General features: G+C 73.1%; 49 protein-coding genes and 3 pseudogenes (2 of these 52 cut by a window edge). 22 read left to right on the top strand and 30 right to left on the bottom strand.

Annotated elements, in window-relative coordinates:
* From B1H29_RS39835 to B1H29_RS05860, 4 genes and pseudogenes are all read left to right on the top strand, one after another.
* A pseudogene (locus B1H29_RS39835) lies at positions 1 to 38 on the top strand (NAD(P)/FAD-dependent oxidoreductase) (its annotated part extends 1324 nt beyond the left edge of the window); the annotation flags it as partial.
* 524 nt (positions 39 to 562) lie between these two features.
* Complete coding sequence (locus B1H29_RS05870; RefSeq protein WP_055419209.1) at positions 563 to 1453, top strand: dihydrodipicolinate synthase family protein; 891 nt, start codon at positions 563 to 565, stop codon at positions 1451 to 1453.
* A 12-nt stretch (positions 1454 to 1465) separates the two neighbouring features.
* On the top strand, positions 1466 to 2467 hold the full coding sequence (locus B1H29_RS05865) for a proline racemase family protein (protein WP_055419208.1): 1002 nt from the start codon (positions 1466 to 1468) through the stop codon (positions 2465 to 2467).
* 2 nt (positions 2468 to 2469) lie between these two features.
* Positions 2470 to 3165, top strand: a complete 696-nt coding sequence (locus tag B1H29_RS05860) for a GntR family transcriptional regulator (protein WP_199832391.1) — start codon at positions 2470 to 2472, stop codon at positions 3163 to 3165.
* Here B1H29_RS05860 and B1H29_RS05855 read toward each other — a convergent pair.
* The 4 genes from B1H29_RS05855 to B1H29_RS05840 are packed head-to-tail and all read right to left on the bottom strand — an operon-like array spanning position 3137 to position 6478.
* Positions 3137 to 3943, bottom strand: a complete 807-nt coding sequence (locus B1H29_RS05855; RefSeq protein ID WP_055419207.1) for an ABC transporter ATP-binding protein — start codon at positions 3941 to 3943, stop codon at positions 3137 to 3139. The two genes, B1H29_RS05860 and B1H29_RS05855, sit on opposite strands and share 29 nt — an antisense overlap.
* A 20-nt stretch (positions 3944 to 3963) precedes the next feature.
* Positions 3964 to 4743: an ABC transporter permease gene (locus B1H29_RS05850; RefSeq protein ID WP_055419206.1), complete on the bottom strand. Its 780-nt coding sequence runs from the start codon at positions 4741 to 4743 to the stop codon at positions 3964 to 3966.
* Positions 4740 to 5513 (bottom strand): ABC transporter permease, encoded by a 774-nt coding sequence (locus tag B1H29_RS05845; protein WP_055419205.1) that lies wholly within the window; start codon positions 5511 to 5513, stop codon positions 4740 to 4742. Before B1H29_RS05845 ends, B1H29_RS05850 begins: the two co-directional genes overlap by 4 nt.
* The gene (locus tag B1H29_RS05840) at positions 5510 to 6478 is read right to left on the bottom strand and encodes an ABC transporter substrate-binding protein (RefSeq protein WP_055419204.1); all 969 of its coding nucleotides are present in this window, start codon (positions 6476 to 6478) and stop codon (positions 5510 to 5512) included. Before B1H29_RS05840 ends, B1H29_RS05845 begins: the two co-directional genes overlap by 4 nt.
* Before the next feature lie 251 nt (positions 6479 to 6729).
* Between B1H29_RS05840 and B1H29_RS05835 the strand changes: the two genes are divergently transcribed.
* Entirely contained in the window at positions 6730 to 7560 is an 831-nt protein-coding gene (locus B1H29_RS05835) for an IclR family transcriptional regulator domain-containing protein (protein ID WP_055419203.1), read from the top strand.
* Here B1H29_RS05835 and B1H29_RS05830 read toward each other — a convergent pair.
* Genes B1H29_RS05830 through B1H29_RS05820 form a run of 3 tightly spaced genes read right to left on the bottom strand, consistent with a single transcriptional unit; the run spans position 7511 to position 9770 of the window.
* Positions 7511 to 8497, bottom strand: coding sequence for a PDR/VanB family oxidoreductase (locus B1H29_RS05830; RefSeq protein WP_055419202.1), 987 nt, complete (start codon positions 8495 to 8497; stop codon positions 7511 to 7513). The two genes, B1H29_RS05835 and B1H29_RS05830, sit on opposite strands and share 50 nt — an antisense overlap.
* Positions 8494 to 8700, bottom strand: a complete 207-nt coding sequence (locus B1H29_RS05825; RefSeq protein ID WP_055419201.1) for a hypothetical protein — start codon at positions 8698 to 8700, stop codon at positions 8494 to 8496. Before B1H29_RS05825 ends, B1H29_RS05830 begins: the two co-directional genes overlap by 4 nt.
* Positions 8697 to 9770, bottom strand: coding sequence for an aromatic ring-hydroxylating dioxygenase subunit alpha (locus B1H29_RS05820; protein WP_079160051.1), 1074 nt, complete (start codon positions 9768 to 9770; stop codon positions 8697 to 8699). Before B1H29_RS05820 ends, B1H29_RS05825 begins: the two co-directional genes overlap by 4 nt.
* A 544-nt stretch (positions 9771 to 10314) precedes the next feature.
* Between B1H29_RS05820 and B1H29_RS05810 the strand changes: the two genes are divergently transcribed.
* Positions 10315 to 12369 carry a phosphocholine-specific phospholipase C gene (locus B1H29_RS05810; RefSeq protein ID WP_055419199.1) on the top strand — a complete coding sequence of 685 codons (2055 nt, stop codon included), beginning with the start codon at positions 10315 to 10317 and terminating at the stop codon, positions 12367 to 12369.
* A gap of 39 nt (positions 12370 to 12408) precedes the next feature.
* Here B1H29_RS05810 and B1H29_RS05805 read toward each other — a convergent pair whose 3' ends face one another.
* Entirely contained in the window at positions 12409 to 13407 is a 999-nt protein-coding gene (locus B1H29_RS05805; protein WP_055419198.1) for a hypothetical protein, read from the bottom strand.
* A complete protein-coding gene (locus B1H29_RS05800; RefSeq protein ID WP_055419197.1) occupies positions 13404 to 14210 on the bottom strand; it encodes a phosphatase PAP2 family protein in 807 nt (268 codons plus the stop codon). The genes B1H29_RS05805 and B1H29_RS05800 overlap by 4 nt, the downstream gene beginning before the upstream one ends.
* Positions 14211 to 14431: 221 nt before the next feature.
* Here B1H29_RS05800 and B1H29_RS05795 point away from each other — a divergent pair, with 221 nt between their 5' ends.
* Entirely contained in the window at positions 14432 to 15046 is a 615-nt protein-coding gene (locus B1H29_RS05795) for a TetR/AcrR family transcriptional regulator (RefSeq protein ID WP_055419196.1), read from the top strand.
* A 145-nt stretch (positions 15047 to 15191) separates the two neighbouring features.
* On the opposite strand, the gene B1H29_RS05790 is transcribed toward B1H29_RS05795, so the two are convergent.
* Positions 15192 to 16181, bottom strand: coding sequence for a DUF2510 domain-containing protein (locus B1H29_RS05790; RefSeq protein WP_055419195.1), 990 nt, complete (start codon positions 16179 to 16181; stop codon positions 15192 to 15194).
* Between the two features lie 264 nt (positions 16182 to 16445).
* On the opposite strand from B1H29_RS05790, the pseudogene B1H29_RS05785 reads away from it, so the two are divergent.
* Positions 16446 to 19112, top strand: a pseudogene (locus tag B1H29_RS05785) (ATP-binding protein); the annotation flags it as partial.
* A 14-nt stretch (positions 19113 to 19126) separates the two neighbouring features.
* Here B1H29_RS05785 and pcaD read toward each other — a convergent pair.
* Genes pcaD through B1H29_RS05750 form a run of 7 tightly spaced genes read right to left on the bottom strand, consistent with a single transcriptional unit; the run spans position 19127 to position 25585 of the window.
* Positions 19127 to 20242 (bottom strand): 3-oxoadipate enol-lactonase, encoded by a 1116-nt coding sequence (gene pcaD, locus B1H29_RS05780; RefSeq protein WP_055419926.1) that lies wholly within the window; start codon positions 20240 to 20242, stop codon positions 19127 to 19129.
* Positions 20243 to 20244: 2 nt separating this feature from the next.
* Positions 20245 to 21582, bottom strand: a complete 1338-nt coding sequence (gene pcaB / locus B1H29_RS05775) for a 3-carboxy-cis,cis-muconate cycloisomerase (RefSeq protein WP_055419194.1) — start codon at positions 21580 to 21582, stop codon at positions 20245 to 20247.
* Entirely contained in the window at positions 21579 to 22184 is a 606-nt protein-coding gene (gene pcaG, locus B1H29_RS05770; protein WP_055419193.1) for a protocatechuate 3,4-dioxygenase subunit alpha, read from the bottom strand. Before pcaG ends, pcaB begins: the two co-directional genes overlap by 4 nt.
* A 5-nt stretch (positions 22185 to 22189) precedes the next feature.
* Complete coding sequence (gene pcaH, locus B1H29_RS05765) at positions 22190 to 22963, bottom strand: protocatechuate 3,4-dioxygenase subunit beta (protein ID WP_055419192.1); 774 nt, start codon at positions 22961 to 22963, stop codon at positions 22190 to 22192.
* Positions 22964 to 22986: 23 nt separating this feature from the next.
* Positions 22987 to 24189, bottom strand: coding sequence for a thiolase family protein (locus tag B1H29_RS05760; RefSeq protein WP_055419191.1), 1203 nt, complete (start codon positions 24187 to 24189; stop codon positions 22987 to 22989).
* Complete coding sequence (locus B1H29_RS05755; RefSeq protein WP_055419190.1) at positions 24186 to 24830, bottom strand: CoA transferase subunit B; 645 nt, start codon at positions 24828 to 24830, stop codon at positions 24186 to 24188. Before B1H29_RS05755 ends, B1H29_RS05760 begins: the two co-directional genes overlap by 4 nt.
* The gene (locus B1H29_RS05750; protein WP_055419189.1) at positions 24830 to 25585 is read right to left on the bottom strand and encodes a CoA transferase subunit A; all 756 of its coding nucleotides are present in this window, start codon (positions 25583 to 25585) and stop codon (positions 24830 to 24832) included. The genes B1H29_RS05755 and B1H29_RS05750 overlap by 1 nt, the downstream gene beginning before the upstream one ends.
* A gap of 228 nt (positions 25586 to 25813) precedes the next feature.
* Between B1H29_RS05750 and B1H29_RS05745 the strand changes: the two genes are divergently transcribed.
* Positions 25814 to 26278, top strand: a complete 465-nt coding sequence (locus tag B1H29_RS05745; protein ID WP_055419188.1) for a MarR family winged helix-turn-helix transcriptional regulator — start codon at positions 25814 to 25816, stop codon at positions 26276 to 26278.
* Here B1H29_RS05745 and B1H29_RS05740 read toward each other — a convergent pair whose 3' ends face one another.
* Entirely contained in the window at positions 26279 to 27253 is a 975-nt protein-coding gene (locus tag B1H29_RS05740) for a DUF3048 domain-containing protein (protein WP_055419925.1), read from the bottom strand.
* A 210-nt stretch (positions 27254 to 27463) separates the two neighbouring features.
* On the opposite strand from B1H29_RS05740, the gene B1H29_RS05735 reads away from it, so the two are divergent.
* Positions 27464 to 28654 carry a zinc-dependent alcohol dehydrogenase gene (locus tag B1H29_RS05735; protein ID WP_055419187.1) on the top strand — a complete coding sequence of 397 codons (1191 nt, stop codon included), beginning with the start codon at positions 27464 to 27466 and terminating at the stop codon, positions 28652 to 28654.
* A 7-nt stretch (positions 28655 to 28661) separates the two neighbouring features.
* On the opposite strand, the gene B1H29_RS05730 is transcribed toward B1H29_RS05735, so the two are convergent.
* The gene (locus B1H29_RS05730; protein ID WP_055419186.1) at positions 28662 to 29729 is read right to left on the bottom strand and encodes an ATP-dependent DNA ligase; all 1068 of its coding nucleotides are present in this window, start codon (positions 29727 to 29729) and stop codon (positions 28662 to 28664) included.
* A 477-nt stretch (positions 29730 to 30206) separates the two neighbouring features.
* Between B1H29_RS05730 and ligD the strand changes: the two genes are divergently transcribed.
* Positions 30207 to 31232, top strand: a complete 1026-nt coding sequence (gene ligD / locus B1H29_RS05720; RefSeq protein ID WP_055419184.1) for a non-homologous end-joining DNA ligase — start codon at positions 30207 to 30209, stop codon at positions 31230 to 31232.
* 1 nt (position 31233) lies between these two features.
* Here ligD and B1H29_RS05715 read toward each other — a convergent pair whose 3' ends face one another.
* Together B1H29_RS05715 and B1H29_RS05710 are read right to left on the bottom strand one after the other, a co-directional pair.
* Complete coding sequence (locus B1H29_RS05715; protein WP_055419183.1) at positions 31234 to 33423, bottom strand: OmpL47-type beta-barrel domain-containing protein; 2190 nt, start codon at positions 33421 to 33423, stop codon at positions 31234 to 31236.
* Between the two features lie 14 nt (positions 33424 to 33437).
* The gene (locus B1H29_RS05710) at positions 33438 to 35915 is read right to left on the bottom strand and encodes a ThuA domain-containing protein (RefSeq protein WP_199832370.1); all 2478 of its coding nucleotides are present in this window, start codon (positions 35913 to 35915) and stop codon (positions 33438 to 33440) included.
* 221 nt (positions 35916 to 36136) lie between these two features.
* On the opposite strand from B1H29_RS05710, the gene B1H29_RS05705 reads away from it, so the two are divergent.
* Positions 36137 to 37147 carry a multicopper oxidase domain-containing protein gene (locus tag B1H29_RS05705; protein WP_055419181.1) on the top strand — a complete coding sequence of 337 codons (1011 nt, stop codon included), beginning with the start codon at positions 36137 to 36139 and terminating at the stop codon, positions 37145 to 37147.
* 164 nt (positions 37148 to 37311) lie between these two features.
* Positions 37312 to 38361 (top strand): LacI family DNA-binding transcriptional regulator, encoded by a 1050-nt coding sequence (locus B1H29_RS05700; protein ID WP_055419180.1) that lies wholly within the window; start codon positions 37312 to 37314, stop codon positions 38359 to 38361.
* A gap of 392 nt (positions 38362 to 38753) precedes the next feature.
* Here B1H29_RS05700 and B1H29_RS05695 read toward each other — a convergent pair whose 3' ends face one another.
* Entirely contained in the window at positions 38754 to 39539 is a 786-nt protein-coding gene (locus tag B1H29_RS05695; protein WP_055419924.1) for a VOC family protein, read from the bottom strand.
* A gap of 190 nt (positions 39540 to 39729) precedes the next feature.
* Between B1H29_RS05695 and B1H29_RS05690 the strand changes: the two genes are divergently transcribed.
* The gene (locus tag B1H29_RS05690) at positions 39730 to 39975 is read left to right on the top strand and encodes a WhiB family transcriptional regulator (protein ID WP_079160709.1); all 246 of its coding nucleotides are present in this window, start codon (positions 39730 to 39732) and stop codon (positions 39973 to 39975) included.
* Positions 39976 to 40055: 80 nt separating this feature from the next.
* Positions 40056 to 43415 carry a hypothetical protein gene (locus B1H29_RS39180; RefSeq protein WP_055419178.1) on the top strand — a complete coding sequence of 1120 codons (3360 nt, stop codon included), beginning with the start codon at positions 40056 to 40058 and terminating at the stop codon, positions 43413 to 43415.
* Positions 43416 to 43513: 98 nt separating this feature from the next.
* On the opposite strand, the gene B1H29_RS05680 is transcribed toward B1H29_RS39180, so the two are convergent.
* The 4 genes and pseudogenes from B1H29_RS05680 to B1H29_RS05665 form a co-directional block, all read right to left on the bottom strand.
* Positions 43514 to 44488 carry an acyl-ACP desaturase gene (locus B1H29_RS05680; protein WP_055419177.1) on the bottom strand — a complete coding sequence of 325 codons (975 nt, stop codon included), beginning with the start codon at positions 44486 to 44488 and terminating at the stop codon, positions 43514 to 43516.
* 207 nt (positions 44489 to 44695) lie between these two features.
* A pseudogene (locus tag B1H29_RS05675) lies at positions 44696 to 44852 on the bottom strand (N(G),N(G)-dimethylarginine dimethylaminohydrolase); the annotation flags it as partial.
* A 19-nt stretch (positions 44853 to 44871) separates the two neighbouring features.
* A complete protein-coding gene (locus tag B1H29_RS05670) occupies positions 44872 to 47130 on the bottom strand; it encodes an ATP-binding cassette domain-containing protein (protein ID WP_055419175.1) in 2259 nt (752 codons plus the stop codon).
* A gap of 10 nt (positions 47131 to 47140) precedes the next feature.
* On the bottom strand, positions 47141 to 48766 hold the full coding sequence (locus B1H29_RS05665) for an ABC-F family ATP-binding cassette domain-containing protein (protein WP_055419174.1): 1626 nt from the start codon (positions 48764 to 48766) through the stop codon (positions 47141 to 47143).
* Positions 48767 to 49089: 323 nt separating this feature from the next.
* On the opposite strand from B1H29_RS05665, the gene B1H29_RS05660 reads away from it, so the two are divergent.
* Entirely contained in the window at positions 49090 to 49776 is a 687-nt protein-coding gene (locus tag B1H29_RS05660; protein ID WP_055419173.1) for a GOLPH3/VPS74 family protein, read from the top strand.
* Positions 49777 to 49836: 60 nt separating this feature from the next.
* Here the strand turns inward: B1H29_RS05660 and B1H29_RS05655 are convergent, their stop codons facing one another.
* Entirely contained in the window at positions 49837 to 50253 is a 417-nt protein-coding gene (locus B1H29_RS05655) for an SsgA family sporulation/cell division regulator (protein WP_055419172.1), read from the bottom strand.
* 264 nt (positions 50254 to 50517) lie between these two features.
* On the opposite strand from B1H29_RS05655, the gene B1H29_RS05650 reads away from it, so the two are divergent.
* Together B1H29_RS05650 and B1H29_RS05645 are read left to right on the top strand one after the other, a co-directional pair.
* Positions 50518 to 51630: a WD40/YVTN/BNR-like repeat-containing protein gene (locus B1H29_RS05650; protein WP_055419171.1), complete on the top strand. Its 1113-nt coding sequence runs from the start codon at positions 50518 to 50520 to the stop codon at positions 51628 to 51630.
* A 72-nt stretch (positions 51631 to 51702) separates the two neighbouring features.
* Positions 51703 to 52032, top strand: a complete 330-nt coding sequence (locus B1H29_RS05645) for a hypothetical protein (protein WP_055419170.1) — start codon at positions 51703 to 51705, stop codon at positions 52030 to 52032.
* Between the two features lie 9 nt (positions 52033 to 52041).
* Here B1H29_RS05645 and B1H29_RS05640 read toward each other — a convergent pair whose 3' ends face one another.
* Positions 52042 to 52341: a YciI family protein gene (locus B1H29_RS05640; protein WP_055419169.1), complete on the bottom strand. Its 300-nt coding sequence runs from the start codon at positions 52339 to 52341 to the stop codon at positions 52042 to 52044.
* A gap of 41 nt (positions 52342 to 52382) precedes the next feature.
* On the opposite strand from B1H29_RS05640, the gene B1H29_RS05635 reads away from it, so the two are divergent.
* Entirely contained in the window at positions 52383 to 53078 is a 696-nt protein-coding gene (locus tag B1H29_RS05635) for an endonuclease V (protein WP_055419168.1), read from the top strand.
* Here B1H29_RS05635 and B1H29_RS05630 read toward each other — a convergent pair.
* Positions 53075 to 53269 (bottom strand): hypothetical protein, encoded by a 195-nt coding sequence (locus tag B1H29_RS05630; RefSeq protein WP_055419167.1) that lies wholly within the window; start codon positions 53267 to 53269, stop codon positions 53075 to 53077. The genes B1H29_RS05635 and B1H29_RS05630 overlap by 4 nt on opposite strands.
* A gap of 191 nt (positions 53270 to 53460) precedes the next feature.
* Between B1H29_RS05630 and mmpA the strand changes: the two genes are divergently transcribed.
* Complete coding sequence (gene mmpA / locus B1H29_RS05625) at positions 53461 to 53610, top strand: morphogenic membrane protein MmpA (RefSeq protein WP_079160049.1); 150 nt, start codon at positions 53461 to 53463, stop codon at positions 53608 to 53610.
* 139 nt (positions 53611 to 53749) lie between these two features.
* On the opposite strand, the gene B1H29_RS05620 is transcribed toward mmpA, so the two are convergent.
* Positions 53750 to 54928 carry a saccharopine dehydrogenase family protein gene (locus B1H29_RS05620; RefSeq protein ID WP_055419165.1) on the bottom strand — a complete coding sequence of 393 codons (1179 nt, stop codon included), beginning with the start codon at positions 54926 to 54928 and terminating at the stop codon, positions 53750 to 53752.
* Between the two features lie 206 nt (positions 54929 to 55134).
* Between B1H29_RS05620 and B1H29_RS05615 the strand changes: the two genes are divergently transcribed.
* Positions 55135 to 56292, top strand: a complete 1158-nt coding sequence (locus B1H29_RS05615; RefSeq protein ID WP_055419164.1) for a CaiB/BaiF CoA transferase family protein — start codon at positions 55135 to 55137, stop codon at positions 56290 to 56292.
* Between the two features lie 37 nt (positions 56293 to 56329).
* A protein-coding gene (locus B1H29_RS05610; protein WP_055419163.1) for an acetyl-CoA C-acetyltransferase crosses the window boundary here: on the top strand, positions 56330 to 56419 show its 5' portion. 1125 nt of this gene lie beyond the right edge of the window; only the first 90 of its 1215 coding nucleotides appear in the window; the start codon lies at positions 56330 to 56332; its stop codon lies off the right edge, out of view.

Here is a 56419-nt window from a genome sequence, read left to right as displayed (position 1 = left end):
TACCCCTCGGCGTGCTGGCCCAGCAATCGCCCGGCGAGGCGGGCGAGCCGGGCCAGTCGGATCAGCCGGGCCAGCCGGGCCAGTCGGATCAGTCGGATCAGCCGGGCCAGTCGGATCAGTCGGATCAGTCGGATCAGCCGGGCCAGCCGGGCCAGCCGGGCCAGCCGGGCCAGCCGGGCCAGCCGGGCCAGCCGGGCCAGCCGGGCCAGCCGGGCCAGCCGGGCCAGCCGGGCCAGCCGGGCCAGCCGGGCCAGCCGGGCCAGCCGGGCCAGCCGGGCCAGCCGGGCCAGCCGGGCCAGCCGGGCCAGCCGGGCCAGCCGGATCAGCCGGACGAGCCGGGCCAGCCGGGCCAGCCGGACGAGCCGGGCCAGCCGGGCCAGCCGGACGAGCCGGGCCAGCCGGGCCAGCCGGACGAGCCGGGCCAGCCGGGTCGGCCTGATCAGCCGGACGAGTCAGGCCGGCGGTACGAGCGGGATCAGCCGCGACAGCCGCCGCGACAGCCGGCCGAGCCGCGACAGTCGCAACAGCCCCTCCAGCCGGAACGACCCGAGAGAGGACCCTCATGACCCACCACCGCCCCTGGCGCGGCGTCCTCGTCGCCACCGCCCTCCCGCTGCACGACGACCTCTCCGTGGACTACGACGCCTACGCCGAGCACTGCGCCTGGCTGGTGGCCGGCGGCTGTGACGGCGTCGTACCCAACGGCTCCCTCGGCGAGTACCAGGTCCTCACCCCCGAGGAGCGCACCCGGGTCGTCGAGACCGCGGTCGCCGCTATCGGCGGGGAGCGGGTCATGCCCGGCGTCGCCGCCTACGGGTCCGCCGAGGCCCGCCGCTGGGCCGAGCAGGCACGCGAGGCCGGCTGCGGCGCCGTGATGCTGCTGCCGCCCAACGCCTACCGCGCCGACGAGCGTTCCGTCCTCGCCCACTACGCCGAGGTGGCGGGGGCGGGCCTGCCCGTCGTCGCGTACAACAACCCCATCGACACCAAGGTCGACCTGGTGCCGGAGCTGCTCGCCCGGCTGCACGGCGAGGGGCACATCCAGGGCGTCAAGGAGTTCTCCGGCGACGTCCGCCGCGCCTACCGCATCGCCGAACTCGCCCCGGAACTGGACCTGCTGGCCGGCGCCGACGACGTCCTGCTGGAGCTGGCCACCGCGGGGGCGAAGGGCTGGATCGCCGGCTACCCCAACGCGCTGCCCGCCGCCTGCACCGAGCTGTACCGCGCCGCCGTCGCCGGTGACCTGGCCACGGCCGGCCGGCTGTACCGGCAGCTCCACCCGCTGCTGCGCTGGGACTCCAAGGTCGAGTTCGTACAGGCCATCAAGTTGTCGATGGACCTCGCCGGACGGCACGGCGGGGCCTGCCGCCCGCCCCGCGTGCCACTCCTGCCCGACCAGGCGGACGCCGTCCGCGCCGCCACCGAGAAGGCCCTCGCGGCCGGACTGGCGTAGGGGAGCACCGCCATGCGCAGCAAGCTCGTCCTGCACGCCGTCGACTCGCACACCGAGGGCATGCCCACCCGAGTGGTCACCGGCGGCATCGGCACCGTCCCCGGCGCGACCATGAACGACCGGCGACTGTACTTCCGCGAACACCGCGACGACGTGAAGCGGTTGCTGATGAACGAACCGCGCGGCCACTCCGCGATGAGCGGCGCGATCCTCCAGCCGCCCACCCGCCCCGACTGCGACTGGGGCGTCCTCTACATCGAGGTATCCGGCTACCTCCCCATGTGCGGCCACGGCACGATCGGCGTGGCCACCGTCCTCGTCGAGACCGGCATGGTCGAGGTCGTCGAACCCGTCACCACCATCCGCCTCGACACCCCCGCCGGAGTCGTCGTCGCCGAGGTGGCGGTGGAGGACGGCGCGGCCAGGGCGGTGACCCTGCGCAACGTGCCCTCCTTCGCCGTCGGCCTCGACCGCGCAGCCACCCTGCCCGACGGCCGGACGGTGACGTACGACCTCGCCTACGGCGGCAACTTCTACGCCGTACTGCCCCTGGAACGGCTGGGGCTGCCCTTCGACCGGTCCCGCAAGGACGACATCCTCGCCGCCGGCCTCTCCCTGATGGCGGCCATCAACGAAGACGAGGAGCCGGTCCACCCCGAGGACCCGTCCATCCGCGGCTGTCACCATGTCCAGGTGACCGCACCCGACGCCACCTCCCGGCACTCCCGGCACGCCATGGTGATCCACCCCGGCTGGTTCGACCGCTCGCCCTGCGGCACCGGCACCAGCGCCCGCATGGCCCAGTTGCACGCCCGGGGCGAACTCCCCCTGCACACCGAGTTCGTGAACGAGTCCTTCATCGGCACCCGGTTCACCGGCCGGCTGCTCGGCACGACCGAGATCGCGGGCCGGCCCGCCGTGCTGCCCAGCTTCACCGGCCGCGCCTGGATCACCGGCACCGCGCAGTACCTGCTCGATCCCCAGGACCCCTTCCCCGCGGGATTCGTGCTGTGAACGTGCACGCCACCGGCCCCGACCTGCCCGTCCTGGGCAGCAAGAAGCCCAGCCACCGAGAGCGGGTCGCCGAGGCGCTGCGCGCCGCCCTCATCGCGGGCGAACTCCGCCCCGGCGAGGTCCACTCGGCGCCGGGCCTGGCCGCCCGCTTCGGCGTCTCCGCCACCCCGGTGCGCGAGGCGATGCTCGACCTCGCCAAGGAGGGGCTGGTCGACACCGTCCCCAACAAGGGGTTCCGGGTCACCGCCGTCTCCGACCGGCAGCTCGACGAGTACACCCACATCCGGTCGCTCATCGAGATCCCGACCACCGCCGGGCTCGCCACCACCGCCGACACCGCCGCACTCAAGGCCCTGCGCCCGGTCGCCGAGGAGATCGTCAGCTCCGCCGCGGCCGGTGACCTCATCGCGTACGTCGAGGCGGACCTGCGCTTCCACCTGGGGCTGCTGGCACTCGCGGGCAACGCCCACCTGGTCGAGGTGGTACGGGACCTGCGCCGGCGCTCCCGCCTGTACGGGCTGACCGCGCTGGTGGAACAGGGCCGGCTGGAGGCGTCGGCCGAGGAGCACCTGGAGCTTCTCGACGCGCTGCTCGCGCGCGACGAGGAGGCCGTGCGCGCGGTGATGACGCGGCACCTGGGACACGTACGCGGGCTGTGGGCGGCCCGGGTCAGTGAGGCGGCGGCGCGTCCTTCCTGACCGGCCGGTCCACCCCGCGCTTCGCCGCCCGGATCTGCTCGTACACTTGGGTGCGCAGCTCGGCGAAGCGCGGGGCCACCCGCGTGTGCAACTGGTCCCGCTCGCCCGGCAGATCGACCGCCAACTGCTCCCGCACGACCGTGGGGGAGGCGGACAGCACGACCACGCGTTCGCCCAGATAGACCGCCTCGTCGATGTCATGGGTGACGAACAGGACGGTGATCCCGCGCTCCCGCCACAGCCGTCGGACCAGGTCCTCCAGGTCCGCGCGGGTCTGCGCGTCCACCGCCGCGAACGGCTCGTCCATCAGCAGCACCTCGGGCTCGTACGCCAGCGCCCGCGCGATGGCCACCCGCTGCTGCATGCCACCGGACAACTGCCACGGATACGCTCCGGCGGCGTCCGCGAGGCCGACCGAGGCGAGGGCGTCCGCGACCAGTTCCCGGCGCCGCGCCCTGCTCAGGTCCTTCTGCTTCAAGGGCAGTTCGACGTTCTCGCCGACCCGCATCCACGGGAAGAGGCTGCGCCCGTACTCCTGGAAGACGAACGCCATGCCGGGCGGCGGACCGGCCACCTTCCGCCCGGCCAGGAACACCTCGCCCGCCGTCGGTTCGAGGAGCCCGCCGACGCACTTCAGCAGCGTCGTCTTGCCGCAGCCGGACGGGCCGACCAGGCAGACCAGTTCCCCGGCCGCCACGGTGAAGGTCAGGTCGCGCACCGCCTCGACGCGCCGACCCGATCCCTCGTACACCTTCCGCAGGCCGCGTACGTCGAGCATGGACCGCCCTTTCACAAGCTTCACCCGGGCCGCCGGGCGGCGGCGCGCAGGCCGTGGTACCAGCCGAGCGCCCGCCGCTCGACCAGTTGGAAGAGGACCGAGAGCACGAAGCCGAGCAGACCGAGCAGCAGGATGCCGGTCCACATGCCGGGGATGGCGAAGGAACGCTGGAACTGCACGATGGTGAAACCGAGCCCGTTGCTCGCGGCGAACATCTCGCTGATGACCATCAGGATGATGCCGATCGACAACGCCTGGCGCAGACCCGCGAAGATCTGCGGGCTCGCCGAGCGCAGCACCACGTACCGCAGCCACGCGACGCCCGTGATGCCGTAGGAGCGGGCCGTCTCGGCCGTGACCGCGTCGACCGCCCGGACGCCCTCGACCGTGTTGAGCAGCACCGGCCACACACAGCCGGCCGCGATCACGACGATCTTCATCGTGTCGCCGATGCCCGCGAACAGCATGATCACCGGCACGAGCACCGGCGGCGGCACCGCCCGCAGGAACTCCAGCACCGGTTCGCACACCGCCCGCACCCGCCGGTGGGAGCCGATGAGCGTGCCGAGCGCGACACCCGCGACGGCCGCGAGGACGTAGCCCGCCGCGAGCCGGAGCACGCTGGGCAGCACGTCGCCGCGCCACCGCTCGCCGGTCCACACGTCCGGGAAGGTCTTCACGATCGTGCGCAGCGGTGGCCAGTACACGTCCTCGCTGCCGGCCGAGGACACCCACCAGAGGGCCACCAGCACGGCGGGCAGCGCGAGCGTGAGCACCAGTCGCAGCAGTACGCGCCTCACACCGTCACCTCCCCGCGCACCGACTGGTGCCAGGCCAGCGCCCGCCGCTCCACCGACCGGGCACCGACGTTGATGAGCAGCCCGAGCAGACCGGCGACGACGATCAGCGCGTACATCTCGGGCACGGCCTGGGACGTCTGCGCCACGGCGATCCGTGCGCCCAGCCCGGGCGCGCCGATGACCAGTTCGGCGGTGATGGCGAGGATCAGCGCGACGGCCGCCGCCAGCCGCACCCCGGTCATGACGTACGGCAGCGCCGTCGGCCACAGCACGTGCCGCACCCGCGCCCAGGTGCCCAGACCGTACGACCGTGCCGTCTCCTCGGCGACCGGGTCGACGTCCTGGACGCCGTACAGGACCTGGATCAGCACCTGCCAGAAGGAGGCGTACACGACCAGGAGCAGTACCGACTTCAGCTCGGTGCCGTAGAGCAGCACCGCCAGCGGGATCAGCGCGACCGACGGGATCGGGCGCAGGAACTCGATCGTGGACGCCGTGGCCGCACGCAGGTACGGCACCACGCACAGGAGCACCCCGACGACGATGCCGGCGCCGACCGCGAGGGCCAGGCCCAGCGCCCAGCCGGTGAGCGTGTCGCCGAGCGCGGTCCAGAAGGCGCCGTCCGCGACCTCCGTGCCGAGCGCGCCGGCGATGCGGCTGGTCGGCGGGAAGTACTCCCGCTCGACCAGGCCGAGCCGCGGCACCGCCTCGCCCAGGGCGAGGAAGGCCGCGAGCCCGGCGGCTCCGAGTGCGGCGTTCGCGCCCCTCACGGCAGCAGCTTGTCCAGGTCCGGCGTCCGCTTGAACAGGCCGTCGGCCTCGCCGAGCCTCGCCAGCTCCTCGATGGCGGCGCGGTTGGGCTCGGCCGGCCACTTCGGCAGCGTCACCTTCGCCAGCACGTCCGCCGGGATCTTGGTGTACGTGGTGACGATCTCGCGGACCTCGTCGGGGTGGGCGTCGGCGTACGCGAGGGACTCGGCGGTGGCCTCCTGGAACTTCTTCACCACCTCCGGGTTCTCCTGCGCGTACCGGGTGGAGGTGAAGTACATGGCGACCGTCAGCCCGGGCGCGATGTCGACCATGGGGGAGGCGATCTCCCGGCCGCCCTGGTTCTTGATCGTGGCCAGCGCCGGTTCCACCACCATCGCCGCGTCGATCCGCCCGGCGTCGAGCGCGGCCGGCATCTGGTCGAAGGCCAGCTCGACCAGCTCCACCTCGTCGGGGTCGCCGCCCGCCTTGCGCACCGAGGCGCGCACCGCCGTCTCGTTGATGTTCTTCAGCGTGTTGATGGCGACCTTCTTGCCCTCCAGGTCCTTCGCCGACTTGACGGGGCTGTCGCCCTTGACGGTGAGCGCCTCGAAGTCCTCGCCCACCTCGCCGGTCGAGGCGATGCCGTTGGCCACCGCCTTCACGGGCACGTCGCTGGACTGGGCGATCATCAGGGACGTCATGTTGCTGAAGCCGAACTCGAACTGCCCGCTGACCACTCCGGGCACGATCGCCGCGCCGCCCTGCGCGCTGGAGAAGGACAGCTTCAGCCCGCGCTCCTCGAAGAAACCCTTCTTCTGGCCCAGGTACAGGGGCGCGACATCGACGATGGGGATGATGCCCACCTCGACCGTGGTGGTGCCGCCGGACGATCCGGCGTCGTCCGACCCCCCGGAGCCGGACGAGCCGCACGCCGTCGCGGCGGTCAGGACGGACACGGCCGTGAGGCCGACGAACAGACGACGCATGAACTCCCCCTGTGGGACCGGACCAGGTGCTCCGACAGGCTGTGCGCGGACAGCACGGATGTGCTCAGCGAGAACGTGTTCAGCGGGAACGTAGGGCCCGCGTGGAGTCCGGGTCAATGCCCTTGCCGGAATGGGCCGTTGAGGACCTGGACAGAAGGCGTTGACAGTGCGGGAGGCGCACTCGTACCGTGCGCCCTGCGTACGGTCGTTCGTGCCGCACGTCCCGCCGTGCGGCTCTTGCCGGAGGCCAGATGCCCGATGCAGCCCGCGCACCGCACTTCGTGAGGTCCTTCGAACGCGGCCTCGCCGTCATCCGGGCCTTCGACGCCGACCACCCGGCGCTGACCCTGAGCGAGGTCGCCCGCGCCTGCGAGCTGACCCGCGCGGCGGCCCGCCGCTTCCTGCTGACCCTGGCCGACCTCGGCTACGTCCACACCGACGGCAGGCTCTTCCGCCTCACTCCGCGCGTGCTGGAGCTCGGCTACTCCTACCTGGCCGGCTTCACGCTGCCGCAGATCGCCGCACCGCATCTTGAGCAACTCGTGGCACAGGTACGGGAGTCGTCCTCGCTCTGCGTCCTGGACGGCGACGACGTCGTGTACGTCGCCCGCGTCCCGACCAGCCGCATCATGACCGCGACGATCACCGTCGGCACCCGCTTCCCGGCCCACCTCACCTCGGTGGGCCGGGTGATCCTCGCCGACCTGCCGGACGCCGAGATCGACACCCGGCTCGCCCGCGCCGACCTGCGCCCGCACACCGCCCGCACCCTCACCTCGGCGGATGCCCTGCACGCGGAACTGCGCCGGGTGCGCCGCCAGGGCTACGCACTCGTCGACCAGGAACTCGAGGACGGTCTCAGGTCCGTCGCCGCACCGGTGCGGGACCGCGACGGCGCGGCGGTGGCCGGCGTGAACATCGCGGTGCACGCCGGCCGCAACTCCGTGGAGTCCGTACGCCGGGACCTGCTGCCGCACCTGCTGGCGACGGTCGCGCGGATCGGCGCGGACCTCGGGATCACCGGACAGGGGGTCACAGGTCCAGCACGAGCCGCCGGCCACGACAGCGCGACACGCAGATGAGCATGGTCTCCCCGGCGGCCCGCTCACCGTCGGTGAGTACCGAGTCCCGGTGGTCCGGCTCACCATCGACGACGTCGGTCTCGCAGGTGCCGCAGGTGCCCTCCGTGCAGGAGTGGAGCACCTCGACGCCGGCGGCGCGGACGGCGTCCAGGACGGAGACGTCCGGCGGGACGGCGACCGTGCGTCCGCTGCGCGCGAGCACGACCTCGAACCCGGTATCCGGGCCGGTCGTCGCCCGCTCCTTGGGACGGAACCGCTCCAGGCGAAGAACTCCGGCCGGGCAGCGCGCCTCCACCGCGTCCAGCAGCGGCGCGGGTCCGCAGCAGTAGACCAGGGTTCCCTGGGGAACGTCGTCGACTACGGCGGCGAGGTCCAGCAGCCCCGACTCGTCCTCGGGAGCGATCGTGACCCGGTCACCGTACCGGCCCAACTCCCCGGTGAACGCCATGGTGGCCCGGGTCCGCCCGCCGTAGAGGAGGGTCCACTCGGCGCCCGCCTCCTCGGCGGCGGCCAGCATCGGCAGGATCGGGGTGATGCCGATGCCGCCGGCGACGAAGCGGTAGCGGGAGGCCGGCTCCAGCGGGAAGCGGTTGCGGGGGCCGCGTACCCGGATCTTGTCGCCGGTCCGCAACGCGCCGTGCACGTAGGCCGACCCGCCCCGCCCCTCGGCCTCGCGGAGTACCGCGATCCGCCATGTCTCCCGGTCGGCCGGGTCGCCGCACAGCGAGTACTGCCGCTCCAGGCCCGGGCCGAGGACGACGTCGAGGTGGGCGCCGGGCTCCCAGACGGGCAGCGTTTCGCCCAGCGGATGGCGCAGGGTGAGGACGAGCACGCCGTCGGCCGCGCTCTCCCGGTGGTGGACGACGAGTTCGGCTTCTGCACCGGCTCCGGCTTCTGCTTCTGTTTCTGCTTCGGTTTCTGCTTCGTACAGGGTCATGAGCCGTTTCCTCGGGGGCGGTGTCCGTTCGGACGTTCGCGCGGGCCTTGGTCCCGGTGTCCTTGCGGGTGGGCGAGCATCCAGTCCCACATCGCGACCGGGTCCTCGGCGGTGTGCTCGGCGCCGCAGTGGCAGGTGCCGTGCAGGAGGTCGGTGCCCGGCAGCCAGTCGATGCGGTAGACCTCGCCGGTGCGCCCGCTCACCGGGCCGCCCGCTCGGCCGGCTTGTCGCCCTCCTCGACCAGCCGGGCGAGGATGCGGCGGGCGGCGAGGCCGCCGGTGTCGATGTTGATGCTCAGCTCCTGGTAGCCGGTGCGTTCGGTGCCGAGCGTGCGCTGGAGCAGGTTGAGCGCCTCGACGTCCTGCATGACGACCGTGCGGTTGTTCTCCCGGAGGAACTCGGTGACCTCGGCGTCGTCCGTCGCCCAGTCCCGCGAGACCGCCCAGAAGTCGTAGACCTTGCCGTCGCCGGACGGGGTGATGGCGTAGGTGATCTCGGTGTGGAAGCCGTCCGGGTCGCTGCCGTCCGCCTGCGGCACCACACCGGTCGGAGCGACCCGGCTGTGCAGCACATACAGACAGGGCGCGTGGTACTCGATGTCCTGCCACCGGTCGATGCGCCCCCTGATGCCGGTGGACTCGGCGTAGAACGGCGGGCACTCGGCGTCGTCCATGTGCCGGCTCACCCGGACGATCCCGGCACCCTCGTCGACCTCCGTGGTGATCGGCGTCTGGGCGACCTCGGGCGTGCCGATGTAGCCGCCGTGCAGATAGGTCTCGTGGGAGAGGTCGAGGAGGTTGTCGACCAGCAGTCCGTAGTCGGCGTCGATCGGCTCCATGCCGCGGACCGTGACCCAGCCGGGGGAGTCCAGGTGCCGGGCGCGCGGAACGGCCCCGGGGTCGGCCAGTGCCGGGTCGCCGATCCAGACCCACACCAGCGAATCCCGTTCGACGACCGGGTAGGAGGCGACGCGGGCGGTGCGCGGGACGCGCTTTTGGCCCGGCACGTACACGCAGGTGCCGGTCGTGTCGTACGTGAACCCGTGGTACCCGCACACGATCCGGTCGCCGTCGAGTCGCGTGGGCGCCTCGGACAGCGGATAGCGGCGGTGTACGCAGCGGTCGTGCAGGACGACCGGCGTCCCCTCCTCCTCGGTGCGGTACAGGACGAGCGTCTCACCGAGGATCGTCCGACCCAGCAACTCGCGGCCGACCTCGTGACCGTAGGCGGCGACGTACCACTGGTTCCTGGCGAAGGCGGTCATGTGCGGCATCGTTGCGGCTCCCGTCCGTCGTGGTTGCTGGCATCGTCGGGGAGGGCGTCGCGGTCCGGCAACGCTCCTTCCGCCTCACGGAAGACGGGCCCACGGGACCGTCGGTGAGTGCCCCTGGTCTTTCGCCGACGTCACGGCGGAGCACGCCGATCGGGACCGCCCAGCGCGTTGTGCCGAGTTCCGCTTGGTGGGAGAGGCGAAGAGCCCATGGGTTGCCCGGCAGCGGGCGATACCTACGAAGTCGCTCTGACGGAGGGCCGGGTGGTGGCCCGGACCGCACCGGGAGCGTCCCCGGCCGGGCAGGAGGCGAAGCGGGAGCGGACCCTGCCGGCGGAGATACGGGACCGTCCCGAAGTCGTCGTACTCCAGCGCTTCGCCGAGTGGCTGGACCGGCACACCTCACGTACCGGTGACTTTCACACCACCGCCACCGGACCCTTCCCTGACGTTTGCTGCTCCTGGAACACTCCTTTCGCGCGCATTCCGTCATCATCCGGCACCGTCCGGCCGGTTGAACCCCCCAAGGCGAGAGGTCCTTCACCCCATGCCCGAAGTCAACCGGCGCAGATTCCTCCAACTCGCGGGCGCCACGACGGCGTTCAGCGCGCTCTCGGCAAGTATCGAGCGCGCCGCCGCGCTCCCGGCGAACCACCGCTCCGGGACCATCGAGGATGTCGAGCACATCGTCGTCCTGATGCAGGAGAACCGTTCGTTCGACCACTACTTCGGCAGGCTGCGCGGCGTCCGCGGCTTCGGCGACCCGCACCCGGTGGCCCTGGACGGCGGCAGGTCGGTGTGGCACCAGCGCAAGGGCGACGGCACGGAGGTGCTGCCGTTCCACCCGCAGGCGGACGACCTCGGCATGCAGTTCCTGGAGGGGCTGCCGCACGGCTGGTCCGACGGCCAGGACGCCTACCACGACGGCAAGTACGACCGCTGGCTGCCCGCCAAGGGCACCACCACCATGGTGTACCTGACGCGCGAGGACATCCCCTTCCACTACGCGCTCGCCGACACCTTCACCGTCTGCGACGCCTACCACTGCTCCTTCATCGGCTCCACCGACCCCAACCGCTACTACATGTGGTCGGGCCACACGGGCAACGATGGCACGGGCGGCGGCCCGGTCCTCGGCAACGACGAGCTGGGCTACGACTGGACGACGTACCCCGAGCGGCTGGAGGAGGCCGGGGTCTCCTGGAAGATCTGCCAGGACATCGGCGACGGCCTGGACGCGGCCGGCCACTGGGGCTGGATCGACGACGCCTACCGCGGCAACTACGGCGACAACTCCCTGCTGTACTTCAACAAGTACCGGAACGCGAGGCCCGGCGACCCCTGGTACGACAAGGCCCGCACCGGCACCGACGTGAAGAGCGGCGACGGGTACTTCGACCGGCTCCGCGCCGACGTCAAGGCCGGACGACTGCCGAAGATCTCCTGGATAACCGCTCCCGAGGCCTTCTCCGAGCACTCCAACTGGCCGTCGAACTACGGCGCCTGGTACATCTCCCAGGTCCTGGACGCGCTCACCGCCAACCCGGCGGTGTGGGCGAAGACCGCCCTGTTCATCACGTACGACGAGAACGACGGCTTCTTCGACCACGTGGTGCCGCCGCTGCCGCCGAAGTCCGCCGCGCGGGGCCGGTCCACCGTCGACGTCTCCCTGGACGTCTTCGAGGGGAGCGGGACCCACCGCGAGGGCCTCTACGGGCTCGGTCCCCGCGTGCCCATGCTGGTCGTCTCACCCTGGAGCAAGGGCGGCTTCGTCTGCTCCGAGACCTTCGACCACACCTCGCTCATCCGGTTCATGGAGCACCGCTTCGGTGTGCGCGAGCCGGGCATCTCGCCGTGGCGGCGCGCGATCTGCGGCGACCTGACCGCCGCCTTCGACTTCTCCCGGAAGGACAGCCGTCCGGCCGACCTGCCGGACACCGACGCCTACGAGCCGCCGGACCGCGAACGCCATCCGGACTACCGCCCGACGCCACCCGCCGACCCGGACATGCCCCGGCAGGAACGCGGCCTGCGCCCCGCCCGCCCGTTGCGGTACGCCCCGCACGTGGACGGCGCCGTGGACACGGCGGCCGGGAAGTTCACGCTCGCCTTCGCCTCCGGTGCCAGGGCCGCGGCCGCCTTCCTCGTCACCTCCGGCAACCGCACCGACGGCCCCTGGACATACACCACCGAGGCCGGCAAGACCATCGCGGACACCTGGAACTCGGTCTACTCGGACGGCTCCTACGACCTGACCGTGCACGGTCCCAACGGCTTCCTGCGCGTCTTCCGGGGACCCAACAGGACCGCCGGACCCGAGGTCACCGCCCGGCACACCGGCGACGACGTCCGGCTGACCCTCACCAACACCGGGTCCGGCCCGGTCCGTCTCCGGGTCGTCGACGCCTACGAAGGCCGGAGCGGAACGCTCACCGTGCGTCCCGGCGCCACCGTGCACCACACCGTCGACCTCGCGCGGAGCAAGCGCTGGTACGACCTGACGGTCACCTGTGAGTCCGACCCGGCCTTCCAGCGGCGCTTCGCCGGACACGTGGAGAACGGGCGGCCGGGGGTGAGCGACCCGGCGATCATCACGGACTGACGCCCTCTGGACGGCTCCTCCGGCCCTGCGGGCCGCAGGCTAAAAGCGCGTGAGGTGCCCCGGCCCCGGCTGCCGGGGCACCAGAACCGGCCCCACCTGCCTCGGTCGGACCGCTTCCGTCCCCGACGGCTCCGGCTCCGCCTGCCCCGGTGCCGCCGCTTCCGTCGGCTCAGGCGCCGGAGCCGGTACGGCGGCCGTCGACCCGTCGTGGACGGACCGCCCGGGCGTCGCCCGGCTCAGATGGAGCACGCCCCAGGCGGCCAGCGCCGCGCCGGTCACCGCGAGCAGCACACCGCCCGCGCCGCCCCGCAGCCGCTCACCGAGCAGGGCCAGCCCGATGACCGCGGCGGCCACCGGATTGGCCAGCGTCACCACCGCCAGCGGGGCGCCCAGGCCACCCCGGTACGCCGTCTGCGACAGCAGCAGCCCGCCCGCCGCGAAGGCCGCCACCAGCAGGGCCACCCCGATCACCTGGGCGCTGAGCAGCGGGCCCGAGCGGTCCGTGACGGCGACCGTGACGGTCTGGGTGAGCGCGGAGGCGACCCCGGAGGCGATGCCGGACGCGGTCGCGTGCCGCAGTCCGGGCCGGGCGCCCGGCCTCGACAGCATGCCGATCAGCGCCGCCGTCGCGCCGGAGACCGCCAACGCCTCGGGCACGCTCAGCACGTCGTCGGGCGCGGGCCCGGACGCGGTGAGCAGCAGCGCGCCGAGCCCGAGCAGCGTCAGCCCGGTGCCCCGCCACTCGACCGCGCTCACCCGCCGGCCCGTCAGCCGCGCCCCCAGGGGCACCGCCGCGACCAGGGTGAGCGCGCCGAGCGGCTGGACCACGGTGAGGGGGCCGTACTTGAGGGCCACGACGTGCAGCAGCGCGGCCGAGGCGTTGAGCGCGACCGACCACCACCAGGCCCCGTCGGCCAGCAGCCGCAGCGTGCCCTCGCCTGCGCCGCGGGAGGCCAGCCGCTCCTGGACGACGGCCGCGGCGGCGTAGGCGCAGGCGGAGACCAGGGACAGCAGGACGGCGACCAGGGCGGCGCTCACCGGCCCGCCCCCACCAGGTCGTGCCGCCCCGCCGCGGGCCGCCCGGACTCAGGCCGGCGCGGCCGGGGCACGGTGCACCGCGGCCGGTGCGGCGGGCGGGCCACCGCGAGGGCGAGGGCGAGCATGGCCGCCGCCACGATCACGTCGAGCCAGTAGTGGTTCGCGGTGCCCACGATCACCAGCAGCGTGAGCAGCGGATGCAGCAGCCACAGCCACCGCAGGCGCGACCGCGTCGCGGCGATCAGCCCGACCGCCAGCATCAGCGCCCAGCCGAAGTGCAGCGAGGGCATCGCCGCGAACTGGTTCGACAACTGGTCGGTGCTCGGCGGACCGTACACCGAGGGACCGTAGATCCGGGCCGTGTCGATCAGGCCGGTGCCGCCCAGCATGCGCGGCGGCGCGAGCGGGAAGAGGAGGTGCAGCACCAGCGCGGCGCCGGTCAGCGCGGCCAGTACCCGGCGGGCCCAGACGTAGTGCGCCGGCCGCCGCAGGTAGAGCCAGACCAGGAAGGCCGCGGTGGCCGGGAAGTGGACGGTCGCGTAGTAGGTGTTCGCCGCGTGTACCAGGGTGTCGCCGTGCAGCAGCAGGGACTGCACCGTGCCCTCGTCGGGCAGCCCGAGCGCGCGTTCCCGGTCCCACACGTGGTGGGCGTTGCGGAAGGCCTCGGCGGTGTGGCCCGTGGCGAGCCGCCGGCCGACCTTGTACGCGAGGAAGAGCCCTGCCACGAGCAGGAGCTCACGGACGAGCGGTGGGCGCGCGGGCGCGTCCGGCTCCGCTTCTGCAGGCTCGGTGCGGGCATTCATCCCCCGGCCCCTTCACTGACGGTGGTGCGTGTGGCGCACAGGTGTGTGGCGCACGGGCGTGGGGCCGTGACGGTTCTCATCGATACGACCTCGTTCCGATACGCCAGTGTACCGATACGATGAAGTACCGGTACACTGGCGTATCGATAGGCATACGACACACTGGAGTACGGGCCGCCCCGGCGCCCGTACCGCAGTGAGGACCGTGAGGAGCACAGCCGATGACGTCGCAGGCCGCGGACCGACCGGAACCGGTCGGCCTCTCGCGCCGCTCCAAGATCACGCCCGAGCGTGAGCAGGAGTTCTTCGACGCCGTGCTCGAACAGATCCGGTCCTGCGGCTATGACGCCGTCACCATGGACGGCATCGCCGCCACCACCCGGTGCAGCAAGTCCACGCTCTACCGGCAGTGGAAGACCAAGCCCCAGTTCGTGGCCGCGGCACTGCGCTCCCACCGCCGGGTGCGCTTCGCGGACATCGACACCGGGTCGCTCGCCGAGGACCTGCGCCAGGCGGCCCGGGCCGCGGGCGAGGGGGCGGGCAAGGACACGGGGCTGCTCCAGGCGCTCGGCCACGCGGTCATGGAGGACCCGGAACTCAAGGGCGCGCTGCGCGAGGCGCTCGTCGAGCCGGAGATCGCCGCGCTCCGCGAGATCCTCGAGCGGGGCGTCGCCCGGGGCGAGGTCCCGGCCGGCCACCCGGCGCTGGAGTACGTGCCGGCGCAGCTCTTCGGCATGCTGCGGATCCGGCCCGTCGTCGACGGCGAGCAGGCGGACGCGGAGTACCTCGTCCGGTTCGTGGAGGCCGTCGTGCTGCCGGCGCTCGGCCTCCCCTGAGACTCAGGCCGCCGTCCACGGGATGACTGGACGGTGGCCTGCCCGCGCCGCACCGTGGGGACGGGGGCGGCGCGCACCCCCGGCCGGGTGGGACGTCCTTCGAGCGGAAGGGCGCCCCACCCGGCCGACTGCTGTCCGGGCCCGGTCAGACGTCCTGTCCGGTGCCGCCCCCGCCGGTGGAGTCCACCTCGATGCCCTCGGTGATCTCGTCGATGACCGTCTGCTGCTCGCCCACGTCGACACCGAAGCGGACCACGACGATGCGCTCGGGGTCGGCGGGGGAGGGGAGGGCGAGCGACTCGACGTAGCCGTCGGCGCCCTCCTTGGTGACCGCCTTCCAGCGGACCAGGTAGCCCTTCTGCCCGGCGACCGTGACCGCCTTGGAGGCCAGTTCCTCGTGCGAGGTGATCCCGCCGTAGGACTCGCCGCCGTAGGACTCATCGGCGTTCGCCTCGATGTCGGCCTTCGCCACCGCCTCCGCGGTGTCGCCCTTGGTGCCCAGCACCATCGCGGGAGCCGAGTAGGCGCCGCCCTTGGTGCAGGTCTCGGAGGTGTCGCCGGGGCACTTGTAGCTGTCGTCCGACGTCACCGTCGCGCCGACCGCCAACTGCCGGCCGGACCAGCCGTCCGGGATGGGCAGGCTGATCCCGCTCACCGGGTCCGTCACCGACCCGCTGTCGATCGTGGGCGGTTCGGACCCGCCCGGGGAGTCGGGCGCGGGCGACTCCCCGCCCTCACCGCCGCCCGGGTCGTCCCGGCCGCCTGGGTCACGCCGGTCCTGCCGCGAGGACCCCGCGCTGTCGCCGCCCGAACCGTCGTCGGCCAGCACGTACACCCCGGCCCCGATGCCGGCCAGCACGGCCACGGCGGCCGCGACGGCTATGCCGGTGCGCAGTCCGCGCCGCCGCGCGGACGGCGACCGTACGGGAAGCCCCGGATAACCCGGGTGCACGGGACCGGGCCCGGGCCCGGCGTTCCGCGCCGGCGTCTGCGCAGGAGGCCCCCACGCGGCGGCCGGCCCCGCGGCACGGACCTGGTCCGTCCACGCCTCGCCGTCCCACCAGCGCTCGGTGGCGGGACCGTCATTCTTCTGTCCGGGGTCCGGGTACCACCCGGGAGGAGTCTCCTGCGTCATGGGCCCACCGTATGAGGCGTCGGTGAAAGGGGGATGAGAGACCCTGGCTCCGGTACACCGGGACGTTCCCGGCCCCGCCGCCGTTCACGACGGGTTGACGGACCTCGACCGGTGCCCTGGCTGATGGCGGGCCCGGCGCGTCGCCCGCGCTTTACCGCATGTCACCCGTCACGGCAACTGCTGCCCCGACACCCACCACTCGCGCGATCGGACGGTTAGGCTCAGGGTCTGTACGTCATTCGGGCGACTCGGGGAGGTAGCGGGATGACGGAGGTACGGCGGGCGGCCGCCGCCTCGGCCGCCCTTTGGGAGCGCGACGAGGAAGTCGCCACCATCACGCGGGCGGTGGACACGCTGTGCGCGGACCGCTCGTCCCCCGGAAGCCTGCTGGAGGCCAGGGGCGAGGCCGGACTCGGCAAGACCGCGCTGCTCGCGGAGGCCCGCCGCCTCGCCGAGGCCCGGGGCTGCACCGTCTGGTCCGCCCGCGGCGGCGAGACCCTCAGGTCCGTACCCTTCAACGTCGTACGCCAACTGCTCCAGCCCGCGCTCGTGTCCATGCTCCCGGAGGAGGCGCGCGAGTACCTCGGCGACTGGTACGACATCGCGGGCCCCGCCCTCGGCGTAGTGGACCCCGGCGAGCGGCAGGCCGACCCGCAGGGCGTGTGCGACGGCCTGGTCGCCGTCGTACGCCGGCTCGCCCGCCGGGAGTGGCCGCTGGTGCTCCTGATCGACGACGCCCACTGGGCCGACCAGGAGACCCTGCGCTGGCTCGCCGCGCTCGCCGAACGGCTCGACGAGACCTCCGTGCTGGTCGTCATCGCCCGCCGCCCGGGTGACGTCAGCGGCGACAGCGCCCGCCTCCTGGACGCCGTCTCCGCCGTCAGCCGGCCCCTCGCCCCGCTGAACGCCCTGACCCCCGACGCGACGGCCGGCCTCACCCGGGCCACGCTGGGCGGCCACGCCGACGCCGCATTCTGCCGAGAGGTGTGGGCCGTGACCGGTGGCAACCCGTACGAGACCGTCGAACTCCTCGCCAAGGTCCAGGACAGCGAACTGGAACCGGTCGAGTCGCAGGCCGCCGAACTGCGCGACCTGAACCGCTCGGCCCGGGGCGGCGGCCTCGTGGCCCGCCTGGAGCAACTCGGCGTCGACTCCACCCGGTTCGCCTGGGCCGCCGCCATCCTCGGCGGTGGTATCACCGTCGACATGGTGGCCCGGCTCGCCACCCTCGACCGCCACGATGCCGCCCGCTGCGCCGAGTTGCTGTGCGGCGCCCGCATCCTCTCCGCGCCCGACCCCGCCGCCGGGTAGCACGCCGCCGGTGACCTGGAGTTCGTCCACCCGCTGATCGCCACCGCCGTCTACAACTCCATTCCCGACGCGCTGCGCACGGCGATGCACGGCATAGCGGCCCAGCTCGTCACCGACTCCGGACTCGGTGCCGCGGCCGCCTCCCGCCATCTGCTCCAGGTGTATCCCGACGACGACCAGGAAGTCGTGGAGCAACTGCGCGAAGCGGCCCGCGAGCACCTCGCCGTCGGCGCGCCCGACGCGGCCCGCCGCTGCCTCGAGCGGGCCCTGAAGGAACCGCCGCTGCCCGACACCCACGCCCGCGTGCTCTACGAACTGGGCTGCGCCACCCTCCTCACCGCGCCCGCCACCACCATCGGCCACCTGCGCACCGCCCTCGCCATGCCCGGCCTGGACGGCGAGCAGCGCGTCAACGCCGTCTTCAGGCTCTCCGAGGCCCTGCTCCACAACGACCAGTTGGAAGAGGCCGTCCGCACCGTCCGGGCGGAGGCCGCCCGGCACCCGGACCCGTCCGTGCGGATCCGACTGCAGGCCGTCCAGTACATGTGGGAGGGCATCCACCCCGGCGAGACGTCCTCGCCCGGCCGGTCCGAGCGGCTCGCCGAACTCGCCGGCACCTGCACCGGCCGCGACAACGCGGAACGCGCCCTGCTCATCCTGCGCGGCTTCGACGCCATGACGCGCGGCGAGAACGCCGAGGAGGTCGTCGAGCTGTGCGACCGGGCCCTCGTCAACGGCCGCCTCGCCTCCGGACTCGGCTGGACCGACACCGAGTGGGGCCTGGAACTGCCGATGATGCTGGCCAACTCCTACGCCTACACCGACCGGCTGGACCGCGCCGAGGCACTGTTCACCGAGGCTCTGAGCACCTACGAGACGGCCGGCTGGAGCGGCGGCCACCTCGCCCTCGCGCACACCTACGTCGGTCTCGGCCACCGCAGGCGGGGCCGGCTCAGGGAGGCCGAGAAGTCCCTGCGCGAATCACTGCGCATCGCCGAACGGGTCGGCCGGGGCCTGCCGCTGTACTGGTCCGCGGTCTGCAATCTGATCGACACGCTGCTCGCCCGCGGCCATGTCGACGAGGCCGGGTCCGTCGCCGACCGGTACGGCTTCGACCCGCCCTACCCGTCCACCATCGTGCTCCCCGACCCGCGCCCCGTGCGGGCCCGGCTGCTGCTCGCGACCGGCCGCACCAAGGAGGGCCTCAACGAGCTGGAGTCCGCCGAGAAGGCGGCGGCCGCCCGCGGCCGGCACAACCCGGTGGTGAATCCCTGGACGACCGAGCTGGCCCGGGCCCTGGCCACCGAGGACCCCGGCCGCTCCGCCCGGCTCGCCTCCGACGCCCGCCGTCATGCCGAGCGCTTCGGCACGGACACCGCCATAGGCGAGGCCCTGCGGTGCGCCGCGGCGCTGGAGACCGGGCAGCGCGCGGTGCGGCTCGCCGCGCAGGCCGTCGCCTATCTGGAGGCCTCGCCCTGCCAGTACGAGCACGCCGCCGCCCGCGTGGAGTACGGCATCGCGGCCCGCTCGGAGGCCGAGCTGAAGCGGGGCCTCGCACTGGCGGACTCGTGCGGTGCGGACGGACTGGTGGCGCGGGCCCGCGAGGCACTGGCGGCGGGACACGTGGGCTGAGGTCAGACGGTGGTGCCGTCCTCCTCGGCCAGCACCCGCTGGGCCGCCGCGAAAGCCGAGTTCGCGGCCGGCACCCCGCAGTACACCGCCGTCTGCAGCAGCACCGCGCCGATCTCGTCCGGCGTCAGGCCGTTGCGGCGCGCCGCCCGCACATGCATGGCCAGCTCCTCGTAGTGGCCGTGCGCGACCAGCGCCGTCAGCGTGATCATGCTGCGCTCGCGGCGCGAGAGGGTCTCGTCCGTCCAGATCTCGCCCCAGGCGTAACGGGAGATGAAGTCCTGGAAGCGGGCGGTGAACGGGGTCTGCCTCCCCTGCGCCCGGTCCACGTGCGCGTCCCCGAGCACCTCGCGCCGCACCGCCATGCCCCGCTCGGCACCGCCGTCGAAGTGCGCCCGCAGCGCGGTCAGCACCGCCTCGGGCCGCTCCGCCGGCGCCAGGTGCGAGGCCCCCGGCAGCTCGGTCAGCGTCGCGTCCGGCACCGCGTCGGCGATCTCCCGCAGATGCGCGGGCGGCGTCGCCGGGTCCTGACGGCCCGCGATCAGCAGCGTCGGCGCGGAGATCTCGCCGAGCCGGTCCCGCAGGTCGAACGCGGCCAGCGCGTCGCAGCAGGCCGCGTACGCCCCCGGATCGGCGTGCCGGTGGTCCCGCACCAGCTCCGGCACGGTGAACCCGGGCGTGAACCACCGCTCGTCCGCACTCGCCGCGAGTTTCGCCAGCCCCTCCGCGCGCACCAGCGCGGCCCGCTCCTCCCAGGCCTTCGCGCCGTTGAAGTGCGCCGACGAGCAGACGACGGCCAGCGACGACACCCGCTCCGGGTGATGCACGGCCAGATGCAGACCCACCGCGCCGCCCAGCGACACCCCGGCGTAGGCGAACCGCTCCACCCCGAGCGAGTCGGCCAGCGCGAGCACCAGGCCGGCGAGGTCGCCGACGGTGGCGCCCGGCCCGATCAGCTCCGCCGCCGAACCCCCGTGCCCCGGCAGGTTCCAGCGGATCACCCGGTGCCCGATGGACAGCTCGGGCGCCACCTTGTCCCACAGGGCGTACGAGGTGCCCAGCGAGGGCCCGAGCAGCAGCGGGGGAGCGGAGGCGGGGCCTTCGGCCAGGTGGTCGAGCATCATCAACGTCGCTCCAGAGCACGGTCGGTCAGGGCTCCGGCGGAGCCGGTGTAACGGGCGGGGTCGGTCAGAGCGTCTAGGTCGAGCCCGGACAACTCCGGTACGTCGGCGAGCAGTTCGCCCAGGGTGCGGTCCTCGGCGAAGGTCCGCTCGGCCAGCTCGGCGAGCAGCGCCCTGGCGCGGGCCCGTCCCAGCACCGGCGCCAGTTCGGCCGAGAGCCGCTCGGACACGATCAGCCCGTGGGTGAGGCCGAGGTGCGCGCGCATCGCGTCCGGGCGCACCCGCAGCCCCTCGGTCAGTTCGGCGGCGTCCCGGGCGGCGCCGCCGGTCAGCCGCAGCAGGTCCCGCAGCGGCTCCCACTCGGCGTGCCAGGCCCCGGCCGGCCGCTCGTCCCCGGCGGCCAGCGACCCGTACAGCGTGGCCGCGAGCTGCGGCGCGCGCCGGGCGGCCGCCGCGATCAGTGTGGACCGTACGGGATTGGCCTTGTGCGGCATCGCCGACGACCCGCCGCCGCTGCCCTCGGCGACCTCACCGATCTCGGTGCGGGACAGCGTCAGCACGTCCGCGGCGATCTTCCCGAGCGCCCCGGCGGCGAAGGCGAGGCACCCGGCCAGGTCGGCGACCGGGGTGCGCAGCGTGTGCCAGGGCAACTCGGGTGCCCGCAACCCCAGTTCGCGGGCGTACGCCGCCGACAGCACGGTCGGGTCGGCCGCGCCGTACGCCCCGAAGGCGGCCAGGGTCCCCGCCGCGCCCCCGAGCTGGGCGGGCAGGGCGTCGCGTACGGCGGTGATCCGGTCGCGCGCGTCGAGGACGAGCGTGCGCCAGCCGGCCGCCTTCAGCCCGAAGGTCGTCGGCACGGCGTGCTGGGTCAGCGTCCGCCCCGGCATCGCGGTGTCCCGGTGCCCGGCGGCGAGCGCGGCCAGCGCCCGCTCCGTACGGCCGAGTTCGGGCAGCAGCAGGTCCAGGGTGCGGGCGGCGACCAGCATCGTCGCGGTGTCCAGGACGTCCTGGCTGGTCGCCCCCCGGTGCACGTACGGCCCGTACTCCTCGCCGACCGCCTTCGTCAGGTCGGCCACCAGCGGGATGACCGGGTTCCCGCCGTCCCGGGCTCGCTCGGCCAGCGAGCGCACGTCGAAACGGGCCGGGTCGGCCGCCTCGGTCACCGCGCTCGCCGCCTCGGCGGGGGCGAGGCCCAGCCCCGCCTGAGCCCGGGTCAGGGCCGACTCCGCGTCGAGCAGCGCCCGCAGCCAGGCGCGGTCGTCGGTCGCGTCGGCGGCCGGTGAGCCCGCCCACCCGGGGGCGAGCAGGCCCGTGCCGGGAGCTTCGGGAGCTGATGTCACTGGAACTCCAGGAAGACCGTCTCGCCTTCGCCCTGAAGGCGGATGTCGAAACGGTACGTCCCGTTGCCCTCGTCCGCGGCGACCAGCGTGTCGCGGCGCTCGGCGGCCACCCGGGACAGCAGCGGATCCGCGGCGAGCACGGCCTCGTCGCCCGGCAGGTAGATCCGGGTGAACAGGTGCACGAGCAGCCCCCGCGCGAAGACGCACACGCTGACGTACGGCGCGCTGTTCCCGCGCGCCCCGGGGCGCAGCGTCCGCGCGTACCAGTGGCCGTTCGCGTCGGTCTGGATGCGGCCGAAGCCGGTGAACTCCACGCCGTTGCGGCCGAGGAAGCCACCGGAGGCCGGGTCGCGCCGCATCGAGCCGTCGACGGTAGGCAGCTCGCCGGCCGGGTCCGGCCCCCACACCTCCAGGAGCGCGTCCGGCAGCGGTTCGCCCTCGCCGTCGTACACGTACCCGTGCACGGTGATCGTGTCCGGGTGCCCGGCGGGCGCGATGTCCTCGCCGCCGCGGAAGGGCAGCGCGTACCCGTAGAACGGGCCGACCGTGTGCGACGGCGTGGGCGGCACGTTCTCCGGGCTGCTGGTGTCGGTCTTCGTCATGGGGGTCAGCGTCCTTCTTCGATCCAGGTGGCGTTCGGGCCGTCGAGCACGATGTCCCAGTGGTAGCCGAGGGAGAACTCGGGCACGGACAGGCTGTGGTCGTACGTCGCGATCAGCCGCTGCCGGGCGGCGTCGTCCGTCACGGACTGCAGGATCGGGTCGTACGGGAACAGCGGGTCGTTCGGGAAGTACATCTGCGTCACGAGCCGCTGCGTGAAGGCCGAGCCGAACACCGAGAAGTGGATGTGGGCCGGGCGCCAGGCGTTGACGTGGTTGCGCCACGGGTACGGGCCCGGCTGGACGGTGGTGAAGCGGTAGCAGCCGTCGTCGTCGGTCAGGGTGCGGCCCACGCCGGTGAAGTTCGGGTCGAGCGGCGCGTCGTGCTGCTCGCGCTGGTGCGCGTAGCGGCCGGCCGAGTTCGCCTGCCAGATCTCCACGAGCTGGCCGCGCACGGGCTTGCCGTTCCGGTCGAGCAGCCGGCCGGAGACGGTGATGCGCTCACCGACCGGCTCCCCGGTGTGCTGCCGGGTCAGGTCGCTGTCGATCCCGGTGATGTCCCGTTCCCCGAAGGCGGGGGAGGACAGCTCCACCAGCTCGGGGTCCTTGGTGACGTCGACGGTGATCGGCGGCTGCTTGGGGTGGCGCAGTACCGAGGAGCGGTACGGGGCGTAGTCGCGGCGCGGGTGGTGCTCGACGGGCGCGCCGTCGGCGACCCGCTTCTCGTAGGCGGCGTGCTCGGCCGCGATCTCCGCGTCGATGTCGTGCTGGGTGAGAGTCATGGGGGTTCCCGTGGGTGACGTGACTAGCGGTCGAGGACGAGGGCGAGGCCCTGGCCGACGCCGATGCAGAGGGTGGCGACGCCGGTGCCGGTGCCCTTGCGGGCGAGCTGGTGGGCGACGGTGCCGGCGAGGCGGGCACCGGAGGCGCCCAGCGGGTGGCCCAGCGCGATGGCCCCGCCCCGGGGGTTGAGGACCGCGGGGTCGAACTCGGGCCACTCGGCGACGCAGCCCAGCACCTGGGCGGCGAACGCTTCGTTGAGTTCCAGGACGTCGAGGTCGGCGAAGGCGCGGCCGGCCTTGGCGAGGGCGCGGTTCACGGCTTCGACGGGGGCGAGTCCGAAGTAGTGCGGGTCGGTCGCCGAGACGCCGGTGGCCCGGACCCGGGCGAGCGGCTCGCGGCCGGTGGCCTTCAGGCCCTCCTCGTCGACCAGGAGGAGGGCGGCGGCGCCGTCGTTGAGCGGGGAGGCGTTCCCCGCGGTCACGGTGCCGTCGGTGGTGCGGAAGGACGGCTTGAGCTTCGCCATCCCCTCCGGGGAGGCGTCCGGGCGTACGCACTCGTCTGAGGCGAAGTCCACCGGGCCGCCCTTGCGCCGCGGTACCGGGACGGGCGTGATCTCGCCGTCGAACAGGCCGTCGGCCCGCGCGCGGGCGGCCTTGCGGTGGGAGGCGAGGGCGTACTCGTCCTGCTGCTCGCGGGTGATCCCGTGCTTGTCCGCGATCAGCTCCGCCGACTCCCCGAGCGGGATGGTCCACTGCGGGTCCATCCTCGGGTTGACCATGCGCCAGCCGAGGGTGGTGGAGTACATCTCGGTGTGCCCGGCGGGGAAGGCCCGGTCCGGCTTGGGCAGCACGTACGGCGCCCGGGTCATCGACTCCACGCCGCCCGCGAGGGCGATCGACGCGTCGCCGAGGGCGATGGCCCGCGCGGCCTGGATCACCGCCTCGAGGCCGGAGGCGCACAGCCGGTTCACGCTCACGCCGGGGACGCTGGTGGGCAGGCCGGCCAGCAGTCCCGCCATACGGGCGACGTTGCGGTTCTCCTCGCCGGCGCCGTTGGCGTTGCCGACGTACACGTCCTCGATCCGGGCGGGGTCCAGAGCGGGGGTGCGGGCGAGGAGTTCACGGATGGCGTGTGCGGCCAGGTCGTCGGGGCGTACGCCGGCCAGGGAGCCGTTGTACTTGCCGAACGGGGTGCGGACCGCGTCGACGATGTAGACGTCCTTCACTTGAGCCCCTCCGGGACGACGAGCCTGGCATCGGTCTTGGCGGTGATCTCGTCGACGCTCACCCCGGGCGCGGTCTCGACCAGCACCAGGCCGTCGCCGGTGACGTCGAGGACACCGAGGTCGGTGATGACGCGGTTCACACACGCCTTGCCCGTGAGCGGCAGCGCGCACTCCTCAAGGACCTTGGGCGAGCCGTCCTTCGCGGTGTGGGTCATCACCACGATCACGGTGCGGGCGCCGTGGACGAGGTCCATCGCCCCGCCGATCCCGGTGATCATCTTGCCCGGAACGGCCCAGTTGGCCAGATCCCCGGAGGCGGAGACCTGCATGGCCCCCAGCACGGCGACGTCGATGTGCCCGCCGCGGATCATGCCGAAGGACAGCGCCGAGTCGAAGAAGGAGGCGCCCGGCAGGACCGTCACCGTCTCCTTCCCGGCGTTGATCAGATCCGGGTCCACCTCCGCCTCGGTCGGGTACCGGCCGGTGCCCAGTATTCCGTTCTCGGACTCCAGGGTCACCGCCACGCCCTCGGGGAGGTGGTTCGGGATCAGCGTCGGCAGACCGATGCCGAGGTTGACGTACTGCCCGTCCGCCAGCTCCCGCGCGGCCCGCGCGGCCATCTGTTCACGCGTCCATGCCATCAGGAACTCACCGTCCGCCGCTCGATCCTCTTGTCCGCCGCCTGCTCCGCCGTCAGCGCCACGACCCGCTGCACGAAGATCCCCGGCAGGTGCACCGCGTCCGGATCGATCGCGCCGGGCTCGACCAGCTCCTCCACCTCGGCGACCGTCACCCGCCCGGCCATCGCGGCCAGCGGGTTGAAGTTCCGCGAGGACTTGGCGAACACCAGGTTGCCGTGCCGGTCGCCCCTCGCCGCCCGCACGAGCGCGAAGTCGGTGCGGATGCCGCGCTCCAGCACGTACTCCGTCCCCTCGAACTCGCGGACCTCCTTCGGCGGCGAGGCCAGCGCGACCCCGCCGGAGCCGTCGTAGCGCCACGGCAGCCCGCCGTCGGCGACCTGTGTGCCCACTCCCGCCGGGGTGTAGAAGGCGGGGATGCCGGCCCCGCCGGCCCGCAGCCGCTCGGCGAGCGTCCCCTGCGGGATCATCTCCACCTCCAGCTCGCCGCCCAGGTACTGCCGCGCGAACTCCTTGTTGGCGCCGATGTAGGACCCGGTCACCCGGGCGATCCGCCCCGCGGCCAGCAGGACCGCCAGCCCGGAGTCCATCGCCCCGCAGTTGTTGGAGACGACCGACAGCCCGCCGGTGCCGCGCTCGTACAGCGCCTGGATCAGCACGTTCGGCACACCGCTCAGCCCGAAGCCGCCCACCGCGAGCGACGCGCCCTCCGGTACGTCGGCCACCGCCGCAGCGGCCGTGGCCACCACCTTGTCCATCCGAGAAGCCCCATCTCTTCCGAGCACCCCGGACCGCGAATCGGTGATCGACCGCGAATTAATCAGGGCACTGAGTATTTCAGCGAGGTTTCCCATACGCTGCCACCGGACGGCCAGGGCGTCAAGACCAGAAGAAACACGAGGTAGATCGCCTGGTCAGGTTGCGGACGGCCGTCGCCGGTCCGATGTATCGTCAGTACACAAACGAAAGTGACCACAGGAGCGCACATGGCCGCGGTCGACCTGACCACCCATCCCGGGCACCTGGCCCGGCGGCTGCAGCAGGCGCACTACCTGCTGTGGAACACGATGGTCTCGGAGGAGACCACCTCGCCCCAGTTCGCGGTCCTGAACGCACTGGTCGCCGAGCCGGGGCTGGACCAGCGCACGGCGGGGGAGCGGGTGGGGCTGGACCGGTCCACCATCGCCGAGGTGATCGGCCGGCTCGGCCGCCGCGGGCTGCTGGACAAGGTCCGCGACCCGCAGGACGGCCGTCGTTTCCTGCTCCGCCCGACCGACGAGGGGATGCGCGTCCACCGCAAGCTGACCGTGCGCACGGCCCGCATGAACCAGGTCTTCCTCGCCCCGCTCTCCGCCGGCGAGCAGGCCGTCTTCTTCGACCTCATCCGCCGGGTCGCGGACGCCGCCGAAGGGCTCCGCGACCCGGCCGAACCCGCGGCCGCCCCGGGCTGATCAGGGCTCCCTCGTCGAATCGACGAACACCACCCACACCTGGCCCTCGGCGAACTCCAGCGGTGCGCCGTCCTCGGCGGTGAAGGACGTGCCGTCCGCCGCCGTGCCGCGCTTCCAGGTCGCCTCGTGGACGCGCCCGTCGCGCAGCACCTCGGCCTCTCCGGAGCCCACCGACTCGACGTAGGGGGAGTGGTTGCCCCGGAAATCGCGGAGGTCCGACTCGCGCACGTCCACGTGCTGCACGACGACCGTCGCCGGGGCCAGCCGCCCGCCGTCGGCCGTCCGGGCCGGATCTTGGTCCATGGCGACCAGCCAGCGGTCCCGGCTCCCGGACCAGGTGAAGGTGAAGGAGGCCGACGGGTAGCGCACCGTGCGGGAGGACTCGGCCCGGCCGCCTTCGGGGGCCTCGCCGTAGCGGAAACCCGTGGTCAGGGCGTCGGCGCCCGCGGGCTTCGGCAGCAGCCGGCCGGGCCGCAGATAGAGGTTGTGCGGGGCGGGCCGGTCCTCGTCGCGGAGGTAGGCGTCGGACCCCTCGCCCGGCGGCTCCGCACGCAGGGGCGCCTCGTCGATGAGCGGCAGCAGCTTGCTCTGCGCGCCCGAGAAGGCCAGCGTCGGCCGGTCGAACTGGCGCAGCAGTTCCAGGTCGGACTCACGGGCGCTGCGCACCGGCCCGACCGACTCCGGCAGTTGGCTCGCGTAGATCGCCATCAGGCGGCTCAGCCCGCCTTCCACCGGCTCCACGTAGACCACGTCCGCCGCGTCCAGGCCCGTCTGCGGGCGGGCCGCGCGCACGTTGTCGACCTTCACGGCGAGCACCGGGCCGGGGTCGGCCTCCGCGCTGCGCGAGCCCTCCGGACGCGGTGCCCGTGGGTCCTCCTCCGCCCCGGGCCCGGCCGTGCAGCCCGCCGCCAGCGAGACCGCCACCGCTGCGGTCAGCAGCGCGCTGCCGCGCCGCCCGTGCGTCCGTCGTCGCATTCCGACCATCCGCCCGTCCGTCCTGTGTCATCGATTGTGCGCTTCGAGAATCATTTGGTGCCATACCTGACCGAATCTGATAAGGCGCGCGGAAGGCGGTACATAATCCGCTGTTCGGACGAAACCGGCGGCGGTTCGGCTCAGGGCCCCTCGGGTACCCGGCCGTCACGCAAGACCGACGCGCACGGGCGACGGAGGGAGCGCGAGGCGATGAAGGCAGTGACGTGGCAGGGCAAGCGGGACGTACGGGTGGAGGACGTGCCCGATCCGCGGATCCAGGAACCGACGGACGCGGTCATCCGCGTCACGTCCTCCGGGCTGTGCGGCTCCGACCTGCACCTGTACGAGGTGCTCACGCCGTTCATGACACCGGGCGACATCCTCGGCCACGAGCCCATGGGCATCGTGGAGGAGGTCGGCTCCGAGGTGACCGGCCTGAAGCCCGGCGACCGGGTCGTGGTGCCGTTCCAGATCGCGTGCGGGCACTGCTACATGTGCGGCACCGGACTGCCGACCCAGTGCGAGACCACCCAGGTCACCGGTGAGGGCATGGGCGCCCCGCTGTTCGGCTACACCCGCCTGTACGGCGCCGTCCCCGGCGGCCAGGCCGAGTACCTGCGCGTGCCCCAGGCGCAGTACGGCCCCATCAAGGTGCCGGAGGGACCGGCCGACGACCGCTTCGTCTACCTCTCCGACGTCCTGCCCACCGCCTGGCAGGCGGTCGAGTACGCGTCCGTGCCGCGGGGCGGCAGCGTCGCCGTGCTGGGTCTCGGCCCGATCGGCGACATGGCCTGCCGGATCGCCCGGGCCAAGGGCGCCGGACGGGTCTTCGGCGTGGACCTCGTGCCGGAGCGGCTGCGGCGGGCCCGCGAGCGGGGCGTCGAGACGTACGACCTCAGGTCCTTCGACAACGAGAAGGAACTCGTCGCGGCGATCCAGGACGAGACCGACGGCCGCGGCCCCGACGCCGTGATCGACGCGGTCGGCACCGAGGCGCACGGCAGCGCCGCCGCCAAGCTCGCCCAGCAGGCCTCGGCGATGCTGCCCCGGGCCATCGGCGGCCCGCTCGCCGAACGCTTCAGCATCGACCGGCTCGCCGCCCTCTACACCGCCATCGAACTGGTGCGCCGCGGCGGCACGATCTCGCTGTCCGGCGTCTACGGCGGCATGGCCGACCCGATGCCGATGCTCACCCTGTTCGACAAGCAGATCCAGATGCGCATGGGGCAGGCCAACGTGCGCCGCTGGAGCGACGAGATCATCCCGTACCTGACGGACGAGGACCCGCTCGGCGTCGACGACTTCGCCACCCACCGGGTGCCGCTGTCGGACGCGCCGCACGCGTACGAGATGTTCCAGAAGAAGCAGGACGGCGCGGTCAAGGTCCTGCTGAAGCCGTGAGACGCCGTCAGGGACCGCCGAGGATCTCCGCCAGGTCGTAGCGGACCGGCTCCTCCAGTTGGGCGTAGGTGCAGCTCTCCGGCGTCCGGTCCGGGCGCCAGCGGCGGAAGCGGGCCGTGTGCCGGAAGCGCGCCCCGTTCTCCATGTGGTCGTAGGCCACCTCGACCACCCGCTCCGGCCTCAGCGGCACCCAGGACAGGTCCTTCTTGCCCGACCAGCGGCTGGGGGCGCCGGGCAGGCGGGCCGACTCGTGCGCCGACTCCTGCGCCCAGGCGGCCCACGGATGGCCCCGGACGTCGTCCATGCGCAGCGGTTCCAGCTCCTGGACCAGCTCGGCGCGGCGTTTCATGGTGAAGGCCGCGCTCACGCCCACGTGCTGGAGGACGCCCCGGTCGTCGTAGAGGCCCAGCAGCAGCGAGCCGACCACGGGCCCGCTCTTGTGGAGGCGGTAGCCCGCGACGACCACGTCCGCCGTGCGCTCGTGCTTGATCTTGTACATGGCCCGCTCGTCCTGGCGGTACCGCAGGTCGAGCGGCTTGGCGACGACACCGTCGAGACCCGCCCCTTCGTACCGCTCGAACCACTGCCGGGCCACCTCGATGTCGTCCGTGGCCGGCGCCACGTGCACGGGCGGCGTGACCTCGCCCAGCGTCCGGACCAGCAGCGCCCGCCGGTCGGCGAGCGGGACGTCGAGGAGGGACTCCTCGCCCAGCGCCAGCACGTCGAAGGCCACGAGCGAGGCCGGTGTCCTCTCGGCCAGCATCCGCACCCGGGAGTCCGCCGGGTGGATCCGCTCGGTGAGCGCGTCGAAGTCCAGGTGCCCCTCCCGCGCGATCACGATCTCCCCGTCCACCACGCACCGTTCGGGCAACCGTTCCCGCACCGCTGCCACCAGCTCCGGGAAGTACCTGGTCAGCGGCTTGCCGGTACGGCTGCCGAGCTCGACATCCGCGCCGTCGCGGAACACGATCGACCGGAACCCGTCCCACTTCGCCTCGTAGTGCATCCCCGGCGGGATCTTCGCCACCGACTTGGCGAGCATCGGCTTGACGGGCGGCATCACGGGCAGATCCATGGTCCGACTGTATGAGCGGCCCGTGGACGTCGCCTGTCGAGCTTGCCGGGTGATCAGGTTCTACTGCTCCTACATCCGATACCGCCCCGGGAGACCGGGCGCCCACGCCGCCGCGCGTACGCGGCGTGATTCCGGCCGCCCGTCAGGGTCCCTCTGCCCGGCCGCCGCGCCGGTTCCCTTCGACGACCTCGACGGCCACACCGTCGAGGTCGTGTTGGTCGCCCGGCGCTTCACCGGCCGCCGGGTCCTGATGAGCGACGGGAGCATGGCCGGGTAGCGGGGCGTGGCGGCAGGGCACCGTACGGGGAGGCGTGACAGAGGCAGAGCGCTCGTGCCGAGGGGGCCGCCGAAGGGCATCGACCCGTGGACGGCTGCCCACTCGGGCGAGTCGTGGAGACGGGTGGCCGAGCCGGCCGAGTGCCGGTGACCGCGTCGCCTGATGTGCGAGGTCCCCGGGGCGCGCCTACCGTGGCTCGCATGGCGGAAGCGGTGGAACTGGAAGCGGGCGGACGGACCGTGCGGCTGTCCAGCCCGGGCAAGGTCTTCTTCCCGGAGCACGGCTACACCAAGCTCGACGTGGCCCGGTACTACCAGGCGGTCGCCCCCGGCATCCTGCGCGCCCTGCGCGATCGCCCCACCACCCTGCAGCGCTACCCGGACGGCGTCACCGGCGAGTGGTTCTACCAGAAGCGCGCGCCCAAGGGGATGCCCGACTGGATCCCGACCGCGCACATCACCTTCCCCAGCGGACGCAGCGCCGACGAGATGTGCCCCACCGAGGAGGCGGCGGTGCTGTGGGCCGCCCAGTACGGCACCCTCACCTTCCACCCCTGGCCGGTGCGCCGGGACGACGTCGACCACCCCGACGAACTCCGCGTCGACCTCGACCCGCAGCCCGGCACCGACTACGACGACGCCGCCCGCGCCGCCCACGAACTGCGGGCGGTGCTCGAGGAGTTCGGGGGGCTGCGCGGCTGGCCCAAGACCTCCGGCGGACGCGGCATCCACGTCTTCGTACCGATCGAGCCGCGCTGGACCTTCACCCAGGTGCGGCGCGCCGCCATCGCCGTCGGACGCGAGATGGAACGGCGGATGCCGGACCGGGTGACCATCAAGTGGTGGAAGGAGGAGCGCGGCGAGCGCATCTTCATCGACTACAACCAGACCGCCCGCGACCGCACCATCGCCTCCGCCTACTCCGTGCGCCCCCGCCCGCACGCCCCCGTCTCCGCACCGCTGACCTGGGAGGAGGTGGGCGTCGTCCACCCGCAGGACTTCGACATCACGACCATGCCCGCGCGCTTCGCCGAACTCGGCGACGTGCACGCGGGCATGGACGAGGTGCGGTACTCCCTCGACGCCCTGCTGGAGCTGGCGACGAAGGACGAGCACGACCACGGGCTCGGTGATCTGCCGTACCCGCCCGAGTATCCGAAGATGCCGGGGGAACCCAGCCGGGTACAGCCGAGCCGCGCGAAGAAGCCGCGCCCTCAGGAGAGCTGAGCTACAGCTCCTTGATCCGGACGTCCCGGTACGAGACCACGTCCGTCGTGCCGTGGACCTGGAGTCCGATGTAGCCGGCGGCGAACCGCCGCCCGTCCGTGCCCGGGTCGTCCGAGCGCGGCGGAGTGAACTCCTGGCCGCCGACGTTGTCGAACTCGTTGATCAGCTTGCCGTTGCGGTAGATGGAGTAGTGCTGGTCGACCACGCGGATCTCGTAGTCGTTCCAGGTGCCCTTCTCCGTCACACCGGCCCCGGCGAGGCCCACCCGGTCGAAGCCGTAGACCGAGCCGGTCTTGTACATGTCGCCGACCGGGCTGTCGAACACCTGCACCTCGTGCCCGTACTTGATGGCGACCCACTCCGGGCGGGACTCCTCCGGGTGGTCGTGGACCTGCGGGAAGCGCACGAACACACCGGAGTTGGCGTTGCCGGTGTCCGGGGCGTCGTCACGCCACTGGAGCTTCAGCGAGAAGTCGCCGTACTTGCGCTCGGGGAACCACAGCATGCCCAGGCCCTGCCTCGTGGTGCCGGAGGTGATGGACCCGTCCGGGTTCAGCCCGAACGAACCGCCGCCCACCTGCTCCCACTTCGCGAACGACTCCCGGCTGCCGTCGAGGATCGTGCGGTAGCCCTCGGTCTGGCCGGGCCTGCCGATCTTCGACTGGCGGGCGGCCTTGTTGATCGCCCGGTACTCGCGCTTGTCGACGACGCCCTCGTCCAGGAGCGCGTCCATGACCTCCCGGACGTGCTTGAGGAAGAGCGCCTGGGACGACCACTCCTTCTCGTCCTCGATCAGCTCGTTGATCCGGCACCGGTTGTTCGTGACCCGGTTCGGCACACCCGAGTCGACCGTGCCGACGATCACCGTGAGGCGCTCGTCGTACTCCGGGCAGGGCGGCGGCGGCACCTGGCCCGCCACGACCGTGAAGCTCACGGTCAGCGGCGCGGAGGTGTTGCCCGCCTTGTCGCTCGCCCGGTACGCCACGGTGTGCCGGCCCACCCGGTCGACGACCACGGGCTCGGTGTACGCGAGGTAGGGGCCCGCGTCGAGCGAGTACTGAACGCCCGCCACGCCGGAGCCGCCCTCGTCCGTGGCGCTGACGGTCACCTCGGCGCTGCCGACGTACGCGCCGTCGGAGTTCTTGGTGCCCTCCACGGTCGCGCCGGTCACCGGCGGGGTGGTGTCCTCGGGGGGAGCGGCGACGACGGTGAAGGCGACGCTCTTCTCCGCCGCCACGTTGCCCGCCTTGTCGGAGGCGCGGTAGCGCACGGTGTGCTCGCCGACCTCGTGCACCATCACGGGAGCGGTGTACGCCTGCCAGGCGCCGTCACCGACCGCGTACTCGATGGTGTTGACGCCGGAACCGGTGTCGGACGCGGTGACGGTCACCGTCGCCATGTCGATGTACGCGCCGTCCGGGTTCTTCTCGCCGCTGACCGTCGCCGAGGTCTCAGGCGCGGTCGTGTCGTCCGTCGGCGGGGGCACCACCGTGAACGTGACGCTCTTCTCGGCGGCGGCGTTGCCCGCCTTGTCGAAGGCGCGGTAGCGGACCGTGTGGTCGCCGACCTGGTCGACGACGACCGGCGTGGTGTACGGCTGCCAGGCGCCGTCGGAGCCGATCGCGTACTCGATCCGCTCGACGCCGGTACCGCCCTCGTCGGTGGCCGCGACGGTCACGCTCGCGGACCCGACGTACTGGCCGTCGGCGTTCTGCGTACCGTCCACCTCCGCCGACGTCTCGGGCGCCGTGGTGTCCTCGCCGCCACCGCCCTCGGTCACCACGAGCACGCCCTTCATCTCCCCGTGGCCGGGGATCGTGCAGTGGTAGAGGTAGCGGCCGGGGGTGAGGGTGACCTCGGCGGTGTGCTTGCCGCCCTGGTCGTCGAAGGGGTTGGCCAGGATGTTGAGCTGGACGTCGTTGTTGTACTCCGGATCGCTGGTCACGAACGTCAGCGTGTGCGGCATGCCGGTGGTGTTGCCGGTCGCCTCACTGTTCTCGAAGACGATCGTGGCCGGACCGGCCACCGCCGTCTCGGGCGCCGACGTGTACTGGGTGATGTCGTTGCCGGCCGTCCAGGTGAGGACCTGGTCGGCGGCGACGGCCCCGGTCTCCGCCCGGGTCTGCCCGGACGCGGACGTCGTCTGCAGACCGAGCATCATCAGCAGGCCGGCCAGCAGGGCGGCCCACATTCTTCGCTGGCGTATCACTCGGACCCCCTCGCAAGCTGTCCGGCGGCCGGCGTCGGCCCACCGCCCTCGTAGGTGACCCGCCACAGGGCCGACTTGGAGTCCGAGGTGAAGAAGCCGCGGCCGTAGTCGAGGACGTACAGCGCGCCGTCCGGGCCGAACTTCCAGCCCATCAGGTTCTTGATGCCGTCGTTGCCGACCGGCACGATCTTCTTCAGCGACTCCGAGTGCACCGGCAGACCGCCGTCGCCCAGCGTCTTCGGGTCCATCAGCACCGCGTTGCGCGGCTGGTCGGCGTCGTAGAAGTCACCGACGAACCACTTGCCGTCCCAGTACGCGGGCCACTTGGTCTCGCTGGTGCTGCCGGCGTCGTAGCGGTAGACCGGGCCGTTCATCGCGGCCTGGCCGCCGCCCTTGAGCCAGGGCAGCTTGTAGGTGGCCTCGTCCTGCTCGTACGACGGGATGCCGTTCTCGTCGCGCGGGAAGTCGGGGCCGCCGCCCTGCGGCGAGTACCAGATGTTGTTGCCGGTCACCGGCGGCAGGTTGACCAGGCCGTCGTTGTTCGGCGACTCGTTCTTCGGGGCGTCGCAGTCGTACCAGCCCAGCGGCTTCGACGGGTCCGGCAGGTTCCGGTCCCGGTAGGGCTGCTTGTTGCCCATGCAGTACGGCCAGCCCCGGTTGCCCGCCTCGGTGATCGCGGCGAACGTGTCGTACTTGGCCGGGCCCCAGGTCGGGGACGGGGAGCCGGCGTCCGGGCCGACCCAGCCCGCGTAAAGGGTGTCGGTCTCCTTGTCGACGGAGATGCGCGCCGGGTTGCGGACGCCCATCACGTAGATCTCGCCGCGTGTCTTGCCACCGCCCTCGGCGGTCTCCTTCCCGGTGAAGAGGTTGCCCTCGGGGAGCGTGTAGGTCCCGTCCGGCTCCGGGTGGATGCGCAGGATCTTGCCGTTGAGGTTGTTGGTGTTGCCGGCGGTGCGGCGCGCGTCGGCGAAGGACACGCCCTTGAAGTTCGGCTCCGGGTTGTTGCCCGAGTAGCCGCCGCTGAATCCGCTGGAGTTGTTGTCACCGGTCGCGATGTACAGGTTGCCCTTGGAGTCCCAGGCCAGCCCGCCGCCCGCGTGGCAGCAGCTGTGGATCTGCACCGGCCACTTCAGCAGCACCTTCTCGCTGCCCAGGTCCAGCTTGTCGGTCGCCTGGTCGAGCGTGAAGCGGGAGACCCGCCGCTCGGCCATGTGGGTGTCGCGGTTGATCTCGGAGTGCGGCGTGTAGTGCAGGTACACCCAGCCGTTCTCGGAGAACGCCGGGTCCAGCTCGATGCCGAGCAGGCCCTCCTCGACCTTGGTCAGCTCGCCGCCGCCGCCCTTGTTGCCGAAGACGGTCAGTTCACCGGCGAGCGTGACCTTGTCGGTTTTCGGGTCCCAGACGTGGATCTCGCCCTTGCCCTTGCCGATGTCCGGGTCGTTCCAGTCGGTGACCACGGGCTGGGAGGAGTCCGCGCCGCCCCGGCCGATGTAGAACACGCGGCCGTCGGGCGCGGTGACCAGGCCGTGCGGCTCGCCGATCTGGTCGTTCTGGCCGGGCTGGTTGGGGTCGGTCAGGCGCTCGGCCTTGTAGTTGCCGTTGATGGTCGCCTTGCAGTCGGCCTGCGCCAGCCGCGTGGTCCACATCAGGGCGCCGCGCAGATGGGCGCGGAAGTCGGTCTCGTCGTACGACGACACCGTGCCGCCCATGCCGGTGTAGAAGGACCGGCCGCCGTCGTAGTCCCGGCACCAGCTCACCGGGTGGTCCCAGCCGTTGGCGCTCGCGCCGGGCTGGTACGTCGACTCGCGCACCCGGGCCACGGTGTGCACGTCGCCGGACGGGTTCTCCACCCAGTTCATCCACTGGTCGGGCCGCTTCCACTGCACCGGCAGGTCCTTGGTGGCCGGATGGCGCCGGTCCCCGACCTCGACGGTGGCCCGCTGGACCTTGCTCGGGCTGGAGGCGGCCGGGCGGGCGCCGACCAGACCGGTGAACCAGTCCGAGTACGGCTCCGCGCGGGCCGCGTCGTGGATGCCGACGAACCCGCCGCCGGCCTCCATGTACGCCTCCAGGCCCGCCTCCTGGGCCGGCGTCAGGACGTCGCCGCCGCCGGTCAGGAACACGACCGCGTTGAAGCGGCCGAGCTTCTTGTCGTTGGTGAAGACCGAGGCGTTGTCCGTGGCCTCGACCCTGAAGCGCTCCTTGGCCGGGCCGGAGAGCCCGATCCGCTCGATGGCCGCGATCCCGGCGTTCACGACCGGGGACTCGTCCCCGGCCGCGGCGGAACCGTAGAAGATCAGCACACGTACGTTGGCGCCGCCGGGCGGCGACTTGATCGACATCGTTGTCAGGGACGGGTCCGGCGCCGGACGTGCGCTGGCGGCAGGGCCCGCCAGCAGTCCCGCGGCGACGAAACCGGCGGTCGCGAACGCCGCCCAGCCTCTGCTTCTCGCGCTCAACCCTCTTAAGGGCATGGGCACCTCCTCGGTCACGGCAGCAGCGCCAAGGAAGTTAGACCTCTTTGCATGGTTCGCCAATAGGTATGACCGGGATCGAACGAACTTTGTCCTGAGTGTGGATAAACCCGGCGGCAACCGGTACCGTCCCACAGGTTCATCACGGCCAATCAGGTCGTCGCACCGGCGTCCCATTGGCTACGTCTCCGCAAATTCCTTATCAGCGTGGGGAGTTCGGCATGGACAGGCGAGGCTTCAACCGACGGGTGCTACTGGGCGGCGCGGCCGCGGCGACATCGTTGTCCATCGCTCCGGAGACCGCCGGCGCGGCCGGGGCGGCCAAGTCAGTCACCGCGAGGACGGCTCCGGCCGGGGGCGAGGTGAGACACGTCAAGATGTACGCCGAGAGGCTGCCCGACGGACAGATGGGCTACGGCTTCGAGAAGGGCAAGGCGTCCGTCCCCGGCCCGCTGATCGAGCTCAACGAGGGCGACACGCTGCACATCGAGTTCACGAACACGATGGACGTACGGGCGAGCCTGCACGTCCACGGCCTGGACTACGAGATATCCAGCGACGGCACGAGGATGAACAAGAGCGACGTCGAGCCCGGCGGCACCCGCACCTACACCTGGCGCACCCACAAGCCGGGCCGCCGGAAGGACGGCACCTGGCGGGCGGGCAGCGCGGGCTACTGGCACTACCACGACCACGTCGTCGGCACCGAGCACGGCACCGGCGGCATCCGAAAGGGCCTGTACGGCCCGGTGATCGTGCGCCGCAAGGGCGACGTACTGCCGGACGCGACGCACACGATCGTCTTCAACGACATGCTCATCAACAACCGGGAGCCGCACACCGGGCCCGACTTCGAGGCCACCGTGGGCGACCGCGTCGAGATCGTGATGATCACGCACGGCGAGTACTACCACACCTTCCACATGCACGGTCATCGCTGGGCGGACAACCGCACCGGCATGCTCACCGGGCCCGACGACCCGAGCCAGGTCATCGACAACAAGATCACCGGGCCCGCGGACTCCTTCGGCTTCCAGATCATCGCGGGGGAGGGGGTGGGCGCCGGGGCGTGGATGTACCACTGCCACGTGCAGAGCCACTCCGACATGGGGATGGTGGGGCTGTTCCTGGTGAAGAAACCGGACGGCACCATCCCCGGGTACGATCCGCACGCCCACGAGCACGGGCAGGAGACCGCGACCGGGGAGGAGGCCCCCGCCCACGAGCACTGAGAGGACGGAGAGCCGATCAGGCGTCGTGCACCCATCTGATGAACATGCGCCGATCCTGACGCCGCACCGGCCCCCGCGCAAGCGGGATTCCGACGCCGAGCGCGCCCCCTACCGCCCGACGGCCTGCCGCTATCCTGAGCCGCAGCCGCCGAAGGGGAGTGCCCGTGACCGAGACCGCGCCGCGTCCCACGCTGGAGGCCGTGGCCGAGCGCGCCGGGGTCTCGCGGGCCACCGTGTCCCGGGTGGTCAACGGGGCGCAGGGGGTGCGGGAGGCGCTGGCCGAGCGGGTCCGGCGTGCGGTGGAGGAGCTCGGATACGTGCCCAACCAGGCCGCCCGCAGTCTGGTGACCAGACGCCACGACGCGGTCGCCGTCGTCGCCGCCGAACCGGAGACCCGGGTCTTCGCCGACCCGTACTTCGCCCAGCAACTGCGCGGCATCAGCAAGGAACTGACGGCCCACGACAACCAGCTCGTGCTGCTGCTCACCGAGGGCCGCGAGGACCATGCCCGCGTCGGCCGCTACCTGGCCGGCGGCCACGTCGACGGCGCGCTCGTCTTCTCCCTGCACCTCGACGACCCGCTGCCCGGCCTCGTCCGCGGCGCCGGCGTGCCGACCGTGTTCGGCGGGCGCCCCGGCTGGGACGACGGCCGGGACGACGTCGTCTACGTGGACAGCGACAACCGCGGCGGCGCCCGCGACGCCGTCCGCCACCTGGCCGGCCTCGGCCGCACCCGCGTCGCGCACATCACCGGCCCGCTCGACCAGACGTCCGCGGCCGACCGGCTCGCCGGCTTCCGCGACGTCCGGGGCGACGCCGGCCCGGGGCTGATCGCGCGCGGGGACTTCACCTCGGGCGGCGGGGAGCGGGCGATGCGGGAGCTGCTCGACCGGTGCCCGGACCTGGACGCCGTGTTCGCGGCCAACGACCTCACCGCGGCGGGGGCGCTGAGGGTGTTGCGCGAGCGCGGGCGGCGGGTGCCGGACGACGTGGCCGTGGTCGGCTTCGACGACATGCTGCCGGTCGCCGAGCAGACCGACCCGCCGCTGACCACGGTCCGTCAGGACATCGAGGGGATGGGCCGGCTGATGGCCCGCCTGCTGCTGCGCGGCCTGGACCACGGCACCGCCGCGGGGGAGCCCGCGCCGACCGGGCCGGACACGGCGTCCGGTGTCGTCCTGCCGACGACCCTGGTGCGACGCGCGACCGCGTGAGGCGGTGACCGCGCTCGGCGGGTCTCGGGACCCTGCCGGGCGGAGGGCTGCCCCGTCCGGCGGCCCCGGCGTGGACGCGGCGCGTGGGGCGGTTTCGCCCATGGTCCGGGGGGTGTGGCCTGCGGTGGCGCGTGGCGGTTCGTGGGTGTGGCCTGCGGTCGCCCGTGTGATCCGACGTGGCGGGGGACGGTTTCGCCCATGGTCCGGGGGGTGTGGCCTGCGGTGGCGCGTGGCGGTTCGTGGGTGTGGCCCGCGGTCGCCCGTGCGATCCGACGTACCGGGGGACGGGTTCGCCCATGGCCCGGGGGGTGTGGCCTGCGGTGGCGCGTGGCCGCCCGCGCGACCCGACGCGGTCCTGCCGTCCGACCGCCGGGCCGACCACCACCCGGCCCCTAAACCTCCCGCGGCAGCGGCCTGAGGACCGCGAACCGGGCGCCGTACGGATCGGCGAGCCGGGCCAGGCGCCCCACGCCCTCGATGTCCGTCGCGGGCATCCGCACCGCGCCGCCCAGCTCCCGGGCCCGGGCGACCACGGCGTCCGTGTCGTCGACCGCGAAGTACGGCAGCCAGTGGGCGTCCGTCTCCAGCGGGTCGTCGGCGAGCGGAACGACGCCGCCGAACATGCTCTCCTCGCCCTCGCCCGCCGGATTGACGCAGGTGTACGCGCCGCCGGGGAACGAGACGGCCGAGGTCTCCAGCCCCAGCACCGCCCGGTAGTACGCGGCGGCGGCGGCGATGTCCGCCGTGTACAGCTCGACCCAGCACAGCGCACCGGTGTCACCGGCCACGCCCAGGCCGCCCAGCCGACCCGGCTGCCAGACGCCGAACGGCACCCCGGCCCGGTCGGCGAGGATCGCCATGGTGCCCTGGCCCAGCACATCCATCGGCCGCACGAGCACACCGCCGCGGGACTGCTCGGAGGTCTTGGCGGCGGCCTGCGCGTCCGGCGTCTGGAAGTACACCGTCCAGGACGGCGGGCCCTGCTCCGGCGTGGTCTCCCTACCGCCGGCCACGATCCGGCCGTCCAGCTCGAAGAAGCCGTAGCCGCCCGCCTCGGGCCCCGCCGACCGGAACCGCCAGCCGAAGAGTTCCCCGTAGAAGGAAGTGGTGCCGTCGATGTCGGACGTGCCGACGTCGACCCAGTTCGGGGCGCCGGTGACGTAACGGGTGGTGAGCATCATCGCCCTCCTCGGAAGGGTCCCGTTGCCTGCACTGCCGAGTCTTCCACCCCCCACTGACAATCGCTTCCGCGCGCCGCCGTGCGTCCCCGTCCCGGGCGGGGGACCATCGGGTCGGCCACGGGCCCGGCCGAGCGGCGTTGATCCCGCGTTGATCGAACGTTTTTCGCCGCCCGGCACGCTGCTGTCCATGCACATCGAGACGATCGCGACGCCCGACCTCGCCTGGCAGGAGGAGGCGTTGTGCGCACAGACCGGGGGAGACTTCTTCTTCCCCGAGCCCGGCAGTTCCGTACGGGACGCCAAGCGGATCTGCGCCCTGTGCCCGATCCGCTCGGCCTGCCTGGAGTACGCGCTGAGCAACGACGAGCGCTTCGGCGTCTGGGGCGGGCTGTCGGAGAAGGAACGGCTGGCGCTGCGGCGCACCATGCACTGAGCCCGGCCGGCCCCCGGCGACGCACCGCCCGCACCGAAATTCGCTGTGCCCGCGCCCGCCGCGGCAGGCACAATCCCCGCATGTCGCGAACCGCCGCACAGGCCGAGGCCGAGAGCCTGCTGCACGCCCTGGACCCACTCGCCCACTCCTCCCGCCTGCGGGAACTCGTCGTGCGAGTCAGGGAGTCGGCCGCTTCGCGCCCCGTGCTCGGCGAGCTCGAACGGCACGGAGCGTACGGGCGCGGGCTCGCCGTCGTCGCCGCGTCCGCGGTGGGTGACGCCGAGTGGATCGCGGACCGGATCGCCGACGCCGACCCGTACGTGCGCGGCCACGCACTGCGCGTCGCCGACAGCCTCGGCGTGCCGGACACGGCGTTCGAGGCGGCGCTCGCCGACGCCCCCGAGGCGGCACGCCGCGACCTGCTGCGCGCCGTCGTGACCGGCGGACGCACCGCCCTCGCCGACCGGCTGGTCGAGGGCCTGCGCCGGGACTGGGGCGACGCCGAGGCCGCCCGCCTGCTGCCGGGCTGCACCGCGCCGACCGTCGCCCGGCTGCTGCCCGGCCTGCTGTACGCCGTCCGCGCGTGGACGCCGCTCGCCAAGCGGCACCCGGCGGCACTGCTCGGCGTGCTGGAGGAGGAACTGACCGCGCTGCCGGAATCCCTGCGCGACACCTGGTGGCATCGGTACGCGCACGCGCTCGCCACTCTCGCGTCCGGTGAGCCGGCGCGTGTGCTGGCGCTGCTGGAGCTGCGGGGGCCGGGCCGTCTGCCGGACGAACTGCGCGGCCACCTGCCCGCGTTCGCCGCCGTGGACCCGCGACGGGTGCTGCGGCTGCTGCCCACGCCCGCCTGGGCCCCCGTCGTGCGCGTCCACGGGCTCGGGCGCACGGCGCTGTACCGACTGACCCGGACCGACTCGCCCGAACTCGTCGCCTACGGCCGCACCCTGCTGCCCTACGGCGACCTCCCGCGGCTGCTGAAGGCGCTCCCGCCCGCCCGGCGCCACGCGCTCTGCACGGCCGTCCGGGAGGGGAAGGGGGCCGGGGCGGCCGACACCACCGAGCAGTTGCTGGAGGTGCTGCCCCGCCACCACGCCGAGCAGGAGGCCCGGGAGGCCGCCGCACGCGCGCGTGAGACCGGTGCCGCCGAGAACACGATCCTCGGCGTCGAGTCGTTCCTGCCCGTCGCCGAGGTACGCGACCGTCTCGCGGCCGCCACCCGGCGTCCGGACGCCGACGACCGCGCCCGGGCCTGGCCGCTGCTGATCCGCAACGCCGCCCGCTCCGGTGACCGGGCCGCGGTCACCGCCGCCCTGGAGGACATGGGGCGGCTGCGGAACGAACAGGACCCCGTGCGGGCCGCCGCCCTGCGGGCGACGCGCGCCGTCCCGCCCGCGCTGTTCACCGAGGACGCCGCCGGACACCTGGACCGCATCGCCACCGACGCCGTCGAGGCCCGCGACTCCTCGTACGAGACCCGGCGGTCGCTCAGCGGACTCGCCCTGGACGTGCTGCGCGAGCACGCGGCGGAGGGGACGCGCTCGTTGGTGAACTGGGCGCTGCGCACCCTCGTGCGGATATCCGACACGACGGGGGGCGCCGACCTCGGGCGCCTCGACCACACCCTGCGGCGCGGCCAGGAGCACCAGGTGTACGAGGCCCTGCGGCCGTGGATCGAGGCGGGCGCCGAGAAGTCCGACTACGGCCTGGTCATCGCGCTCGCCCGCGCGGTGGGGTCCCGGGCCGCCGGCATGACCGAACTGCAGGACATGCTCTGGCAGGCCGTCCGGTACGGCGACGACGCGACGGTACGCGCCGCGGTCGCCCTGTGGCTGGAGCCGACCGCCACACGCGACGAGCGGGTGGCCCGCGTCCTCGCCCGCGAACCGTCGGCGGCCGCGCTGCCCCCGGTCCGCACCGCGCTCGTCGCGCACCGCACCGACCTCCTGGACGTGCTCCTCGCCGACACCCCGCCCTACGGCCGCTTCCTGACCAAGGCAAGACCCCCATTCCTGCCGCTGGACCCGTACGACGTGCGCCGGTGGGTACCGCGCCAGCAGCAGGCCCTGCTGCGTCTGCTGGCCGAGCAGGCCGCGGACTCCGGGCTGACGCTGTACCAGCGCGCGAGCTCGCTCACGCAGGCCGCGGCCGTGCCCGACGGGGGTGCCGACCTGGTACGCCGCTGGACCGGCGCGGCGGAGGTGGTGCTCGCCGAGGCCGCGCTCGCCGCCCTGGCCCACACCGACCGGGCCGCCGATTCGCTGCCCGAGCTGCTGGCGCACGCCGGCGGTGACCGGGCCCGCGTCGCCGTGTACGCGGTCACCCAGGCGTCCCGGCACGCGCCCCCGTCGCGGGTCGCCGTCCACCTGAGGGACGTGCTGCGGGCGCCGGACGCCAAGGTGACCAGCCGGAAGGAGGCGGTCCGGCTTGCCGCGGTCCGGCTTCCCGTACCGGACGCCGCGGCTCTGATCAGCGAGGTCCACACCCGTGCGGACACCCACCCGGACGTACGCGCCGCCTGTGTGTCCTGCGCCGGCGGGCTGCTGGGGCGCGACGAGGTCTGGGAGTTGCTGCGGGACGCCGCCAGCGGTGCGCCCGCCTTGCGGACCGCCCTGCTGCGGGCCGCGCCGCTGGACCTGCCCGGCGCCCACCGCGCGCGGTACGCCCGCCTGGTGCGCGAGGTCGCCGCCGCCGAGGACCCCGCGACCACGGTCGCCGCCTTCCAGGCGCTGGCGCGCTGGACCCCCTGGTCTCCCGAGGCCCCCGCAGTGCTGGCCGAGGCCGTCACGGACCTCACGAACCGCGGTACCTGGCACTCCGCGGCAAGCGCCCTGACCGAGGCCGCGACGAGCGCGCCGCACGGGCTGGCCGGGCTGCTGCACGCGCTGCGCACGCTCGCCGGCGCGGCCGCCGAGGACGACAGCGACGCCGGCGAACGGCGGGACCGGCCGGCGCGGCGGCGCGTCGAGTTCCTCGTCGCCCGGCTCGAGGCCCCCGTCGGCCGCTCCGAGGCGGGTGTGCGCCCGGCGGGCCTCGCCGCCGCCGAACTGCTGGCGGAGTACGAGGCCTACGTGGCGCTGGCCGCCGGCCTCGCCGCGACGCACCTGGACCTGACCGCCGTCCCGCCGCGCCTGGGCCGGGTGACCGCCATGGCCGGAGCCGGGCGCCCGGCGCTCGCCGCGCGTGTCGCCGAGCAACTGCGCGGACGCCTGGAGCGCCGGGATCAGCCGGGCGACGCCGGGGTACTGCGTGCCGAGGTCCAGGCGCTGGCCGAGCACGGCGGCCACGCCGAGGGGCTGGTGGCCGTCGCCGTCACCGGCGCGCTGGGCAGCCGCGAGGGGTGGCCCGCGCCCTGGCGCGAGCTGCTGCGGACGCTGCGCCGCCACCCGGCCGCCGACGTGCGCGACGCGGCGCTCGAGGAGACCACGGCCTACGAGTGACAGCGCCCGGACCAGGGCGCCCGGCCGAGGGCCCACTCGCCACAGGCCCGAGTGGCGAAGGCCGCGCACGGGCCGAGGGGCCCCGGACCCGGACGCGGTCAGCCCGCGGCGCGGGCCGCCATCCGCGCCTTGCGCGCCGCCAGCTTCTCGTCGAACTTGGCGGCCTCCGCGTCCAGCCCGCCCATGTACAGCCCCAGCTCCTCCTGGGCCGCCTGTCCCTCGGGGCCGAGACCGTCGATCTCCAGGACCTTCAGGAAGCGCAGCACCGGCTGGATCACGTCGTCGTGGTGGATGCGCAGGTTGTAGACCTCGCCGATCGCCATCTGCGCGGCGGCCCGCTCGAAGCCGGGCATGCCGTGGCCGGGCATCCGGAAGTTCACGACCACGTCCCGCACCGCCTGCATCGTCAGGTCGGGCGCGAGTTCGAAGGCAGCCTTGAGCAGGTTGCGGTAGAAGACCATGTGCAGGTTCTCGTCGGTGGCGATGCGGGCCAGCATGCGGTCGCAGACCGGGTCGCCGGACTGGTGGCCCGTGTTGCGGTGCGAGATGCGGGTGGCCAGCTCCTGGAAGGCGACGTAGGCCACCGAGTGCAGCATCGAGTGCCGGTTGTCCGACTCGAAGCCCTCGCTCATGTGGGCCATGCGGAACTGCTCCAGCTTGTCCGGGTCGACCGCGCGCGAGGCGAGCAGGTAGTCGCGCATCACGATGCCGTGCCGGCCCTCCTCCGCGGTCCAGCGGTGCACCCAGGTGCCCCAGGCGCCGTCCCGGCCGAAGAGGCTCGCGATCTCGTGGTGGTAGCTCGGGAGGTTGTCCTCCGTCAGCAGGTTCACCACCAGGGCGATCCGGCCGATCTCGGTGACCTTGGACTGCTCCTTCTCCCAGGCCTCGCCGTCCTCGAAGATTCCCGGGAAGTTCCGGCCGTCGGTCCACGGCACGTACTCGTGCGGCATCCAGTCCTTGGCGACCTGCAGATGACGGTTGAGTTCGGTCTCGACCACTTCTTCCAGCGCGTACAGCAGCCGGGCGTCGGTCCATTCGGCGGAACTGCCGAGGTGCGGGGAGACGATCGTCACGAATAACTCCAGGGGACGTACGACAGAGCGGTAAGCGACCGGCGAGCGGTGCCGGGGAACCTACGGGATCGTAGGCTACGAAACCGTAGGTTACGAGACCGTAGGTTAAACGCACTGTAAAGCGCCCTGATCAGCCGCCGCCCACCGGGGTGGCGATGCCCCGAGAGCCGCAGGTCCCAGGGCTGAACGGGTGACGCTCGGGCCGGCTCAGCCGTACAGTTCCCGCAGCCGGACCGAGAGGCACGTCACAGATCCCCCCCAGCTTCTCGGACTCGCCGATGTCGACGACCACCGGCAAGTGGCCGAGGCCGGCGAGCAGGTCCGCCGGCTTCGGCGCGCTCGCCGCCATCATGCAGCGCGCCCCCGTACGGACGGAACCCCCGTCAGTGCCGTGCGGCCCTCCTGAGATGCTCCGCCGTGCTGGAACCGCGGGCGGTGAGCAGTGCGCTCGGGGTGCCCTCGAAGACCACCCGGCCGCCGTCCCGGCCCCCGTCCGGGCCCAGGTCGATCACCCAGTCGGCGTGCGCCACCACGTCCAGGTTGTGCTCGACGACCACGACCGTGTTGCCGGTGCCGACCAGTCGGTCCAGCAGGGCGAGCAGCCCCTCGACGTCCGACATGTGCAGTCCGGTGGTCGGCTCGTCCAGGACGTACACGGCGCCGGTGCGGTGCAGCCGGGTGGCCAGCTTGATGCGCTGGCGCTCGCCGCCGGAGAGCGTGGACAGCGGCTGCCCCAGCGTGAGGTAGGTGAGGCCGACGTCGCGCAGGGCGCCCAGCCGCCGCCGTACACCCGGGTCGGCGAAGAACTCCAGGGCCTGGTCGGCGGTCATCGCCAGCACGTCGGCGATGGAGGTGCCGTCGATCGTCAGCCGCAGCACCTCCTCGCGAAAGCGCCGGCCCTCGCAGTCGACGCAGGCCGTCGTCACGGGGTCCATGAACGCGAGGTCGGTGTGGATGATCCCGCGCCCCCCGCACGCACCGCACGCGCCCGCCGAGTTGAAGCTGAAGAGCCCCGGCTCGGCGCCCGTCTCCCGCGCGAAGATCTTCCGTACCGTGTCCATGATCCCCAGGTACGTCGCCGGATTCGACCGCGCCGAGACGCCGATCGAGGACTGGTCGACGACGACCGTGTCCGGATGCGCGGCGATCAGCTCCGCGACCAGCGTGCTCTTGCCCGAGCCGGCGACCCCGGTGACCGCGGTCAGCACCCCGGTCGGGAAGGCCACCGTCACGTCCCGCAGGTTGTGCCGGTCGGCGCCCTTCACCCACAGCTCGCCGGTCGGGGTCCGCGGGTGCTCCTTCACCGCCGTCCGGCGTCCGAGGAACCGTCCGGTGAGCGTGTCCGCCGCGGCCAGCTCGCCCGGCGTCCCCTCGAACACCACCCGGCCGCCGCCCGCGCCGGCTCCCGGGCCCATGTCGACGACGTGGTCCGCCAGCGCGATGACGTCCGGGTCGTGCTCGACGACCAGCACGGTGTTGCCCTTGTCGCGCAGCCGCAGCAGCAGGTCGCCCAGGCGTCCGACGTCGCGCGGGTGCAGCCCGACGCTGGGTTCGTCGAAGATGTACGTCATCCCGGTCAGGCTGGAGCCGAGGTGCCGCACGGTCTTCAGCCGCTGTCCCTCGCCGCCGGACAGGGTGGAGGTCTCCCGGTCGAGGCTGAGATAGCCGAGGCCGATCGCCTCGACACGCTCCAGCGCGGTGACCGCGGCACCGGCCACCGGCCGGGCCACCGGGTCGTCGATCCGCTTCAGTACGGCGATCAGGTCGGTGATCTGCATCGCGGAGCAGTCGGCGATGGAGTGGCCGTCGATCCGGGTCGCGAGCGCCGCCGCGTTCAGCCGGGCGCCGCCGCACTCGGGGCAGCGGCCCTCGACCAGGAAGCCCCGTACCAGCTCCCGGGTCCGTTCGCTCATCGCCGACAGGTCCCGCTTGAGGTACAGCCGTTCGAAGCGGTCGGCGAGCCCCTCGTACTCGGTGGTCCAGGTGCCGCCCGTGCCGTTGACGGTGACCTTGCTGCCGGGCCGCCCGCGCATCAGGAACGCCCGCTCGGCGTCCGTGAAGTCGCCGACCGGCTTGGCCGGGTCCAGTTCGTCGGTGTTGGTGTAGGCCTGCCCCTGCCAGGTCCCCGCGGCGAACGGCGGGAAGCGGACCGCCCCGTCGGCCAGCGACCTGGCCGGGTCGAGGACGCGGTCCCAGTCGGGCTGCACCTTGCGGCCCAGTCCGTCGCAGCCGGGGCACATGCCCGACGGGTCGTTGAACGAGTACGCCGTCGCCGCCCCGGCGCTGGGCGTGCCGTGCCGGGAGAACAGCACCCGCAGCACCGCGTGGATGTCGGTCATCGTGCCGACCGTGGACCGGGAGTGGCCGCCGACCGGACGCTGGTCGACGACGATCGCGGGGGAGAGGTCCTCCAGGGCGTCCGCGTGCGGCCGCTCGTACTTGGGCAGCCGGTTGCGCACGAACCAGGTGAACGTCTCGTTGAGCTGGCGCTGCGACTCGACCGCGATCGTGTCGAACACGACCGACGACTTCCCCGATCCCGAAACGCCGGTGAACACGGTCAACCGGCCTTTCGGGACACGGAGGCTGACGTCTTGGAGGTTGTTCTCCCTGGCTCCGGTGATGCTGATGAACTCGCTCATGCGAGCGACGCTAGGCGGAATACCCGACAGCTTCCGGCGTGATTTCCTTCAGTTCTCCCCCCTCCAGCAGCAGCCAGCGGGTGATGCCGAGCGACTCCAGGAACGGCAGGTCGTGGCTGGCCACGATCAGCGCCCCCTCGTACGATTCCAGCGCGGTGGTGAGCTGCCGGACGCTCGCCATGTCCAGGTTGTTCGTCGGCTCGTCCAGCATCAGCAGTTGCGGCGCGGGCTCGGCCAGCATCAGCGCGGCCAGCGCCGCCCGGAAGCGTTCGCCACCGGACAGGGTCGCCGCCTTCTGGTCGGCACGGGCGCCCCGGAACAGGAAGCGCGCCAGTCGGGCGCGGATCCGGTTGTTGGTGGCGCCCGGCGCGAACCGGGCCACGTTCTCGGCGACGCTGAGCTCGCCGTCGAGGACGTCCAGGCGCTGCGGCAGGAACCGCAGCGGGACGTGCGCCGTCGCCTCGCCCGCCACCGGCTCCAGCTCGCCGGCGATCGTGCGCAGCAGCGTGGTCTTGCCCGCGCCGTTGCGCCCGATCAGCGCGATCCGCTCGGGGCCGTGCAGGTCGAAGCCGTGCTCCACGCGCGCGCCGTAGGCCAGTTCCAGGTCCCGCAGCGTCAGCACCGAACGCCCCGGCGGCACCGCCGTGTACGGCAGGTCGACGCGGATCTCGTCGTCGTCCCGTACGGCCTCCGCGGCGTCGTCGAGCCGTTCCCTGGCCTCGGCGAGCTTCTCCTCGTGCATGATGCGGTGCTTGCCCGCGGACTCCTGTGCCGCGCGCTTGCGTGCCCCCATGACGATCTTGGGCTCGCGCTTCTGCTCGAACATCTTCTGGCCGTACCGCTTGCGGCGGGCCAGCTTGACCTGGGCGTCGGCCAGTTCGCGCTTCTGCCTGCGCAGATCGGACTCGGCGACGCGCACCATCCGCTCGGCCGCCTCCTGCTCCACGGCCAGGGCCTCCTCGTACGCCGAGAAGTTCCCGCCGTACCAGGTGATCCCACCCGAGCGCAGATCGGCGATCTGGTCGACGAGGTCGAGCAGCTCGCGGTCGTGACTGACCACGACCAGCACCCCCGGCCAGGAGGCGACGGCCGCGTACAGCCGCCCCCGGGCATACAGGTCCAGGTTGTTGGTGGGCTCGTCGAGGAGCAGGACGCCGGGGCGGCGCAGCAGCAGCGCGGCCAGCCGCAGCAGCACCGACTCGCCGCCCGAGAGCTCGCCGACCGTGCGGTCGAGACCGACGTGGCCGAGACCGAGTTCGCCGAGGGTGGCGAGGGCGCGCTCCTCGACGTCCCAGTCGTCGCCGACGGTCTCGAAGTGCTCCTCGGCCACGTCGCCCGCCTCGATGGCGTGCAGCGCGGCCCGCCGCGCGGCGATGCCGAGCGCCTCGTCGACCCGCAGCGCGGTGTCGAGCGTGACGTTCTGCGGCAGGTATCCGACCTCGCCGGCCACGCGGACCGTGCCGTCGGCCGGGGCGAGCTGCCCGGCGATCAGTTTCAGCAGGGTGGACTTGCCCGACCCGTTGACGCCCACGAGCCCGGTCCTGCCGGGACCGAAGGCGGTGTCGAGTCCCCGGAAGACGGACGTGCCGTCGGGCCAGGCGAAGGTGAGGGAGGTACAGGTGATGGAAACAGACATACGGGGTCTCCGCGGTTGCTTGAAGCGGTCAGGGGCAAACGCGTATCGAGACACCGGGGGCGGCGACCGCCGCCGGGCGAGGGAGGGAGGAGTCCCTGGGAGTGTTCGGGCATGAAAAAAGCCCTGTTCCGCAAGGACGGCTCGAACGCCGAGGTCGCACGCGGCGTACACACCTGACAGGTGTGACGCGGTGTCTCAGGACCTCAGACGAGCAACGTCCTTCTCCAATCGGCGGCAACAGAAGCGCTATACACCGTACGAGGGACCGGGCGGAGTGTCAACGCCTTACGGTGAATCCGGTCCCACGGCCCCGAGGAGGCCCCGTGCCCAACGGCTCGCTCTCGCTGCCGGCCCGGCTCTGCCTGCTGGCCTGGGACCCTGCGCGGCCCGGCACCCCCGACACCGCCCGGCACCACCACCTGGTGCGGGCCGGCGCGCTCACCGAACTGGCCCAGCGCGGTCTGCTCACCGACGACGAGGGCATCGCCACCCCCGTCGACCTGGACTCCCGCACCGGGGACGCGGTCCTGGACGGGCTGCTGGACCTCGTCCGCGAGTCGATGCCGCGCCGGTGGCGGACCTGGGTGAGGCTGCACGCGCGGGTCACCTTCGACGCCGTCCGGGAGCAACTGGTGGCCGAGGGATACCTGCGCGCGGAGAAGAGGCGCGTCCTCGGCGTCTTCCCGTCCGTGGAGTACGTCCTAGCGCGGGCCGCCGCGGCGCGGGCGCTCGGGGAGGAGACGCGGTACGTCCTTGAGGGCCCGGTACCGGCCGGAGAGGTGTCCCAGCGGGACGCGGCCGTGGCCGCGCTGGCGGCCGCCGCGGAACTGCGCGCCCTCGGGCCCCGTACCTCCGAGCCCGCCGGGACCGGTGCGCGCCGTGAGGACCGGATCGCGGAACTGACCGAGCGCGGTGGGGCGGCGGCACCCGGGCTGCGGAAGGTCGTCGGTGAGGTGTGGCGCGCGGTGAGCGCGGAGACGGCCCGGGCCGTGGCGCCGGCGGACGGCTGAGCCGGCCCGGCGACCGTGGGCAGCGCGACCGGTGGCCCGCGAGGGGGCGTCGGCGCGTCGTCAGCAGGTCCCGCGCATCAGCTCCGCCAGGTCGTGGTCCAGGTCCAGTTGGAGATGCTCCAGACCGACGGGTACCAGGTCGCCGGTGGCCTGCAGGAACCGGCGCAGCTCGCCCGAACGGACGTGGATCACGGCGGTGCCCTCGGGCGCGTGGAACTCCAGGACGGTGCGGTCGTATCCGTACGGGCGCACCCGCACGTCGCCCTGACCCTCCGGTTCCCGCATCCCGGCGATGAGCAGCTCGCGGGAGAAGGTCCAGCAGACCTCCACCCCCTCGAGGGTGGCCGGGGCCGGGAAGGTCATGCGGACGGCGAACGGGTCGCCGCGGTCGTAGTGCAGCGTGGCGGGAATGCTCGGCATACGCGGCGCGGCGGCGACGAGACGCGCCTCGACGGGCTGCTCGATGACGGTGGACAACGCCTTGCTCCCTCGTGACGGCTGGACGGGCTCTGGGGTGGTGCGGGCCGGGCACTGGAAGAGACGACGGAATCAGCCCATCCGTGCACACGATGACCGAGTGACCTCTGTCACCGCGTTCATGCGCGGGAGTGACGCGACTCTCCTCACGGGCCCCGCAAGGCACTTGTGGCACTCGTGCCCGCACGTCCGCGTCGCACACGGCCCTGTGGACGGCACCGGGGAGGTGGGCTAGCTTCGCCCGCCATGAGGAGCTTGGGGAGCATGCGACGCACGGCGGCACGGTCCGCCCGAACCGACGGCCGGCGTGCGGGACGCGCGGTGATCGCCGGGGCGGTGTGCGCGGCGGCGCTGGCCGCGCTGACGGCGGCCGCCCCCGCGCAGGCGCGTCAGCGACCGCACTGGGAGATGAAGGACACCGGGGGCAGCGTCGCGTCCGACGTCCGGTTCCGGGGGCTCGCCGCCGTCAGCCGGCACACCGCCTGGGTGGCCGGCACCCGGGGCACCGTCCTGCGCACCACCGACGGCGGCGACACCTGGCGCGACGTCTCCCCGCCGGGCACCGGCGAGCTGCAGTTCCGGGACATCGAGGCGTTCGACGCCCGCCGGGCCGTGGCCCTGGCCATCGGCGAAGGCGAGGCGTCCCGGGTCTACCGCACCGACGACGGCGGGGCGACCTGGACCGAGTCCTTCCGCAACACCGACGCCCGGGCCTTCTACGACTGCCTCACCTTCTTCGACCGCCGCCACGGCCTCGCCGTGAGCGACCCGGTGGACGGGAAGTTCCGCATTTTGTCGACCAGCGACGGCGGGCGCTCCTGGAGGGTGCTGCCGAGCGGGGGCATGCCGGTCGCGCAGGACGGTGAGGCCGCCTTCGCGGCCAGTGGCCAGTGCCTGGTCGCGTCCGGGCCGAAGGACGTGTGGCTGGCGACCGGCGGCGCGGCGCGCGCACGGGTGCTGCACTCCGCCGACCGGGGACTCACCTGGACGGCAACCGACGCCCCGGTCCCGGGCGGCGACCCGGCCCGGGGCGTCTTCGCCCTCGCCTTCCGCGACCGGGCCCACGGCCTCGCGGTCGGCGGCGACTTCCGCCCCGGCCAGACCTCCGCGCGGTCGGCGGCGCGCACCACCGACGGCGGCCGGACCTGGCGGTCCGCCGACGGCTCCCCGCCCGCCTACCGCTCCGGCGTCGCCTGGCTCCCGCACAGCCGCGCCGCCGCCCTCGCCGTCGGGCCCACCGGCACGGACCTCACCACGGACGGCGGCCGCACCTGGCGCACCGTCGACACCGGGTCCTACGACACCGTGGACTGCACTCCGGACCTGGCCTGTTGGGCCGCCGGCGAGCAGGGACGGGTCGCCCGGTTGGAGCGCTGACGCCGAGCGGGGCCGGGTGTTCGTCCGTAACGTGGGTATCCGTTCGCTGAACGTGAGAGGAAGTGAGCGGACATGCCACGCGGTTCGAGCTCCAAACGGGAGCGGCAGTACGAGCACATCAAGGACGGCGCCGAGGACCGTGGCGAGAGCACCGGCCGCGCCGAGGAGATCGCCGCCCGGACGGTGAACAAGGAGCGCGCCCGGTCCGGCGAGTCGAAGACCGCCAGCCGTACGTCCACGCAGGACAAGTCGCCGAGCAAGCGGGGCGGCCAGCGGTCCGGGAACCGGCAGGGACCCCAGGGCCCCACCTACGACCAGCTCTACCAGGAGGCCAAGCGCCGCGACATCAGCGGCCGTTCGAACATGAACAAGGGCGACCTCAAGCGCGCGCTCGGCAAGTGAGCCGTGCGGCTACCGGCCGGCGGTCTCCCGGTACCGATCCAGCGCCGGTGCCGTCTTCGTGGCGACGAACTCGGTGACGCGGTACGCGCACACACCGGCCCTGACGAACGGGTCGCCCGCGGTGACTTCCTCGATCCGGGCACGGTCCCCCGCGACGGCGATGATCACCCCGCCGTCGCGGGGTTCCTTGCGGCCGGACGCCAGGAAGACCCCCTGCTCGTACAGCTCGTCGAGCCACGCCACGTGCTCTTCCAGCACCGCGTCGACGGCTTCCAGCGGGGCGGTGTGGGACAGCTCCAGTACGAACATGATCGCGAGCGTACTCCGGTGTCCCTTAGGCTTGCCGGACCATGACGCCCGTGACCGTGCAGATCCCCGCAGACTGGCCCGCGACCGAGGAACAGGCCCTCGCCGTCCAGGACGAACTGCGGGTGCGCGTGGTCCTCGACGAGCCGGGTCCGCCGCCGGGCACGGGCCGCGTGACCGGGGTGGACGTCGCCTACGACGACGAACGGGACGTCGTCGCGGCGGCGGCCGTCGTCCTGGACGCCGCGACCCTCGCCGTCGTCGCCGAGGCCACGGCCGTCGGGCGGATCTCCTTTCCCTACGTGCCCGGCCTGCTCGCCTTCCGCGAGATCCCGACCGTCCTCGCCGCCCTGGACGCGCTGCCCTGCGCGCCCGGCCTGGTCGTCTGCGACGGCTACGGCCTGGCCCACCCGCGCCGCTTCGGCCTCGCCGGCCACCTCGGCGTACTGACCGGCCTGCCCACGATCGGCGTGGCCAAGAACCCGTTCACCTTCACCTACGACGACCCGGACGCGCCGCGGGGCAGCACGTCCCCGCTGCTCGCCGGCGCCGAGGAGGTCGGGCGCGCCCTCCGCACCCGCGACGGCGTCAAGCCGGTCTTCGTCTCCGTCGGCCATCGGGTGAGCCTCGACAACGCCTGCGCGCACACGCTGGCGCTGACGCCCGCCTACCGTCTGCCGGAGACCACCCGCAGGGCGGACGCCCTGTGCCGTGCGGCCCTGCGGGCGGCCACCACCTAGTCGGCCCGGCCCTCGACGCTCCAGCGGCCCACCTCCCGGTACGCCGAGTCGTAGACCACCGATCCGTCACCGGGCCGCATCGCGTAGTGCTTCAGGTTGCCGCCCCAGTACCTCAGGATCCGCTGCAACTCGCCCGTGGGGTCCTCGGCGAGCGCGCCCTCGTCCATGGTGACTTCGAGAAGGAACTTCATGCCTTCAAGGATTTCATTGAAGTCCTTCTTGGGACTTTGCCGTGCGCGAGTGACGCTCACGGCGGCCGGACGCCGGGGAAAGTCTCAAATGCGGGTCGACAGCAGGCGTGCGTGGCGCCCGCCGGTGCTCAGCGACCGCCTGAGTATCCGTACGGATGCGCCCCACCCTTCGGCCCGACAGGCTGGGGCGCATGACGACGCACCGCGCACCCGAGCAGTCCGCCCACCACCCCGGCCGGCCCGTCGAGCGGACGGTGGTCGCGGGCCTGGTGCTCGCCGTCGGGGCGGGACTGGCCTGGATCGGCGGAATGCTCTACACGATCGCCGGGTGGTCGGGGTAGGGCCGGTCGACCGGGCAGGCCCCCGGCGAAACCTCGAACGGCCGGCCCCGGGGAGTCCCTCGGACACGTCCTGCCCCGGGCTCCGCGGCAGGCACCGGGGCGGGCCTCGGCAGGCACCGGGGCGGACCTCGGCAGGCCGTCAGCGTGTCGCGGCCACCCGGAAGCCGATGCCCGCCGCCCGCAGCCGCCCGGTGAGCGCGTCGCCCATCGCCACGGCCGTCGTGACCTGCCCGGCCACCGGCGGCAGGTCGTCGAGGGCGAGGGACAGCGCCGCCTCGGCGAACATCTTCGCCGTCTCGTCGTACCCGGGGTCGCCGCCCGAGACCTCGGTGAACACCTTCCGGCCGCCGCCCTCGCCCACGAAGCGGACCGAGAACCAGCTCCTCGCCCGCTTCTCGGGACTCGGCCCCTCGCCCGGCTCGAGCCGGCCGGACAGCCAGCGCCGCGCGGGCGGCACCTGGGCCGCCGCCACCAGCGCGCCCACGGCCGCCACCCCGCCCAACGCGACGGGCAGGCGCCGCACGGCCGCGTAGTGGCGGTAACGGAAGTCGGGGCCGTAGCGGTCCAGGGCCTTCGCGGAGCGCCGCACGACCTGCGCGTCGATCGTCGGCAGCGGCAGCGCCCAGGCCCCCACCTCCCCGGCGAACCGCGGCGCGCCGGTCGGCGTCACCGCCCGGCGGTCCACCAGCCGGGGCTCGTGCCGCCGGCGTTCCCGCGCGGCGTCCCGCATCTGCCGGCCGCGCGCGAACTGGCCCAGCGCGGAGGCGAACGTGCCGCCCGAGAAGGTGGCGTCGGCGGTCACGAAACCGTCCACGGCCAGCGGCACGCCCTCCGGCAGTTGCCGCACGGTGAAGTACACGCCGAGGTCGTGCGGGACGGAGTCGAAGCCGCAGGCGTGCACCAGCCGCGCGCCGGTCTCCCGCGCGCGTGCGTCATGACGGACGTACGTCAGGTCCACGAACTCGGGCTCACCGGTGAGGTCGAGATAGTCCGAGCCGGTCTCCGCGCAGGCGGCGACCAGCGCGTCGCCGTACCGGACGTACGGGCCCACCGTCGTGGCCACCACGCGCGCGTGCCCGGCCAGTTCGCGCAGCGAGGCCGGATCGGACACGTCCGCGCGCAGTACGCCGACGTCCGCCGCGCCCGGCAGCCGCTCGCGCAGCCGCCGCAGCTTCTCCTCGCTGCGGCCGGCGATCGCCCAGCGCAGCCCGTCCGGCGCGTGCGCGGCGAGGTACTCCGCGGTGAGCTCGCCGACGAACCCCGTCGCTCCGAAGAGCACGATGTCGTACGGCCGGTCGGTCCTGTTCAGCATGCCCATGACACCCCTTCATCACCCGGCGGCAACCCCTGGGCCCGCAGTACGCGCCGTTGCCGGTGGCCGAGGCTAGCGTGAGGACTGCGAGTCCGGAGGGAAGCCTGCCCCATAATTGGCTAAGCGCTTGCTCGCCCGGGTCTTGTGCCCAGTGGAACACGTTTCTAGCATCACTGGTGTTACATCACTTGTGTCACAGAGCTGGGGGCTCGATGTCGGAAGCGAAGACGGCGGGGCGGACGCCGCCCGAGGGCCCACTCGCCGGCGTGCGCGTGGTCGAGCTGGCCGGCATCGGCCCCGGGCCCTTCGCCGCGATGCTCCTGGCCGACCTGGGCGCCGACGTCGTCCGCGTCGACCGCCCCGGCGGCCCCGGCCTCGCGATCGACCCCGCCCACGACGTCACCAACCGCAACAAGCGCTCCGTGATCGTCGACCTGAAGTCACCCGACGGCCCGGCCCGGGTCCTCGACCTCGCCGAACGCGCCGACGTGCTGATCGAGGGCTACCGCCCCGGCGTCGCCGAACGGCTCGGCGTCGGCCCCGGACACTGCCACGCCCGCAACCCGCGCCTCGTCTACGGCCGCATGACCGGCTGGGGCCAGGAGGGCCCGCTCGCCCAGCGCGCCGGCCACGACATCGGGTACATCGCGCTCACCGGCACCCTCGGCATGATCGGCGGCCCCGGCACGCCACCGGCCGTCCCGGCCAACCTCGTCGGCGACTACGCGGGCGGCTCCCTCTACCTGGTCGTCGGTGTCCTCGCCGCCCTGCACCACGCGCGCGCGAGCGGCACCGGACAGGTCGTCGACGCCGCCATCGTGGACGGCACCGCCCACCTCTCCTCGATGATCCACGGCATGCTCGCCGCGGGCGGCTGGCAGGACCGGCGCGGCGCCAACCTCCTCGACGGCGGCTGCCCCTTCTACGGCACCTACGAGACCGCCGACGGCCGCTACATGGCGGTCGGCGCCCTGGAGCAGCGGTTCTACGACGAGTTCACGGACCTCCTCGGCATCCCCGACCAGGCGCCGGCCCGCGACGACACGGCCCGCTGGACCGAGCTGCGCGAGGCCATCGCCACCCGGTTCAGGTCCCGCACCCGGGACGAGTGGACGGCCGTCTTCGCGGACTCCGACGCCTGCGTCGCCCCCGTCCTGACGCTCCGCGAGGCCCCGCACCACCCGCACCTCGCCGCCCGCTCCACCTTCACCGACCACGGCGGCATCACCCAGCCGGCCCCGGCGCCCCGCTTCTCCGCGACCCCCACCGCCGTCCGCACCGGACCCGCCCGGCCGGGCGCCGACAGCGAGTCCGTGGCCCGCGACTGGGGCCTGCCCCGGCTCCCGGACCCCTCCCGGACCTCCCAGTGAACAGCCCCGTGAACACCCCTCAGTGAAAGGCCTGCCAGTGACCACCGAAGCGTACGTGTACGACGCGATCCGCACCCCGCGCGGACGCGGCAAGGCGAACGGCGCCCTGCACGGCACGAAGCCCGTC

Source organism: Streptomyces pactum (genome assembly GCF_002005225.1).
GTDB lineage: Bacteria > Actinomycetota > Actinomycetes > Streptomycetales > Streptomycetaceae > Streptomyces > Streptomyces pactum_A.
This window is presented reverse-complemented; position numbering and strand designations above follow the sequence as displayed.

Excerpts from the sequence above, each read along its gene's own strand:
- B1H29_RS05620 (WP_055419165.1), bottom strand. The coding sequence starts at position 54,928 with ATGGGCATGCTGAACAGGACCGACCGGCCGTACGACATCGTGCTCTTC.
- B1H29_RS05690 (WP_079160709.1), top strand. The coding sequence starts at position 39,730 with ATGCACATCGAGACGATCGCGACGCCCGACCTCGCCTGGCAGGAGGAG.
- B1H29_RS05650 (WP_055419171.1), top strand. The coding sequence starts at position 50,518 with ATGCGACGCACGGCGGCACGGTCCGCCCGAACCGACGGCCGGCGTGCG.
- B1H29_RS05840 (WP_055419204.1), bottom strand. The coding sequence starts at position 6,478 with ATGCGTCGTCTGTTCGTCGGCCTCACGGCCGTGTCCGTCCTGACCGCC.
- mmpA (WP_079160049.1), top strand. The coding sequence starts at position 53,461 with ATGACGACGCACCGCGCACCCGAGCAGTCCGCCCACCACCCCGGCCGG.
- B1H29_RS05830 (WP_055419202.1), bottom strand. The coding sequence starts at position 8,497 with ATGACCCTGTACGAAGCAGAAACCGAAGCAGAAACAGAAGCAGAAGCC.
- B1H29_RS05705 (WP_055419181.1), top strand. The coding sequence starts at position 36,137 with ATGGACAGGCGAGGCTTCAACCGACGGGTGCTACTGGGCGGCGCGGCC.
- B1H29_RS05695 (WP_055419924.1), bottom strand. The coding sequence starts at position 39,539 with ATGCTCACCACCCGTTACGTCACCGGCGCCCCGAACTGGGTCGACGTC.
- B1H29_RS05715 (WP_055419183.1), bottom strand. The coding sequence starts at position 33,423 with ATGTGGGCCGCCCTGCTGGCCGGCCTGCTGATGATGCTCGGTCTGCAG.
- B1H29_RS05670 (WP_055419175.1), bottom strand. The coding sequence starts at position 47,130 with ATGAGCGAGTTCATCAGCATCACCGGAGCCAGGGAGAACAACCTCCAA.
- B1H29_RS05790 (WP_055419195.1), bottom strand. The coding sequence starts at position 16,181 with ATGACGCAGGAGACTCCTCCCGGGTGGTACCCGGACCCCGGACAGAAG.
- B1H29_RS05645 (WP_055419170.1), top strand. The coding sequence starts at position 51,703 with ATGCCACGCGGTTCGAGCTCCAAACGGGAGCGGCAGTACGAGCACATC.
- pcaH (WP_055419192.1), bottom strand. The coding sequence starts at position 22,963 with ATGACTCTCACCCAGCACGACATCGACGCGGAGATCGCGGCCGAGCAC.
- B1H29_RS05735 (WP_055419187.1), top strand. The coding sequence starts at position 27,464 with ATGAAGGCAGTGACGTGGCAGGGCAAGCGGGACGTACGGGTGGAGGAC.
- B1H29_RS05800 (WP_055419197.1), bottom strand. The coding sequence starts at position 14,210 with ATGAATGCCCGCACCGAGCCTGCAGAAGCGGAGCCGGACGCGCCCGCG.
- B1H29_RS39180 (WP_055419178.1), top strand. The coding sequence starts at position 40,056 with ATGTCGCGAACCGCCGCACAGGCCGAGGCCGAGAGCCTGCTGCACGCC.
- pcaG (WP_055419193.1), bottom strand. The coding sequence starts at position 22,184 with ATGACGAAGACCGACACCAGCAGCCCGGAGAACGTGCCGCCCACGCCG.
- B1H29_RS05710 (WP_199832370.1), bottom strand. The coding sequence starts at position 35,915 with ATGCCCTTAAGAGGGTTGAGCGCGAGAAGCAGAGGCTGGGCGGCGTTC.
- B1H29_RS05795 (WP_055419196.1), top strand. The coding sequence starts at position 14,432 with ATGACGTCGCAGGCCGCGGACCGACCGGAACCGGTCGGCCTCTCGCGC.
- B1H29_RS05745 (WP_055419188.1), top strand. The coding sequence starts at position 25,814 with ATGGCCGCGGTCGACCTGACCACCCATCCCGGGCACCTGGCCCGGCGG.
- B1H29_RS05640 (WP_055419169.1), bottom strand. The coding sequence starts at position 52,341 with ATGTTCGTACTGGAGCTGTCCCACACCGCCCCGCTGGAAGCCGTCGAC.
- B1H29_RS05835 (WP_055419203.1), top strand. The coding sequence starts at position 6,730 with ATGCCCGATGCAGCCCGCGCACCGCACTTCGTGAGGTCCTTCGAACGC.
- B1H29_RS05635 (WP_055419168.1), top strand. The coding sequence starts at position 52,383 with ATGACGCCCGTGACCGTGCAGATCCCCGCAGACTGGCCCGCGACCGAG.
- B1H29_RS05870 (WP_055419209.1), top strand. The coding sequence starts at position 563 with ATGACCCACCACCGCCCCTGGCGCGGCGTCCTCGTCGCCACCGCCCTC.
- B1H29_RS05820 (WP_079160051.1), bottom strand. The coding sequence starts at position 9,770 with ATGCCGCACATGACCGCCTTCGCCAGGAACCAGTGGTACGTCGCCGCC.
- B1H29_RS05755 (WP_055419190.1), bottom strand. The coding sequence starts at position 24,830 with ATGGCATGGACGCGTGAACAGATGGCCGCGCGGGCCGCGCGGGAGCTG.
- B1H29_RS05665 (WP_055419174.1), bottom strand. The coding sequence starts at position 48,766 with ATGTCTGTTTCCATCACCTGTACCTCCCTCACCTTCGCCTGGCCCGAC.
- B1H29_RS05810 (WP_055419199.1), top strand. The coding sequence starts at position 10,315 with ATGCCCGAAGTCAACCGGCGCAGATTCCTCCAACTCGCGGGCGCCACG.
- pcaD (WP_055419926.1), bottom strand. The coding sequence starts at position 20,242 with ATGCTCGACCACCTGGCCGAAGGCCCCGCCTCCGCTCCCCCGCTGCTG.
- B1H29_RS05750 (WP_055419189.1), bottom strand. The coding sequence starts at position 25,585 with ATGGACAAGGTGGTGGCCACGGCCGCTGCGGCGGTGGCCGACGTACCG.
- B1H29_RS05615 (WP_055419164.1), top strand. The coding sequence starts at position 55,135 with ATGTCGGAAGCGAAGACGGCGGGGCGGACGCCGCCCGAGGGCCCACTC.
- ligD (WP_055419184.1), top strand. The coding sequence starts at position 30,207 with ATGGCGGAAGCGGTGGAACTGGAAGCGGGCGGACGGACCGTGCGGCTG.
- B1H29_RS05730 (WP_055419186.1), bottom strand. The coding sequence starts at position 29,729 with ATGGATCTGCCCGTGATGCCGCCCGTCAAGCCGATGCTCGCCAAGTCG.
- B1H29_RS05630 (WP_055419167.1), bottom strand. The coding sequence starts at position 53,269 with ATGAAGTTCCTTCTCGAAGTCACCATGGACGAGGGCGCGCTCGCCGAG.
- B1H29_RS05865 (WP_055419208.1), top strand. The coding sequence starts at position 1,466 with ATGCGCAGCAAGCTCGTCCTGCACGCCGTCGACTCGCACACCGAGGGC.
- B1H29_RS05740 (WP_055419925.1), bottom strand. The coding sequence starts at position 27,253 with ATGCGACGACGGACGCACGGGCGGCGCGGCAGCGCGCTGCTGACCGCA.
- B1H29_RS05855 (WP_055419207.1), bottom strand. The coding sequence starts at position 3,943 with ATGCTCGACGTACGCGGCCTGCGGAAGGTGTACGAGGGATCGGGTCGG.